The following is a 57,671-nucleotide window of genomic DNA, read 5'->3' as shown; positions in this document are numbered from 1 at the left end:
TTCCACCGAGTCATATGTGGCGGCGCGTCTCGCACGAAGCCATTGATGAAGGGCGTGCCGCATAGCTTCGCAACCGGCGCTGCATAGATGGAACACATCGAGCTCCAAGAGTGGATAATATCTATTTTCGAATTGGACACCAGCTCGTACAAACTCTTGAAAAGGCGAAAATCTATCTTGCCTCTCCGATTGAGCGGAATAACTCGTGCGTGTTCGCGGTCAACATCGTAGCGCTCACCATACGCCTTGACAGATAACTCCTCGTCCGTAACCGCGACGAATGACTCTATGTCAGGGTTAGGGGAAAGTCCCCTCAACAGTTCGACTATTTGTCGTTCTTTCCCTCCCGGGCCTAAGGATTCGGTGAGGTGCAATATTCGCATGTCAGCGCTCTCCCGGTTGGACTGATTCAATACTCGTCGAAACGAGGAATTCAACGCCAACTTCGATGTCTAACCGCGTTCGATGTAAAAGCCTTCCCATTTTATCCCGCACGGCGTCTCAAATCTGGATCTCGCGTCCCTCGATATCACCGGGTTCGACGATTAATCGAAGCGCCCCGGGGTGCAAATGACGTTAGCGAAGCCATTATTTGAATGGCGCCGCGCGACTCGTTCGTCATATGATCGACCCTTTTAGCCCCGTGCCTGCCCAGGAGAGCAAAAACTGACAACTTAAGGCAGACGAGCCGGTTCTTCATTGAATTTCGTTTCGCTTCACTAGCCCTGGCGGTTTGTTTGTAACCCAATGTGGCTTACGTCCTGTACGAAATCACGGTAAGGGCGTCTATACCATTCCCCTACCGGCCGGCCTCGTTTTCCCCTGTGATCGAGAATGGGTAATCCGAAAGGGTCGAGCCGCGGACCGGTTCAAAAGAATATGCTCGGGGTGTGAAGCTTCTCTCGAAAAAATACGAAATCCGCTGCCATGATCCCGTCGTGAAGGATTGGAATCCCGAGGTATTCCCCATCGAACAGGTCGACGGTTGGGCGGACGTATCGGCTATTCCTTCGAATCATACGCATCCAAGAAGTTCGAATCTCCGCTGCTTTCATTTTGAGAAGTTGAGCTACCGCAGACTGATGCGATTTTAAACTGATGGACGTTTGACAGGCCGACGGAGGTTGTTCAGCGACAGATGTTCAATAGACTTCACAGGCAATCTGCGGCGCGGCTCAACGTTGTGGTGGTCACGCCCCTCGGCGAAGATGGGCAAGGTGGAATCGATCGCATGATGGATGCCATTAGACGCGATCTTCGCGAGCATCCGCGTGACGATGTTGATCTACAGTTCGTGATGAGTCGCGGAGCGAACATATATTTGTCGCCGGTCGTGCTGGTTTGGGCTCTTCTTAGAATCATTTGGATGCAAGCGTGGCGGGGGATCGATGTCATTCATATAAACGTCGCCGCAAATGCAAGCGCATACAGGAAGTTTGCCGTAGCTTCCGTCGCGTCCGCGTTGCGCATTCCATACATCATCCATCTACATTCAGGTGAATTCGGCACCTTCTGGGACTCGTGCAATGGACTTACGCGCCGTCGGATAGAAACCCTCTTTGCTAGAGCCAGCTTCGTGGTCGTTCTTGGTCGGGTATGGTCGGAGCTCGTCGTTTCGAAATTGCCTGACTTGGCAGACCGCATCGTCGTTATGCCCAATGCGACCAGAACGCAGCGACAGCATCGTCACGCCGATGGTCCGGTCACGATCTTGTTTCTTGGCCGTCTTAGTCCGGCCAAAGGAATTGGAGATCTCCTCGATTCGTTCGAGATGATTCGGCATCGCAATGACTGGCGCGCGACGCTTGCGGGTGACGGAGCAATAGCGGAGACACATATCTTGGTCGAACGACTTGGGCTCGCCGAACGCGTGAAGGTACCCGGATGGCTCGACGACGACGGTGTAACGGCTGAACTGCAGGCGGCTGATATTCTTGTCTTGCCCTCTTTGGTCGAGAACCTACCGATGTGCGTGGTAGAAGCTTTCGCTCATGGATTGGCGGTCGTTTGCACCCCAGTCGGAGCCGTGCCAGAGATTGTGGAGCACGAAAGGACGGGTCTTTTGGTACCCGTGAAGAATGCTCCGGCTCTGGCCTTGGCGTTGGAGCGGCTTCTAATGGATCCCGCTCTTCGTGCCCGCCTTGGGGAGCAAGCACGGGCCCAGCATGCTGTCCGATTTGAGATCAGTGCTTACGTCGATAAGCTTGTAGACGTGTGGCGCGGAGCGTCGGACAGAACAGCGAATTCTTCCGACCGCACTTCTCTTTCCGAACGGACCAAGACGTTCGCCACGCCTGGCAGGTGACGCCTACCGGATCGGTGGTCTCATAGCATTGATCGGCGGGCCTAGGCGAGCGGGCGTGCCGCGGTCATCTTCCGGAGTACTCACAATGGGCAACCACTCAGCCCTCGATGAACTCGCTCGACGTGTCTTATTCTCAAACTCATAGCCTACACTTGCTTAGGGTGACGGAGCACACTCCATTATGGCTCACTGGCGAACCTCAAGGGAAGTCGCCTTGCGCCCAGAGGATCCGACCGGGCCCGGCACGCGACAGCAGTCCCGCGATAAGGCAGCGCTGCCCCTGCGGATGTGGAGAGCCGACATGAACCACATTCTGAAAAACTGCCTGTACTACGGCGCGAGTCAGGTTGGAGAACTGCCTTTCCTTCGCGCACGCTTCGCTGCTAGAGCGGTCATCATATTGTTTCATGAGATACAGCGGGATTGTCAGTCGGAGTTGATGACCGGAACATCAGTCTCCCTTTTTGAGTATTCGCTCGAATGGCTGCAACGAGAAGGATGGTCAATCGTCAGCCTCGATGAATGTCTCGAGAAACTGGCAACGAATGATCAATCGCGCCGTTATGCGGTTCTGACTTTCGACGACGGCTACCGGGATAATGTCTCGGTAGCGCTTCCAATCCTGGAGCGGCATAATGCGCCATTCACGGTGTACGTGCCCACTGGCGCCCCTACGCGATCCATGCAGACGTGGTGGTTGGGTTTGCGCAAGTTGTTTCTCTCGAGAGACGAGGTGACAATCGACACGTTAGGCCGCCGGTTCCAATGTTTCGACATGCGAAGCAAGCGATCGGCATTGACCGACGTGACTGAGTGGGTTCACCAGGACTACCGGCGTAGTGCAATGCTCGCGCCGACGTTCAAGCAGAATGGGATTTCGCTGGCGGCATTGAATGACGCATATTTCCTGGACGAACGCGAGCTCCGCATTCTTGCGCGTCATCCGCTTGCGTCAATCGGCGGACATACGACATCACACGTCGCGCTTGCGACCCTTGACGAGTCGTCGGCACAATCCGAATTGGCCGATAACCGCGGTTATCTTGAAAATCTACTTCAATTGCCCGTTCGGCACGTTGCATATCCGTATGGCTCGTGCGGCCCCCGTGAAGAGCGCTTGGCGAGCGAAGTGGGTTTTAAGACTGCCGTAACGACACGACAGTGGCGATTGCACGATCACGAGGTAAACCACTTTGCACTCCCCAGGATCGGCGTTTACAGTCCTTCAGGCTTTAGGGCTCGAATGAGCGGCATCATCGAGGCGGTTCAGGCGCGCTACGTGACCGCGGAGCAGCGTGGGGCCGCCCCGACGGAAGCGCCTCGCGAGCGGATTGGTTAGGCCAAGCAGATTTCCGCATCTCAATCGAGGTCCATACGCCCCACGATTTATGACGCAGTCAGATCAGGCCAAGCATAAGAAGTTCCAACCTTAGCGATCGTCGACCACGCCCCCTCCGTCGCCGATAGCCGACAATCCAAATCTTACTGTGGTTCGAAGCTTGCAAGCCTCGCCAACTCTGGCATTCCCGACAAGGGTGATCGCTGGTACCACGACATCGTAGGAAGGGGAGTACCAGCCGAGCAAGGGATCCTTCATCCCGGAAACTGCCTGCCAGTTCATCAGCTCGGGCAAGAGAATCTCGGCCTGTTCTCGTCCATTCTCGCCAGACCAGGAAAGCTGAGCCGTATTGCCGGTGAGAGCGCACCCGATGGCCGGATGCAGGTGAAACATCAGTCGAACCGGCACACCACCAGCACCGGAGATCTGATCATCGATACTCAACTCGCGGCATCCACGGTTGAGCTCAACACGCCGGCTGTGAGTGATTCCGAAACGTCGCTGGTAGCCATCATGTTTTCCTTCAGCAGCAGCGACGGGCAGCATCTCCTCCAGACCACTCGCTTCAAGTAGGAGCGCCTGGGCCGCCTTCGTCCATAGGAACGGTCCACCGCTTTCCGATTGATCGGCGCCGCACACCTCGAGCGTGTTGTGCGCTGCAGTCGACCGGAAATACTTTCTCCAGGCCTTGGAGGCATTGTAACTAAATGTACCAGGATCAACCAAGATAGGCTGGCCACCGCGGCGCAGCTCGATCGCCAGGGCATCTGCGTGACCGTGGGCAGCAATCGAGAGGTAGCCAAGCGGCCCGGTGTCAAAGACACAGTAAATCTCATTCGAAGTGTTGCTCTCAGAGCGCAAGATCACGAGCCCCGCATCGGGGGCGAGCGAATCTCTGCTCTGGTGAAGTTTGCCCGTGAGCCCTCCCGGTGGCTTCACAATGCGATCCCATAACCACGACCGTAGCGGCCGCTCGTTCAGACACGGCCACCAGGCAGCGCGCCCGAACCACGCCGCACCGAGTTGCAGAAGGTCGATCCATTGGCTGAAACCTGGAGCGTCCAACAAAAGACCTTGCGCGTCGTCGCTGTCGCCCTGTCGGGGAGGACGACCTCTATGATCCGTAAAATCGGCCAGTCGAAAAAGGATATCCGCAGCTAAATTCCAGGCGGCAGGCGGCCAAGGATCGTCGCTCAACTGCCCTTCGATCAAGCAAAGCACGAGCGCTTCCAGGACATAAGCGTTGTAGCCGCTGCCCAGTTCACGATTGATGCCGCTCTCGAAGGTCTGACTGCGGAACTCCCTCAGCAGGATAGCCCGGGCCTTCGCGCGCCAAGCCGCGCTTTCCGAAAACCAGGGCATACTGCACGTCGCCAGATAAAGCCCGGTAGCCTCGTAGATCAAATGGTTGTTGGCTGACGACCCCGAGCTCATTCGCCGGACCAGCAACCATTGATGCTGGTAGACGCATTCGACGAAGGCTTTGTCATTCTCGAAATTGGACTTCGCGTATTCCCAATCCGCAAGCAGTCTGCGTGTCCAGACGAATGCGATCAGCCTCATCCCAAGCTCGATCCCGCTGGACCAGTGCACGCCGTTGAGAAACAGGTTGGCCGCCCGCCACGACTCAATCTGACCAGCAGCGGCCTCGGCGTAAGGAACGCTACCCGTCAACCAATAGGCCGTCGCGAGCATGGTCGTGTGGTGATGCCGAGACAGCTCCCACACATACTTCGTTTCGAAGCCAATTCCGTCCCCATGTATCCGAATGTCGAATGCATATGCGTTCCGGGGAGGAGGTGTCACTTGGCTTTTCGGGTCGAGATGCCAATCGACGTTTGGTGTCACGTCCTTCCGCTCGACGGAAAACGTCGGCCAGCGTCCTTCGAGAAGTGCATCTGAGGCCATTATCAAGGCGTCGCGCGGCGCCTCCGGCGCCTCCGCTGCTATCGAGCGATCGAGCCCTCCTCGGAACTGCAGCTCGTCAGCTACTGTGTTTGGCCGCGGCACGGCACCGCGTGCATAGAAACGACGTCGCCAGTACTCCTGCGCGACCCGATCTCTAACCCGGGCGCAAATCTCATTCCGATCCATTGCACGCAGACGTCGAAAGTACCAGGTAGCGTTCATTTGAGCGCGCCAATCAGCCGATGCCTCAAGATTGTCGGAGGCGCCGAGCATATCTGTCAATCAGCAACCATCATGTTCGTTCAATCAGCATGACGACTTACCCGGCATGGCCGGATCAATTCCGATTGCCCCCGCGAGGCCCTCCACGCAAAGGCATTCTGAATTGCGGCGCGAGATCGTGAAATAGCTGCCCCAGATGCCGACTTATCTATAGCAGTTTCTTGCGGTACTTCGGCTTAGATACGAGGTGGTACCTCGCTCTCCCTACGACCGAGTCTTGCCCCTCCCACCCTTGTCACTTAGACTGGTCGAGCCGCGATGCAATTTCAGCCCTGCTTTGGCGTGTCCGAATGGATGCATCTAGAGAGAGAAGCATGAAACAGAGACCGGTTGACGCCCTCGATTTTCACACCAGCATCGCAACCAAGTTCGATCAAAGTTATTCCTATGACTCCAACCGGCTGGAGCGTCTGACGATCTGGAAAGCGCATCTGGCAAAATACGCTTCCGGAGCCGACTTGGCCTACGATCTTGGCTGCGGCAGTGGCGCTATCACTTCCCTGCTCGCCCAATATGCTAAGCGTGTTATTGCGATCGACGGAGCAGAGGGGATGCTCGCTGTTGCGCGCAAGAATGCCGCTGCGTGTGGACTTTCTGACCGGATCGAATTCCGGCAGAGCAGGTTGCCCATACCGGGCCAGGTAACATTGCCCCAAGCCGATATTGTGATTTCATCAAGCGCCATCGAGTATATGGACTCAGTGCCAGATGCGCTGGTGTTTGCGCGCAGTCTGCTCAAGAAACAGGGCACGCTGATTTTTTCCATGTCCAATCGAGCTTCGATTTCACGCAAACTCGTTCGTGCCGTGCATGGCGTTACTGGCCGGCCGGAGTACATCAAGTATCTCCAGCATTTCGTGACCCTCGCTGATTTGGAACAATATCTGGAAGTTGGTGGCTTTACGCCGGTTGAATTTTCTTATTTTGGTGGCGCCGATCGATTCAATCGCTTCTTGGCGCCTCTTCTTTCGCCGAGCCGTGCAAACAACATGATTCTTATCGCGGCACGCCCCCGGGAATAGCGGCAGTTCGCATCATTCGAACCGGTCTCCCCTGGCCTCTCGCCCCCCAATAGAAGCGGATCCTGAAGCTGCTTCTTCCACGCTTTAATCCGGTTCACATGAACCTGTAGCGCCGCAGGCGGCCAGATGAATATCTCATGCTGAAGGCTTTATCATAAGCACCTAGCAGTTTGGCCATCTCGTAGTCCCAAGCGAGCTCGCCGTAGATCCGGTTCCGGCCGAACGCGCCCATACGGTCACGTCGCACCGGATCATCCATGAGCTCCAGTATCTTGTCACCGAACTCCGCAGTGTTCGTATTTTTTGCATACAAGGATGCCTCTCCAGCGGAAACGCGCCCCTCGGTGAGATCGAATTGCACGATTGGCTTCCCCAAGGCCATGTACTCCATGACCTTGTTCATCGTCGATTTGTCGTTCATCGCATTCGGCCGGTCCGGATTGACGCAGACGTCCGCGGTCGAGAGTATTGTGAACAGTGTCGTATCATCAACGCGACCGGCGAACGTCACCAGGTCATCCAGATCAAGGGCAGTTGCAAGTTTCTGGACTGCCTCCAGCTCCGGCCCACTTCCGACAATGACGAACTGGACATCATCGCGGTTTCGCGTCTCGCGGATGTGCTTGATCGATTCCAGCAACAGATCGATCCCTTCCTGCTTTCCAATGACCCCTAGATAAGCGACCAGAAATTCCCGCCCCTTCTTCCAGGACGGGTCCGGTGGAAGCGACCGCACGCGAGAAAGGTTCGGGCCGGAGCGCACAACGAACACACGCTCCGGACTCATTTTCCCTCGTTCAAGAGCAATGGTCCGATATGATTGGTTTGTCGCTATTGATACGTCGGCCAGTGCGAACGTAAGGCGTTCAAACAGAACCATGACGCGCCAGAGAAGACCACGCCGTCCGAATTTTGCCTCGTAAAGTTCCGGATTGATGTCGTGGTGATCGAAAATGAACGACTTCCCAAACAGAAACTTGTGAAATGCACCAATCAAGAAAACGAGGTCCGGCGGATTGCACGCATGGACCACGTCAAAGCCGTGCTTTGCGAGAACTTTCACACTCAGCACGAACTCCCAAAATAGTGCCGCGCTGTACTCGGCCAGGTAGCCTGGCAGCCCCCGTCCTTCTGACGGCAGCCAGTGGCGATAGACGTTGACCCCGTCGATGACCTCGAATGATGCCGTTGCTTGCGGTCCCTTGGGACAAATGACAGTCACTTCATACCCGTACCGCGACAACGTACTCGCTTCCGCCCACACTCGGCGATCGAACGGCACTGGAAGATTTTCGACGATAATGAGCACCCGCCGACGAGCCGAACCGTTGAGCGTCGCTTGTTCAGCCGGTGCGTCGCGGGCCGGGCCCGCAAGATTTGCGTCCAAGCCGACCAATTCGCAAAGCTCGCCGTTACGGGCAACCGACTTGGCTGATTGTGCTGCAGCCGCTTGACCGGAGCGGCCGGCACCATGATCGTCACGAAAGCGTGTTAACATCGATGACCCACTTCGTGCGTAACGCCATGCTCTTGGCCCATCCCCTGGTGTCGATGACAAGGTCGAACAGCTCCGACTCGGCGGTCGATTTTGCGACTAGTAACTTACGGAGCGCGGGCAAGCTCGAGAAAGCATAACCAAGATTCTGGCCCAGCAGCTTGGACGGATCGACGTGAGGATCGTAGATCGACAGGTGAATGTTCGCCTGCAGAAACTTGCGGGCCAGATCGATGTTGGGACTCTCGCGAAGGTCGTCGCTGTTCTCTTTGAAAGCGAGACCGAGCATCAGCGCCCGTCCGCCCGCCGGAACTGCTTTCACGCAATTCTCGAACAGGAAGTTCTTATGCGCGTCATTCGATCGGAGAAGCGAATCTACGAGATGGGTATAGGCCCCGACATCGCTTGCGATATATTGGAGTGCGCGAACGTCTTTCGGCAGGCATGAGCCGCCGAACGCGCCACCCGGCTTCAAATAGCGGGCTGAGATATTGAGCTTCGTGTCAGATGTGAAGATCTTATGGACAGTCGCCGCGCTGATACCGAGCTTATCGCAAACGCGACCGACTTCGTTGGCAAAGGCAACCTTCAACGCGTGGAACGTGTTGTCGACGAACTTCGTCATCTCCGCTGCACGGTAGGTCGTATAGAAGACCGGCGCATCGACCCGCGCGTTCAGCTCGTCAAGAGCCGCGCACCGTTCACCATCCTTCGTCCCGATCACGATCTTCGGCGGATTGAAGAAGTCCTGGATCGCAACGGATTCGCGCAGGAATTCGGGATTGTAGACGAGCTCGACGAGATTGATCCTGTCTCTCAATTCGTTTTCGAAAATCGGAAAGATCAAGTCCTCGATCGTGCCGGGCCGCATCGTGGAGCGAAATATGACGGTCAACGGCTTCGCTCGTCCGCGACCGATCAACTCCGCGATTTGATGGGAGACCTCCACGACGTAGCTCATGTTATGAGATCCGTCGGCCGCGCTGGGCGTTCCCACACAGACGATCGCTATGTCGCAACTGTCGAGATGCTGGCTCGCATCCTTGGTGGCGGTCAGCAACCCCTTCCTGACAGCGCGTGCTACAAACTCATCGAGGCCGGGTTCCGTGATTGGCGACTTGCCGGCATTGACGATCGCGATCTTTTCATCGCTGACGTCGATTCCGACAACCTCGCGACCTTGCTTGGAGAGGCAAGCGGCCTGCGTCATGCCGACGTAACCAAGTCCGAACACTGCAATTTTCATTGTGATTCTTCATCATCGCATTTCCTCCCGCCACCATAGCCTCGAGGCGTTCCGGGCAAGTGCAAGCAAAAGGGTGTCCGCCGGGGCTGAGTGGCTACCTAGTCGGGGGTACTCCGGTGATGAACTTCATCGCCGCCGCCATATAAACGAGGGCCGAAGGCCACTTTAACATGCCGATAATAACTATATGCTGCGGAAGTTGTGCTGTCCGCGTCGCTTATTTGGTCAGGCATGACTGCAGCCCTTGACGATGACTTCACCGCGAACCGAGGCTCATGGGCCGCCGCCACGGCGCTTACGTCGGCACTCAAGTGCTTCGCGACTGTGCCACGAGAGGACGGGATGAAGCGCGACGCGGCGCCCCGACTGGGAATACCAACGACTTTTGCCGACGTCGCGGGGCGCTGCTTGGAGCCAGAACCCAAGATCATGACGGCAAGTACATGTCCCGGCGCTCGCGCGTTTTGTTGCGTAATCGCAGCCCCAATTCGCGATAGACGCGGCGCGTTTTGTTCTGAGGATGGAGGTCGGCAAGACGACCGGCGACCGCGATGGCAGTCAGCTGGGGTTCGGCCGCGAACCAGCCCTCGATCAGCGCCACGTGCGGGTCGAGCTTAGAGCTGGCCCCGCAAATTCGGACAGTAGCTTGAGTGGATTTTCTGCCTGACAGCGGCGAGGATTCTTGCTGCGAATCAGGAGCGAAGATGACGAAGAAGAGCCGCCGGACGCATTCTCCGGCATTCAAGGCGAAGGTTGCTTTGGCTGCGGTCAAAGGCGACAAGACACTGGCGGAGCTGGCGCAGCTGTTTGATGTTCATCCGAACCAGATCACGATCTGGAAAAACCAGCTCCTGGAAGGCGCCGCCGGCGTGTTTGGGCATGACAAGACATCGGCCGAGACGCCGGTCGATTTGAAGGCGTTACATGCCAAGATCGGCGAGCTGGCGTTGGAAAACGATTTTTTGTCCGGCGCGCTCACCAAGGCGGGCCTGCTGAGCGCAAAGCGATGATCGACCGCGATCATGATCTTTCTATCGTGCGCCAGGCGAAGGTCCTGAAGCTGGCTCGCAGCACGGTCTACTATGAACCTCGGCCAGTTTCGGCCGAGGACCTTGCCTTGATGCGTCGGCTCGATGAGCTGCATCTCGATTATCCCTTCGCGGGAGCGCGTATGCTGCGATCGTTGCTGCGGCGGGAGGGCGTATACGCCGGTCGCCGCCACATCGCGACGCTGATGAAGCGCATGCGGATCGAGGCGGTCTATCGTCGCCCGAACACGAGCAAGCCGGCTCCGGGTCACAAGATCTACCCGTACCTGTTGCGCGGATTGAAGATCGAGCGGCCCGACCATGCGTGGGCAATGGACATCACCTACATTCCGATGCGGCGTGGCTTCGTCTATCTCGCGGCGGTCGTCGATGTGTTCAGCCGACGGGTCCTGGCCCATCGCGTCTCGATCACAATGGAGGCGGCCTTCTGCGTCGAAGCGGTCCAGGAGGCGTTGGCGAAGCACGGCAGGCCCGAGATTTTCAACACGGATCAGGGCAGCCAGTTCACCAGCCTCGAGTTCACCGATGTGCTGCTGGACGCGAAGATCGCCATCAGCATGGACGGCAAGGGCGCCTGGCGCGACAACGTGTTTGTCGAGCGGCTCTGGCGCACGGTCAAATACGAAGAAGTTTATCTCCGCGCCTACGACAGCGTGTCCGAGGCGCGAGCGTCAATTGCCAAGTATCTGGCCTTCTACAATCAGGGACGCCCTCACTCGAGCCTTGACGGGCGCACGCCCGACGAGGCTTACTTCGGCACGCAAGCTATGGTGATGGCCGCATGACCGTCGCCGACGGTTTTGTCGTCGCTCTGGTCGGGCTACGCCCTCCCGACGCAACGACAAAACCGTAAAGCCCCGCGTTCAGCATAACCCGGCAGGAATCCACTTAAATCCAGCGGGGCGCTGTCCAAACAACCGGGGCCAGCTCTCTTTGAGGGCATCCGGATCCGCTTCTTATAGCGTCGCCTGCGCCGCCGGTGCGTCGCACGCGGCTCCGCCTACGCTCGAATAAGCGCACCGTCTTTTCCGTGCGAACCTATTCACGTCGCGCATAACCCTACCGCAGTGATGGGCGCAAAAACGCGCGCCGCCCGTAAAAAAGATCTCATTCAAATCGCGACGCCGCATTCCCGATTCTTGCCGTTCGCTGCGATTGGTTCGATTGTTCTCTTTTTGACTACCTCAAGTAAGGGATCGACAAACGACCGGCGGCGGTTATGCCATCGTACCTTTAGAATCCTTACCCAAATTGGTGTGATAAAATGTGTGTTTCAAGCTCGGTCACGGCAGGAACACTCGCCGTCAGCATATCAGTTTGCGCCACACTTGTCGGCTGTAACGATTCCTTCGCTTTAGACAGTTCCGTTGACGCTACATTGGCCAGTAATTTTGCCTGGAGAGCCGTGACATCATCAACATCGGGTAGCTCTTGCACGCCGGGAGCAAGTTGCAAAATGGCAGTTTCATCTGCTCCCGCTCCGCAAGCTGCATCGGAAACACTGACCATGACAGACCATGCGCCCCATTCACCGCATGTCACTTCACCGTCGGGAATTGGCGTGGCCCCCGCCCCAGCTCCCGCACCGACTCCGTCACCAACAGGCGCCAAACTTCTGTTTAAGTCTGGCTTCGAGGGCAATGTGTCGCTCGGTTCTCCCTACAACATCGGCTCTTGGGGAGGGTGGCAAGACGTCGTCGGTGATGACACATCGACAGGCTTTTCTTTTGCAACACCGGTCTTCGGCAATAAGTTCACCATTCAATTGCTCAGTGGTGGCGGAATTCTCTCAGGTGTCATTCAAAACTCAATCGTTTCCATTACCGGGCACACTGGTGCTACAACGCGCGCGCTCCAACTGGACCTCAAGCAAAAGGTCAATTCCGATTCGCAAGATCAATTCATGATCAACGTCACGCAGTCGCCGAAAGAATTCTATATCAGCGAGTGGATCATGTACCCCGCCGACCTCACGCAGCGCTTAGGGCCTAACCAATGGGTCCTCGGCCCCCCGGAGTGGAAGTCAGAAGGTGATTTCCGAATCGTTTATGGGGCTTATCCGAATTCGCACGGTAAGCAATGCTGGGAGGTCACGTGGGATACGAACGCTAACGGGACTGTTCCACGGCGAAAGTTCTACACCGAAGTGAACTGCAACATTCCAGTCCCGCAAGGTCAATGGTTTCGGGTCGAAACCTACACGCGGCGGGGATACGGCAGCGATGGACGTTCATGGTTGAAGATCAATGGCCAGCTGGCCTTCGATCATACGGGGACTACGATTGGGGAAAATGCGGCACCTATCAATCGCTTGTTCATCTCAGGCGCCTATGCGAACTATCCGGTGCAAATGCATATCGATGACTTCGAAATTTGGGATAAGGTTCCGTACTAAGGGGAAAATGCCAATTAGGCGAGCCCACGCTAGGATCTGCCCACAATTCGTCATTTCTCTTTGCAGGTTAAGCAAGTATCAATTCAGCCGGTCGTTTGGGAAGGTTTGTCCGGCTGATGATCATCAATGCATTAAGCCACTGTCGGCCAATGTCCCCATGCCGATCGCCCCGATATTCCCGGTCTCGATGTAGTTGCTCCCAGCGTTGACGGTGGGCAGGGGGCTACATCTTGATCGGCGCCTTGAGCATCTCGATGAGTTCGAGAATATCCTAGTCGGCGCGGTTGGGCTGCCCGAGTAGCTGTAGGCGTCCGGGTCTTTCTGCGCGATTACTTACGGATGTCGACCTTGGCGGCCAGCGGCAAGATGCCTGGTGTTCTCGTCGTGCTCGTACCTTGCGAGCGGAGAAGAGCAGATAGCCGATGATGGTCGCACTGCCGCTGTTTCGCGGCTTTTGAAAAGAGCTCGTTTCAAATCACGGTGCCGTCTTCCGTCACCAAGTTTCAGCGATAGCTCCCCACGCGCTCTGAGAGCTGCGATTGGTTCGGTTGCTTCCTTTTTGACTACCTCAAGTGAGGGATCGACAAATGACCGGTGGAGGTTATGTCGCTTTATGCATTAAGAATTTGCGGTGACATGAATGGTATCGAAGCTGGAGCACTCCGCCAAAAAAGATATATTGGTGGCTGTCGCCTGCATAATCGTGTTCGCCGTCACCGATTTTTACTGTCAATATCACGGCGTTCTTGGCGAGTCAGACTTATACCGAGTGCTCGTTGGAATGCTCGACGGCGCTGTCAGCCAGTCGGGAATCAATTCCGACTTCCACTATGGTCGAGACTTTAGCTTCGGGTACATTTTAGCCCTCTACGCCTTAGCACCTCCAGATGTGCTGCGGGACCCGGATCGCCTGATCCAACTTATCAACGGTCTCGGTTTTTGTTTCAGTATAATTGGGCTTTTCTTTCTTTGGCTATCAACCTACATCGTTCACGGGTCTCGCGCTGCGGTGGTCGCGGTTCTCTTGTTCGCTTTCAGTCCAGTGATGCTCGAACTTGGCACTTCGGGACACCAGGTTATACTAGCCTTCGCATTTCTGTTCGCCGGAGCAACTTGCCTATTCTCACCTCTCGCCGGGTGGAAGCTTATTGTGGCGCGGATTGCCGGTTCCGGCCTCCTCATCGTTGGCCTTTGTATTCGGGCAGAGATATTTATAGCATTACCCTTTATTGTGTTGACAGGCCTCAAGGTAGACACTTTGTCTACCTTCGTTAGATCCACGCTGGTCAATGCTCTTTCGCCGACCGCCGCCCTTGCCACGTTTCTTATTCTCAACCGCCGGATTGTTCCCCATACAGCGCATGGCGCACTGAACTTCTTCGAGCACTTCTGGCACTGGTCTAATATTCCACCTGGAACGATTTATCTGTCCCTAGGAGCAGGGATTGCGACCGTCATTGCTGCAATAGCGATAATGCTTGTCGTCACGTTCAACATTTTTTTGAACGATCTAAAAACAGCAAAACGAACTATTGAGCAATTGATCGGCCCCATTGCCCTCATTCTGTTCCCCGTGGCGTTCTGGATTGCGAACCCAACACCCTCAAGGCACTTTCTGCTGGCTATAGCCGGAATCTCGATCGTGATCGGGTGGGCGGTTAGTACTTTGACAAGTTTTGGAATCATCGCGACCGTGCTCGGGGCACTTGGCCTGATCGCGGCAAACCAGGCCTTGTCAGAAGTGGTTCGGCGTCCGATTCTCAGTATGAACGCTGCGCGATCGCCCTACATCCGCTCTCCTGAGGAATACCAAACATCCACTCATGCGCCCGTGGGATTTTTTTGGCAGCGTCACTCGGCCCTGGACCTAAGATTCCACAGGTTCAAAGATATTGGCGAAATGGTCAGGACAAGTTGTGATCGAGACACTCTGATCTTAAGCGACGAATCCGAGCAGATTTTTTCGCGCCTTTATAAGGGCGGCACTCCGCTTGAAGCCGTCAACACTCGCGTTGGCGAATTTTCTGTCATAAGGGTCACGGTCAAGGATCGACATTTCGCTTTCGCCGTTAAGATGACCGGCTGGCCAAAAGACGCCGTTGCGCTGATGTTGAATCAGCCTTCTTTCGATAATTATCAACTGTACGCCGATCCTTACTTTCCATCTATCTACGATAAGGTTGCGATTCCACCTAACCGCCTCGCCAAGTTTGGCTGTAAGGAATTGTGAAGATTCAAGCACTGAGCGCGGGTGCTTTCAGACAGCAAGGGAGCGTTCTCGGCATTTCAGTATCCACAGCTCGGTGTCTACCGCGAGATCGACGAACAGGCGGGACACGCTTGTAGAGGACGGAGAAGCCGTCGGGGTGCTGGCGGTCTGCAGCAGAATCCAGATGCGTGATGATATTGCCCGCTCGGTCTGGGGCATCCTGTTGTTGGATCCCGCCGAACCGGGCTCAATAACCACAATTGGGTAGCCACTATGCCCCTGGCTGAGCTCGCTCGAATTCCTTTTACTCTGAATCCTCTCGCTTACACTTGCGATGAAGTGACACCTAAACAAGCGGATAATGGATGGGAGTCGATTCCCGAGTAGCTGTCGTCGGCGCGGAGGCATCCGGCGTCTCGACTGTGGCTTACGTACGACCGCAGCAAGAAGCTGCGATCGACGTTCCTCTGGTTATCGATCTCGATGGAACGTTGATTCGCACTGATCTCCTTGTCGAGTCGGCGTTCGCCCATCTCGGGGACAATCCGTTAAGGATCCTCCGCCTCTTCGCAATGCTAATGAGCGGAAAGGCGGCTGTTAAGGCCGGAATCGCTGCCGAGACGCCGATCGACCCCGTTCATCTGCCGTACGACGAACGCGTGCTGGCCCTCATCGAAAAAGCGCGCCTGGAGGGCAGGAAGATTTACATCGCTTCGGCTAGTAACGAACGGTACGTCTCCGCGATCGCCGATTACGTCGGGGCCGATGGCTTTTTCGCGTCAACCGCATCAGAGAACCTTTCCTCTCACACCAAGGCAAGTCGGCTGGTCGAAGCATTCGGCCAAATGGGCTTTGACTACGCCGGCAACTCTCACGCCGATCTTCCTGTGTGGGCGATCTGCCGCAAGGGCTGGGCTGTCCACCCTGCCGCCTCAGTCCGCCGGGCTCTCGCCGCTAGCGGCGCAGACGTAGCGATCGTCGAGCCGTCCGGCGGCGCCGCCAAGGCCTGGATCAGGCTTATGCGCGTTCATCAGTGGATCAAGAACGCGTTGGTCTTTGTTCCCTTGCTCACCGCCCACAAGTTGGAGATTGCTACCCTCGTCCAAGCGATGGGCGCCTTCTTTGCTTTCTCTTTCGCCGCGTCGGCGGTCTACCTCCTCAACGATCTTGTCGATCTAGAGGCTGACCGCAAGCATCCCTCCAAGAAGCGTCGCCCGCTCGCCGCCGGCACCTTGCCCATTCAGGCCGCTCTTCCCGTCGTCGTCCTCCTGCTGTTCATCGCCTTCACTACGGCGCTCATGGTCGAGCCACTCTTCGCCGGCGTGCTCCTCGGATATCTGGCGCTTACGACCGCCTACACTTTCTTCCTCAAGCGCAGGATGCTCGTCGACATCGTTGCGCTTGCATTGCTCTATACCATCCGCGTTGTCGGCGGCGCGGTCGCGATCTCAGTGCCTGTATCCGAATGGCTGCTTGCGTTCTCGATGTTCATCTTCACCTCTCTGGCGCTCATGAAGCGGTATGTCGAACTGGCTGCGCGGGTCGACGCTGACCTGCCCGACCCTTCGAACCGCAACTACCGCAAGTCGGACGTCGACATCGTGGCCACCCTTGCGGCGGCGGCGGGCTTCAATGCGGTGACCGTCTTCGCACTGTACATCTCCTCCGACGCGGTTCGACGGCTTTACCGCCATCCCGACGCCTTGTGGCTCGTCTGTCCCATCTTGATGTATTGGCTCGCACGCGCCCTGTTTATGGCCAATCGCCGACTGATGAACGACGATCCCATCGTTTTCGCCCTCAAGGATAGGAACAGCCTATTGGCGTTCGCTCTGGTGACCGCCATCATGGTCGTCGCCGCATGATATCGACGCCCCCTGATGATCGCGGTCGCAGAAGAATCGAGACCGCTTCTGGTGGCTTCAGCCCTGCGAGCTGAATAACTGCGGTGAATTCCCGAAATGTCGGGGATGGAACAGACCGTCGGCAACCTTTCCGACATGGCAAAAAACGCTGGGCGTAGATGGTCTCCCGATTGACTCAGTGACCAAGCGTCACATCTCGACTAATAGTTGCCAGTCTCGCCTCTAGTACCCTCGTCGACACAGAGGTTTTGACTGATTGATTTAGGATTTCCAAGACGGGTAGCTGCTCAGGAGGAACCAGCACTTCGATGCTGCGGGGCGAGCGGGGTCGAGGGGTCAACACCATCTGGTGGACGGAAGGCGGGACACCCCGACGTGCCGTTGCATCTCCCAGGTGGCCGGCGATGCACGCGCGTGTAGGCGTCGATGAAGGCCAGATACTGGCCCTGCTTGGGCGTGAAGGTTTTTGCAGAATGACTCACCTTGGCCATCCGATTCAGCTGTTCGTCCGTGCCTCGACACGAGGAGGCACGGATGAATGTATGCTATCGGGCCGAACTCAGGCAAATCGAGCGCGCCGAACTCACAGCACTTTTGAGCGGGGGGAAGCACGCGGCACGCAAGCTCAAGCGGGCGCAGATCTTGCTGACCGCTGATGCGGGGAGATCGCCCGGAGCCTGGGCGTCGGCGGGTCCACCGTCTATCACACCAAACGACGTTTTGTCCTTGGCAACATGGAGGCGGCTCTCAGGGAGGAGCCGCCGCCTGGGCAAAGCGCAAGCTCACCGGCAAGGAAGAAACCCAAGGTGGCAACCGCCCGCTCAAACCCTCCGGCAGGCCGCGCCCGTTGGACCTTGGAGCTGTTGGCCGATGCGATCGTCAAGTTGATGCTCCACGAGAGCCTGTCGCGCGAGACAGTGCGCCGACGCTTGGCCGAGAACGATCTCAAGCCGTGGCGCAAGGACATGTGGTGCATCCCCCAGATCGACGCGGACTACGTCGCCCGCATGGAGGACGTGCTCGATCTCTATGCCGAGGCGCCTGATCTGATCCGAAGCGGCCGGTGGTCCGCTTCGACGAGAGCCCGACCCAGCTCATCGGCGAAGCGCCAGCCGATCCCGGCCACGCCGGGACAGATCGAGCGCTACGATTGCGAGTATCGGCGCAATGGCACCGCAAACCTGTTCGTCTTCCTCGACGCGCATCGCTCCTGGCGCAAGGTGAAGGTGACCGAGCGACGGACCGCGGAAGACATTGCGGCCTGCATGCGCGACCTCGTCGACATCCATTATCCCCGAGCCGAGCGCATCCGCCTGGTGCTCGACAATCTCTCAACCCATTCGGCCGGGGCGCTCTACTAGGCCTTTCCGGCCGACGAAGCACGGCGGGTACTGCGCCGATTGGAGTTCCATTACGTCCCATAGCACGCCAGCTGGCTGAACATGGTCGAGATCGAGATCGGCGTTCTCGCCCGCCAATGCCTCGATCGGCGCATCGACAGTTTCGCCCGCCTCGCCACCGAGACCACCGCCTGGGAGAAACGGCGCAATGCCGAACGCACCCGCGTCAAATGGATGTTCACAACCGAAAAGGCGCGCGCCAAAATGGCGCGCGCCTATCCAAAGCCCTCAGCCAAATCAGGCCAGGTTCAACGAGTCAAAACCTCTGTGTCGAGTTACTATTGTACTCACTGCTCGCGATTCGTGCGATGCATTCTGACGCTCCGCAAGATTTCGGAACATCGATGGGTACGCCGAGAATGCCTTGCATGTTTCAACGGCCAACTGCAAACGGTTGCGCGCAGTGTGTTCTGGATCCAGCGGTAGCGTAGTTCCTCGAGCGCTAATCCCGTTGAGGATCTGGCGCTGCTCGAGGCCGCTTCGGGCGCCCCCTCGCGCGCCCCGCCCGAGGCCGCGTAAGTGTTCCGCTACGGGACCAACCTCGCCCGCGAGTTCGTTTCACCTCCTTCGCACGGTTTGCTCGGCAGCTTCGCGAGCCACCACCGTCTGGCTTCGGCTTCCTCCGGTCATCAGGTTGCGATGTCGGCCATCAAACGAACCTATATCGGCTTGAGCACGCAGTAGACGTTGTGGGCGATGAAATCCTGCAGCACCGGAACGCGGGCGAGCGCGTTGGAGAGCGGCTGGATGAGCGGCAGCTCGATCGCGTTCACATCGAGATAGTCGAGCTGCCAGCCCGTGGTGCGGAGGTGCCCCAGGAACTCGGAATAGCGCATCTGGTTCAGGCCCCCGGCGATCTCGCGCAGGCGCCGCGCCGGGTCGGTCGGCCGGAAGCACTCGCGCCGCACCCTGAGTATGGCCCGCTCCGAGAAGAGGACGCCGCGCCACGGAATCTGCAGGCGGAAAAAATCCCACATGTGATCGCCGAAGGGTGAATGGAACAACGGCCCGAAGCTCACGAAAGCGACGCCACTCGGCGCGATGAGCTCCTTCATGCGTGCGAGGAACTGGCGCGGCGCTTCGATGTGCTCGAAAGCGTCAAATGAAAGCAGCACGTCGTACTTGTACGGCGGGTTCCAGGTATGCAGATCGCAGCATTCGAAGTGCACGTTGGTGAGCCCCAGGCGTGCCGCGTGCGTGCGCGCGGTCTCGATCGAGCGGGGCATAAAATCGACGCCGGTGATCTGGCCCGCGCCCATGCCCGCGAGTGCGAGCGTCAGCGCGCCGGTGCCGCATCCCATGTCGAGGTAGCGCTTCGCTGGATCGGCACTGAGCCGGCCGCCGAAGCGCCGCATCAGCTTGTGCAACTTCGGCATCTCCGCTTCGAAGGTTTGTGCGCTGGCCCCGCTGGCGCGCGAGTTGAGCGCTTCCTCGGTGGCGAGGTTGCGGCGGTGCGCGAGGCCTTTAAGCACCCAATAGTCGAGGGTCTCACCCAACATGAGAGGGTCCTTCCGGGCAAATAATGATTTCGGTACGAAGTTGCGTGCGGCTGGCGAGCCGTGGCAGGCATGCGAGCGGCTTCAAGAGCAGCAGGCGGAGCCGGTTCCTCGCGCCGCTGCGGGTCGCCGGCTGCATCAATGTCACAGTCTCGGCCCGGTCGTGATATGCAAGTTACCGTAATCCGCCGTTGATCTCTCAGGGGACGGCGCGCGGTAGATGCCCTCCTTCAAATAGTAGATTGCTCCAGCGAATCGTCTCGCCCCCTGATACTTCACGATCCGGACGACATCTCTCCGAACTTTGAGATAGCCCTTTCCGCTCGGGTCGAAATTGACTTGAACGTTCATGTCGTACAAGTGACCCCGTACAACGGGATTCGGATCTCGATTTCCACCTCGTGCGCGAACTTCGGATCCATCAAGAGTTGGGAGGCTATCCAGTAGGATACCACCCAGCCCCGACACCGTCAAATTCGACCGCTTAGATCGTGAAACCCGACATGTACCGGAAGCAGCGCTCGCTTTAGCAACCTCTCGGCCATGAGCGATGCGCTCGGCGCCGCTCCTTTCGATGGCCTTCGAAAACATTTACGAGGCGGCGTGCGCAGAGGTAAGCCAATCTAAAAACGTCAAGGCGCGTACGCCTTCAGCTTCTTGGCGTACGGTGCCGCCGAAGCCTTCCTTGAAGCGGTTGACGCGCAGGAAATCTTCGTGGTCTTTGTCCTGCGCACCAGCCACCGAAGTCATACAGCGTGGCGCCCGCGTCTCGGAAATGCTGCATTTCGAGCCAGTGCAGCAGCCGATTCGCTCGGCCGATCAGGTTGCGGCGCGCCGGCGCCTGGCCTCGGAACAGCGACGCGGAATGCATCGGGCGGACACGGCTTCCGATTAGCAGATAGGAATGCCAGACGAGGACCTCGCCCTCGTGCACCATGCCGCCCAGGCGCAGCACGCCGGCTTTCGCGGCGGCCTGGAGGCATTTCATGCGCGCCGGCGACACTCCCTTTTCGGCCGCGAACTGCGCGAGGATGTCGTGGAAGGCCGCCAGCGAGGATGGATCGGGAGCAGTGGGCGCACGGAATTCCAGGGCGTCCTTATTCTGGGCGCGGCGGATCTTGTACTGGGTTTCGGACTGCATGTTGGCGAGCAATTGCTCGTCGGACAGCATGAGATCCACAACGATCGTGTAATTGGCCGACGGCTGAGCGATTCTCCGAAATGGCGGGCCGCTGATACAACCAGGCCACCTCCACGCCGCGCGGAGGAATCGCTTCGTCGAACCAGAATTCCTCGACCTTCGGCCAAGCCCGCAGGACGATGCTCATCGGTGCGCTCTCTTCATGATCCAGAGAAATCGGGACAGCCGCTGGCACTGAACAGCATGGCGCAGCCTGGCCGGATACTTTGCGCGGACATGTCAGGCCAAGACCGCCTGCGCCGCCGATCGACCAGCACGCGTTGTTGCTCAGGCTGAGTGGCAGCTATCGTCATGACTACGTCGAGATTGCCGGCGCGGCGGCTCCTGGCTCAAACCGCACATCGCAATGCAAATGGCATCGCTTTCGGGGTCATCGGCCAATCTCCAAGTCAGCGACATAGCGTGGAGGGACTCTTGTACTGCGCAGTTGGCTCCGCAAAGTAAATCCGGCCTTGGCAGTCGCATCTCGTTAGGCGATATGCGGACCACGCATTGCGATGGCCTCCTTTTCGCTTCCGTCAGTTGCCAATCATCAGTCATGTACTGATTATTGGACATGGAATCGAACGAGCGATCAACCATGTCGAAGATAACGTAGCCACCAGGTACAAGCTTATCGCGGCACGCTTTGAGATATTCAGTCATGTCGATGGGCGCGGAGTAGGTTCAGCTGATCGCCAATAGTGCGTCGATCTTCTTGTTTCCAAGCAAATTCTCGGCACGCGAAGCCAACAAGCGCTTCGTACCGTTCGCGCAGGACGTGGAAGTGGAATGGTGGTCGCGAATAGGGATCGAGCCACTGTAGGCGCACGCACGTTGTGGCTATTTTTGACTACCTCAAGTGAGGGATCGACAAACGACCGGGAGGTTATGTCATATCTTGCCTCACGGAATCTTACCCAAATTTGGCAGTTAGGAAACCATCGGCATCCTCTATTAAAAACCTAACGGGGGATAAATGGTTGTTTCAAAATCAGGAAAATTCGCGATCAGCAGATCAGTTTGTGCCACACTTGTCGGTTGTGACAATTCCTTTCGGCGCGGCATCTTGATCGGCGCCTTGAACATTTGGACGAATTCGAGAATGTCCTGGTCGTCGGCGCGGTTGAGCGCGCCCAAATAGCTAGGTTTCTGTGCGAAGTAAATGCAGTTGATCACCAGCAGGACAGCGATTCTCACGTTTCCGATCAAACTGCCGGATGGAACAGAGCCGTCAGCGACGTTTCCGAACGGGGACGGCTCGGAAAATTATCGAAATCGGTGAAAAACGCTGGTCCTTGGTGCGCTTCGGGAACCCCAGAGGTACCACTAATGATTTCGCTAGCCGAACAGCTGGGTCGCTCACTGTATCTTTCAAGTGGTAGAGTGGACGACGTCCCACTTTGGCTGCCAATTCTGAAAATATATACAGGCGGGGAACGATGTCACGACTCGATCCGAAATCATTCGATCTTTACTTCGATATCGCAGAGCGGGGAACGGCTCGCGGCAATCATCGCTTCTATGTGAACTACCTTTTTGAAGGCATCGATTTCAGAGGCAAGACGATGCTCGATATAGGCGGCGGCAACGGGACTTTCTCGTTCTACGCTGCATGTGCGGGAGCAGAGAAAGTCATCTGCCTCGAGCCGGAGGTCGCCGGTTCGTCCACTGGGATGAACGCTGCTTTCGAGCGAACGGCTTCCTTCCTTGATCAAAGAAACGTGCAACTGCTTCCTCACTGCTTGCAGGACTATGAATCTAGCGATGGCGGCTTCGACATCTTACTTCTCCACGCGTCGATCAATCACTTGAACGAGAGCGCGTGCATCCGTCTGCCTCGCGATAGCGAAGCGCAGGGCTCGTACAAGCAGTTGTTTGGCAAGCTTGCCTCTTTGGCTCGTCCGGGCGCCACGCTTCTCGTCGTTGACTGTGCTCAACGGAACCTATTTGCCGACTTGCACATCAAAAATCCGTTCTTGCCCATGATAGAGTGGCACAAACATCAATCGCCAACGTTGTGGGCCCGCCTTCTTGGTCAAGCCGGCTTCACCAATCCGACAATCCGATGGAATTCATTCAACACGTTGAGAACCCCTGGACGGCTGCTTCTAGGCAACCGCGTTGCCGCCTACTGCCTCACGAGCGTGTTCTGCCTCACAATGGAGCGACAGCGCCATGCCTCGGCGCCTTCGAGCATGATGTAGGGATTACTCACCCTGTCGTTCGGCCGGAATCTTGACCTCCATACCCGGCGTCCGGCAAATCCAAACTCGCCGGGCGATCCGCTATGTGTCCGATCTCGAGGCCGATGCTGTGGCCACCGAGATCTCCTGCCGTTCGGCAATCAGCTCGCAGAGGCAAACAAAGCGCCTCTATCGCTCTCGCAGGACGTGATGCTCATACCGGGCCAGCGGCGAGAGCAGAAGAGCAGATAGCCGATGATGCGGCGGGATCCGGTCTTCACCTCCGCCGTGACCACCATGCCCGGGCCGAGATCGACGACGCGATCCCCCCGCCGTCAGCTGCCGCTGGTCGAGCGATATCCCGGCGGCATAGACGAGATCGTCCGGCCCCTGCTGCTGCCCGCTCTCCGACGGGTTCTGGGCGCGAGGCCTGGCCTCGGCGACGTCGCGGCCGTCGCGGGCGATGGTGTCGGGCGAGACGCTCAGCACCTTGCCATAGAGCACTCCATAACGCGTGAAGTTGAAGGTATGGACCTTGATCTCGGCCTCCTGTCCAGCTTGGATGAAACCGACGTCGTCGTTCGACAGCATGGCTTCGATCTCGAGGTGGCTATCCTGTGAGACGACCACGGCGAGCACCTGGGCCGGCGTGACGACGCCTCCCACTGTATGCACGGCAAGCTGCTGGACGACGCCGTCGACGGGAGCGACGAGATCCTGGAGCTTCGTCCGCAGATCGGCCTTGATCACGTCCTGGGCGATGCCGGCGGCCTCCTGCTCGGCTTTCGCCAGTTCGTCGTACAGCGTGCGCTTGAACTCCGCCGCAGTCCTGTCGCGGGTCTCCTTGATGGCCGCGAACGCCGCCTCGGCCTCCTTCAGCTTGCTTCGCTCGCTCCTCGCCAGCGAGCTGGCAAACGTTGCGGGTACTGCGGGGACCCGCGCCCCGATCGTAGTCAAGGCGAGGCCCAACGCGCGCTGGTCGCTGGACTTCGTCCACGACCAGTTCGCGAACGGCCGGCGCTTCCGCATCCTCGACATCGTCGACGAGGTCACCAAGGAATGCCTGGGAGCCATTCCGGAGACGTCGATCTCGGAGCGGCGCGTGGCCCGCGAACTGACGGCAATCGTCGAGCGACGCAGCAAGCCAGGAATGATCGTGTCCGACCATGGCACCGAATTCACCTGCATGCCATGCTTGCCTGGAGCAAGGATACCGTCTTCGACTGGCACTTCATTGCGCCGGGAAAGCCGATGCAGAACGGATTCATCGAGAGCTTTATGGCCGGATGCGCGACGAACTGCTCAACGAGACCTGTTCTTCGATCTCGACGACGCCCGCGCCAAAATCCGTGACTGGCTCGCCGTATCCGGCGTCCTCACTCGTCGCTGAAATATCTCACCCCCGCGGCCTTTGCCGCCCACCCGGACGATCGGCTGCGCAACCCAGACCAGCTCCGCCGATCGTCCGTTGCTCCACCTGCGCCACTTGACGTACAAAACCCCGAGACTCTAACCGCCGCTGGATGAAGGTTTGGCGGCAGGTCAGGAAGAACAAGATCGTCATCGCGAGCTGCGTGAGCTGCAAGCTGCATTTCTTCAAGCTGGTCGTGCAGTCGCCGGATGGCAAGATGAGGGAGTACCGCCAGACGCCGAAGGAATACCTGAGATCGTGGCGGCAACCGATTACAAGCAGCGCATCCGCATGACGCTGGAATATTTTCCATGCCGAGCGGCCTCAACTGTGCCGTCGTCGGTAAGCTGTACCGGCTACGACCAGGGCTTGTTCGTGAAGAACGGCGCCGGCTCCGCGGATGTCAAGCCGATCGCGCACCTGTACAAGGCGCAGGTGCACGCGATGGCGCGCTAACTCAATTACCCGACGATGTATGCAATGCGCGCCCGACCATCGACTCGTATAGCGTGGCACAGGTGCAGGATGATTTTCACTTTTCGCTGCAAAATCGATCTCGCGTTGTGGGCGCACAATAACGGCATCGCTCACGCTGAGTTCGGGCCGCATGTCAGTCTGACCGAGGAGCAGGCGCAGGCGGTCTATGCTGATATCGAAGCCAGGCGGGGCACTACCGCGTGTCTGCACGCGCGGCCGATGTTAATTCAGGAAGCCTATTCAAAGTAGCGCCGTAAATAAGGCATGCGCCTTTGTCGATCCGCCCGTCGATATCGGCCTTCACATAGAACAGCGTTGCACCATAGCCGGAGAGCATGTCTTGCATCGTGATGCCAGGCACCGTGATCGAACCGACCGGGCGCCTGTGCACCACGCGGTCGCCGAAAACGGAGCTCGAGTCCGGGTCGGCGCCGCTCAGCACCAGCTCGAAGGGTCACGACTCGTCGATCGCCGCGTTGACGCATATCAGTTGTCCCGACGCCATCTCAGTGGCGAACTTCTGGGTGGCGTGTTGCACCAGTTCCGGAGTTGGCCTCCACCGCGACTATCCGACATCCGGACTGCAAGAGGTACGCCGTATCCGCGCCGTCGTACGTGCCGATATCGAAAACAATTTGCATTCGGTGTTTCTCCCTCGCAGTGGTTCCAGAACCAGCATATGTCGGCAATCATCTGATTGTCGCCCCGGATAAGCCTGACGGGTCTGCAGGGACCTCGAGCTTGTTGTCCGCGATAAACTCGACTCGCTTATCTGCCGTTCGCCCGGTCCCGTGTTCTCATCAGTCTGCTCCACCAGTGCAACTCGGTTCGCGTCAGCCGGCAGGCTGGCCATCGCGGAATGGGCAAGTGTCTTCACAGGCGCCAAGATGACGATCGCGCTACTGAACCGCCTGTCCCATCACTCGGATACGAACAAGAACGACAGCTGGCGCTGAAAATCCAGTGAAGCCGATCAAGCACCCGTCGCGCTCGCGACTTCTCCACAGACGATCACTCAATTTTGTCCGATTGGCCGGCGAACAGTGCGTGTTTTCAACGCCATACCGGTGCACGTGTTGCCGCCCTATACGTTTGTATAAAATCACATTCTGAAATTTTTTTCGCCACACTTCCTAATTAACCCACCGGCTGAGCAGTTGGGGGGGCAAAATCCCACTGCCATTGGAATCTGTTCGCGGCGCCAAGCGCGTTGCGGCCATGCGCTGTGTCATTCGCCATTGCGATGTGCGGCACATGAACTCTGTTCGCAGTGCTGCGCGCTGCGAACATGCAGTATGTTGCGCGTCATCGTATGCGCGGCAGTGGAATTCCCTTGTCAAGAGAAACATCTCACTCTGTAACTCGATGGAGGCCTGAAAGTGAATACTACTGGCACGATCACGTCATTTACGTCTACGCCGAACAGGCAACTGTATATCGGTGGCGATGCGTACACAGTTCAGGATGCGGGCCAGAGCTATAGCCTGACCAATCCCGATCCCCAAACTCTGCAACTCGAAATTCGACCTGGCGATCACGCCTACTTCGATGGATCAAATGTTGATCGCGCCCAACTATCACAAGTCAACTCCATTCCCTTCGGGACTCCCATCGGCATCGATTTTCAGTTCATGATGCAGCCCAATGGGCCAAACAACACATTCGTCAACACGGCATCGTGGGCTGACATTGGAGTAATACATGATAACGGCCCTTCGACTAACACCGGATCGGCTCCAGTTTGGATCGGACTTGATGGCGACCATCTGAATGTTGGCATTAACTACAGGAGCGCGACCGGAAACTCCGTTCCAGGAGGTCAAACGCTCTGGACCGACCCTAATCCAATTGTTCCCGGCCAGTATAGCGATATCAGAATCGAGGCCAACGTCACCAACAACTCAAGCGGTTATGTAAAGGTCTGGGTAAATGGCACTCAGGCTGTGAACTATCAAGGCCCCCTAGGCTATGGGAACTCAACCTATTGGATACCAGGAATCTATCGGTCGGCGGATGCGCCCCAGACTCTCACCGTTGACTTCCACAACATGACGCTGGTCACCGGATCGCAGGCGATCGGCTGGACGGGTGTGGGCGGCACAACGCCCACGACCCCAACCGCCCCCGTCAACGTCGCGCCGACAGTGACGCAGGCCTCCGCTTCACCAGGGACGGGAGTCGAGCATGCCGGCGATACCATCACCATGACACTCGGCTTCAGCGAGGCCGTGACCGTCACCGGTACGCCTACGCTGTCGCTCAATGACGGCGGAACGGCCACCTATGTCGGTGGCTCGGGCACCAGCTCGCTCACCTTCAAAACCACCGTCGCGTCGACTGACAAGGACACCTCGGCGCTCGCGATCACCGGTGTCAACCTTCCGACCGGCGCGAGCATCAAGGATGGATCCGGTCTTGCGGCGAACCTCTCAGGCGCCGTGAAGACGTTCTCCGGTCTCCAGATCAACCCGGTCCAGCCGGCGGTGACGCAGGCCGCGGCCACTCCGGGAACGGGTACCGAGCACGTCGGGGACACGATCACGCTGTCGCTCGCCTTCAACGAGGCCGTGACGGTAACAGGTACGCCCACGCTGTCGCTCAATGACGGCAGCAAGGCCACCTACTTTGGCGGCTCGGGCACGGGTACGCTCACCTTCAAAACGACTGTCGCGTCGACCGACACCAGCACCTCGGCGCTCGCCATCACCGGCGTGAACCTGCCGAGCGGTACGGCCATCAAGGACGCGAGCGGTATTGCGGCGAACCTGTCGGCTGCGGTGAAGACTTTCTCCGGCCTGGCGGTTTCGACGGCACCGGTGACGCCGACCGCCCCGACGACGCCGACCACGCCGACGGCACCAACGACGCCGTCAGCCACCACGCCCGTCCTCACGATCGCGGATCACTCGCTCTGGGTGGCCGGAAGAGGCGGCAAGGTCGATCTCGGGACCCAGGTGACCACGACCGACTCCAACGACGTCGTGACCGTGAACATCACTGGGTTGCCCAAGTACGAGACGATTACCGACAAGCTCGATGGTCAGACGTTCCGGGGGAATAACATCACGTTGACGGCCGCGCAGGTCGACAGCGGATTGACGCTGACCTCGACCTACAGGGGCGGGGGTCATCCGACCGCAACGCTCACGCTGACCGCAAGCGCAAAGGATCCAACCACCGGTGCGGTTGCGACGGCCTCGCCGCAGACCATCACCGTGGTGGATCCACGGCCTGCGACGACCACGACCACGACGACGTCGTCGCACCACCACCACCACACCGCGACCAATCAGCAGCCTGTTGCCACCACGACGGCCGTGGCCCCGACGACCTCGCACACGACCGAGTCCACGGATCATCAGCACACGACCGCTGCAAACACGGGGTCCTTGGCAAGCCAGGGCTTTGCGCTGCTCCAGCAGCACTTTGACCCGGCCGCCAGCACCCTGGCAACGACCGCTGCCCATCCGATCATGGCGGCGGATCATCCGGCTGCGACCGGCACCACGATGGCGTCGTTCGCGAGCCAGAGCTTTGCGCTGCTGAACCAGTACCTGGCCGCTCACACCGGCCACGTGGATCCCGGTCAGTTCGTGGCGGCTCTGTCGCGGGCGACCGGTTGGGGGGGGCACGACTCGTTGCTGGCCCGACCGCAACACTAAGGCCGAGCCGCACCCAGGCTCAGCGCCTGGGTGCGGCCCCGTCAATGTTTGGGAATGCATGAGAAGGAACATCATACGCGGCCGGTAGCCGCGAAGGGTTGAGTATTTTAAATGGCGATCCAGAATGGAAATGCCCATGCCGCAGATCTCGGGCTTCGGTCCCTTGCTCTGTTCCTGCGCCTTCATGGCGTGAACGCCGAGCCCGACCAGCTCCGCGACCGTTGCGGAGAGAGCGCAATCGGCATCCGTGCGATGCTTCGCTGCGCCCGCGATTTCGGACTGAAGGTCGGTTCGCGCACGACACATTGGAAACAGCTTGCAGGCATCAGCCTGCCCGGAATCGCCGCGCTGCGTGATGGCGGCTTCCTGCTGCTCGGGAAGGTCGAGGACGACGCCGCGCTTGTGCTGCATCCGACCTCGGCACATCCGAAGCTGATGCCGCGTGCGGAATTTGAAGAAATCTGGGACGGCCGCTTGCTCCTGGCCGGATCCCATGGCCTCGCCGGTCGCGCGCAGCATGCCTTTGCCGGTCTGATTGCGCGCGGGCGTGATCTGGTTGCGCTCGCCGGCGATGCTCTGGCGTCTGCACGGTCCGCCGAACGTCGCGATATGCCCGTCCAGGGGCCGGCTCCTCAGCCTGCGGATGGCGATGAGTCGGGACTCATTGCGATGGCGATATTGCTGCGCTGCCATGGCATTGCGGCCGACCCGGAGCAAATTCGCCATCGCATGGGCACCTCGCGGATCGGTGTGACCGAAATCCTGCGCTGTACCAAGGAGTTCGGCGTCAAGGCGCGGGCACAGCGGTCAAGCTGGAACAGGCTTTCCGTCACGCCGTTGCCGGCGATCGCCGCACTGCGCGACGGCGGCTTCCTGGTCCTGGGCAAGGTCATCGACGACAAGATTCTCGTTCAGCGCCCATTGTCTTCCCGACCCGAATCCATGACGCAGGCCGAACTCGAGGCCGTCTGGGATGGCGACATCATCCTGATGACCCGGCGTGCGGCTCTGACGGATCTGTCCAGGCGATTCGATATCGGCTGGTTTCTCGGTGCGGTCCACAAGTATCGCCGTCTTCTCGGCGAAGTGCTGATCGCGTCGTTCTTCCTTCAGGTCTTTGCCCTCGTCGCCCCGCTGTTCTTCCAGGTCGTCATCGACAAGGTACTCGTGCATCGGAGCATCAGCACGCTCGACGTCCTGGTCGCGGGTCTCGTCGCGTTGACCTTGTTCGAGACCGTTCTCGGCACGTTGCGCGTCCATCTGTTCGCGCACACGACGAACCGCATCGACGTCGAGCTCGGCGCCCGGCTGTTTCGTCACCTGATGGCGTTGCCGATCGCATATTTCCAGACACGCCGCGTTGGCGATTCGGTCGCACGCGTTCGCGAGCTTGAGAACATCCGCCAGTTCCTGACGAGCTCGGCGCTCACCCTGGTCGTCGATCTTCTATTCACTGTCGTCTTCCTTGCGGTCATGTTCTACTATTCGGCCGCGTTGACGTGGATCGTTCTGGCGTCGTTCCCGTTCTACATCGGAATTTCCGCCGGCGCCGCGCCGCTGTTTCGCCGGCGGCTCGATGAGAAGTTCAATCGCGGCTCGGAGAACCAGGCCTTCCTGGTCGAAAGCGTCACGGGCGTCGAGACGCTGAAGGCGATGGCAGTTGAGCCCCAGATGCAACGCCGCTGGGAGGAGCAACTCGCCGGCTATGTGGGGGCGAGTTTCCGCGTCCTCAGCCTGAACAACACGGCGAGCCAAGCGGTCCAGATGATCAACAAGCTGGTCACGGCCGCAACGCTCTACTTCGGCGCCAAGTTCGTGATCGGCGGCGACCTGACCGTCGGAGAGCTGGTCGCGTTCAACATGCTGGCGGGGCGGGTAAGCATGCCGGTGCTTCGGCTCGCGCAGATGTGGCAGGATTTCCATCAGGCCCGGCTGTCAGTCGATCGTCTCGGCGACATTCTCAACACCATCCCGGAGCCAAGCTTCAGTTCGGCCCGCGCCGCGCTGCCGGCGATCCGCGGCAAGGTCGTATTCGATCACGCGACCTTCCGCTACCGGGTCGACGGCCCCGAGGTGCTGCACGATGTGTCCTTCGGCATCGAGCCCGGCCAGGTCATCGGTATCGTTGGCTCTTCGGGCTCGGGCAAGAGCACCATCGGCAAGCTGATCCAGCGTCTCTACGTGCCGGAGAGCGGACGCGTGCTGGTCGACGGCGTTGACCTCGCGACGGTCGACCTGACCTGGCTTCGGCGCCAAATCGGCGTGGTCTTGCAGGAGAACGTGCTCTTCAATCGCTCGATCCGCGAGAACATTGCACTCGCCGACCCGGCCATGCCCATGGAGCGCGTCATCGAGGCGGCATCACTCGCCGGCGCTCACGACTTCATCCTGGAGCTGCCCGAGGGCTACGACACCATCGTGGGCGAGCGCGGCAGCAGTCTATCCGGCGGGCAGCGCCAGCGTGTCGCGATCGCTCGCGCACTCATTACCAACCCCCGCATCCTTATCCTCGACGAGGCGACCAGTGCGCTCGACTACGAAAGCGAGCGCGCCATCCAGCAGAACATGAAAAGGATTTCCGCCGGCCGGACCGTCATCGTCATCGCTCATAGGCTCTCTACCGTGCGCAATGCGAACCGGATCATCACTCTCGAGCATGGCCGTATCGTCGAGGACGGCAGCCATGATGAACTCATCCGCTCGAACGGGCGCTACGCAAATCTCCACTATCTGCAGGCCGGTATCCATGACGTCCGCTAATCGGAATATCGTTCCGTTTCCGAGAGCCGAGGTCCGACGGCGCGAGCACGAGATCGCGTTTCTGCCGGCGGCACTCGAGATCACCGAATCGCCGCCGTCGCCGATCGGTCGCGCGATCGGGGCGAGCATCATCGCGGTCTTTTGCGTCGCGCTGTTGTGGGCATCACTGGGCAGCGTCGACATCGTCGCGACCGCAACGGGCAAGATCGTGCCCGGCGGACGCACCAAGCTGATCCAGCCGTTCGAGACTGGCGTTGTTCGCGCCATTCACGTACGGGACGGACAGAGCGTCAAGGCCGGCGACGTTCTGATCGAACTCGACCCGACGATGACGGATGCCGATCAGGAGCGCCAGAGAAGCGATCTCGTTGCGGCCGAACTCGACGTCGCGCGGCTGCGAGCAGCGCTCACCAGCGATCCGCTTGCCGCCTTCCGATCACCGCAGGGCGCAAGCGCCGCGGAGATCGAGATGCATCGCCAGTTTCTGATCAGCCAGCGCGCCGAGCAGAGCGCCAAGCTCGCCGAGATCGAGCGCCAGCAAGCTCAGAAGGAAGCGGAGCGAGCGACCACATCGGCGAGCGTGGCGAAGCTCCAGGCGACGATACCGGTGCTCCAGGAGCGGGTCGACATCCGCAAGGGTCTCGTCGACAAGGCCTTGGCCTCGAAGGTTGTCTATCTCTCCGAGTATCAGGAGCTGGTCGGCCTTCAGCAGGATCTGGTCCTCCAGCAGAGCCGGCTCGGCGAAGCCGACGCCGCCATCGCCCTGCTGAAAGAAACGAAGGAAAGGACTGCGGCGGAGTATCGGCGAGCCACCTATGACGCACTCGCGAAAGCCGAGCAGAAGGCAGCGAGCGCTGCGCAGGAAGTAGTCAAGGCGGATCGGCGCACGAAGCTTCAGCAGTTGACCGCGCCGGTCGACGGCGTCGTTCAGCAGCTTGCCGTTCACACGGTGGGAGGCGTGGTGACGCCGGCGCAGTCGCTCGCCATCGTGGTTCCAAGCGAGAGTCAGCTCGAGATCGAGGCCATGCTCTCCAACCGCGACATCGGCTTCGTCCATCCCGGACAGAAGGCGGAGATCAAGATCGATACGTTCAACTTCACGCGCTATGGGCTCTTGCATGGGAACGTGCTCAGCGTGTCGACCGACGCCATCACGCGGGACAGGCAGGGCGGACCGAACGACCGCGCTTCGGGCACGGCGCAAGGCAGCAGCGAGCCGAAAGGCCAGGAGCTGGAATATGCGACGCGGATTTCACTCGACCGTACACACATGCAGGTGGAGGACAAGCTCGTCAAGCTCGGTCCCGGCATGGCGGTGACGGTCGAGGTCAAGACCGGCGCGCGCACGATCATCAGCTATCTTCTCTCGCCGCTGGCGAGGTACAAGCAGGAATCGCTGCGAGAGCGGTAGACACGGGTCGACCGAGCTTGCGGCCTTTCCCGGTAGACCTGCTGGTCATCCGCCGCCCGTGCGCGGCATCAGGGGATCACGAGATACGGAGGGGCCACGCGCCCCTCCTCCAACGTGTCGTCCCCGGGTTGCACTTCTACGCCTCCCTGATGATGAGAAGCGGGCTGCGGGCAGCGGGTGCCAAGGTTCAACATCACCAAGTGAAGGGCCGGCACCGACTAATCAATAGGCATTCCAATATGCCTTCTTCGAAAAGAAGGTCATGACCATGATCTTGAAGTCGAGAAGGACTGACCAGTTGTCGATGTAATACAGATCGTGCTCCACCCGACGCTGCATCTTCTCGAGCGTATCGACGTTACCACGATACCCGTTGACCTGAGCCCAACCCGTTATACCAGGCTTGACGTTGTGGCGGCGGGAAAACGACGAAATCAGCGCGTTGAACGACTCGTTTTGCGAGGTTGCGTGCGGACGGGGCCCGACGATCGACATGTTGCCGAGCAGGACATTGAACAATTGCGGAAGCTCGTCGACATTGGTCCGGCGCAGAAGGCGTCCAACACGGGTCACGCGTGGATCGTGCCTGGTGGCCGGCCTGAAGTTGTCGCCCTCCTCCATGACGGTCATCGATCGGAACTTCAACACGCGAATGGGCTCGTTGTTGTAGCCGTGGCGTGTCTGTCGAAAGAACACCGGCCCACGAGACTCGAGCTTGATTGCGATCGGAACGATCACGAAAAGGATGCTGGTCAGAACAAGGCCCACGCTTGCAACGGCGATGTCGACTCCCCTCTTGATTGCTCGGCTGAAAGGAGTGAGCGGAGACTGGAATATCCGCATCGTCACCATGTTGCCGAACTGGGTGCTCCGCGACACGGCCATCAGATCGATGGACCCAACAAGCACGACGTGAACGTCTACCGGCAGGTCTGACAGGGCGGCGGCAAGCGCGAGAGCAGAGCCACAATCTGATTCTGAAATCAAAATGACAACGTCATCCACCCGGAAGGGTCGGCAGTTCGCCACCAATTGGCGGACATCAGGTGGCGCCTGGCCGGCGTCGGGGTGCGCAGGAACTAAGGAAGCGGCGCGGGCCCGCGGAAAGTCGAACGAGCGAATGGTCCGAATTCCGGTGGCGTTAGCTCGCGCAGAAAACTGCAAGCAGTGACCCGGGTCTCCTATGAGGATGACGCGCCTGGCATCGATCAGGCCAGACGCGATAGCAGGCTGCAGCACTGAAAACCATATTGCCCGCGTGCACAGCACGGTGACCAGGACACTCCCGGCCTGAACGATGACAGTTGCTCGCGAGTAATCCCCCGAGGCTTTCAGAACGAATATTGCCGAGACGAAGAATGAGAATACGAGGAGGACGGCGCTGGCACCGCTCCATAGGAAGACGTGGCGGGGCTGCGTCAGGATCCGGGAATATTGCCGCAGTCCTGTGGAGACCAGCAATTCCAATGTGGAAATCAGCAGGGATTCCAGAATGTACCTGGCGGAATCCGGCGACTCCAGCAAGACCACGCGATGATAAAGGACAGCCGCGAAATAGGCCGCACCGGCTACGAGCAGGAACTCTGTGCCTGCTGCCACGACCAACAGAGCAGTCAATCTGCTCCATCCAACGCCTCCTGCAATCGCCCTGCCGTCATCGAACGAATGTGCCTGAAGCTTGGTAGAGGCCGGCAAATTGGTGAAGGACGCATAAGTCATCGCAGTCAGCCACCCGATCACTCGCCACTTGGGCTGATTCAGTACAGTCCGGGTCACTGCATGAAAATTGGCAATGCGGATGGGTCGGGAAAAAAGTGGGTAACTACGATGGTCGATTGAGCCGCGACCGCGCGGGATCAGATTCGGGCAGCAATGGAAGCGCCCGTCCCAGTGGGTTCGATGGGCATGATGGAGAACCGATCGGTCGAACAGAGGGGAGGAAGGCACCAGCGGTTCGGCGTCGATGAGAGAACAGAACGTCGTTTGGCGGATCGCCCGTCTGGACGGCTAGTCGGACGGTTGTTGGCGTGCTGCCTTCCATGGACAACTTTGAAAGACTTCACCTCGGACCACGTTCGTACAGGGAATGTCGCAATGCCGAACTCCAGACTGCGCAATAGCTTCCATGTTGGCGTCTCTGGCAGCGACCTGGGTCGTTGCATCAAATGGACCTTGGTGGCTGTTGGCCTGGCAATCTCCGTCACTCAAGCAGGGCGGAATATCTGGTAAACATCGGAGATGTACTGGAGGTTGCGGTGGCGGGCGTGCCGGAGCTACGGCATCGTGCTCCCGTTCAAATGGACGGGAATGTTTCGTTGCCACTGATTGGAACGCTTCCAGTGGCCGGCCTGCCCTTACCACAGATCCGCGCCAAAATCGGGGCTGCACTGGCGAGGAAGGTATTTCGACAGAGGACGGCCGATGGCCGGGAGACGGCCGTCGTGATCGACGCAGACGAGGTCACGACGGTCATCGCGGAATACAAGCCCATATACGTAAACGGGGATGTATCGAAGCCGGGTGAGTACCCCTATCGTCCGTCCATCACCGCACGCCAGCTCGTCGCCGCGGCCGGCGGCTACGACATCATGCGCGTCAGAATGAACAACCCGTATCTCGAGTCAGCGGATCTGAGAAGCGAGTTTGGTTCGCTTTGGACGGAGCTGGCCAAAGAACAAGCGCGCATGTGGCGCATCAAGTCCGAACTTGGAGAGGGAACCCAGATCAGTCCGGCCGCTCTGATGGACGCGCCCTTAGCTCGATCGGCGATTTCGGAAATCGTCAACGCAGAAACGGAATATCTGAAGACCAAGCAGAGTGATTATCAGCAGGAAAAGACGCAACTTCAGCGCGGCATTCGACAGGGAGACGACGAGGTCCGCGTGCTGTCGGAACAGCAAAAGAAGGATGAAGAAGGACTTCTGTCAGATCTTGACGACCTGCAGAAAGCGACCGAGCTCTTCGGCAAAGGTTCCTTGATCAGCCCTCGCGTTACGGATGCTCGGCGCGCCGTGTTGCTGTCATCAACGCGGAAGCTACAGACCTCCGCGCAGCTGATGCAGGTCAAGAAGCAGCAGGACGAGTTCGTCAGGAAGCTGGCAAAGCTGGATGACCCCAGCGGAGGCTCGACCTGCTCTGTGAGATGCAAGATGCCAGCGTAACGCTCAATCAAATCCGCGAAAAGCTGCAGAGCGTCGGCGAGAAACTTCAGTACACCGGGATGGTTCGGTTACAGCTCGTGCGAGGAACCGGCAACCACGCGGAGATTGCCATCATCAGGAAGGGCGATAAGGGACAGGAACGGATCATCGCAAGCAAAGACACCGAGTTGCAGCCGGGTGACGCCGTCGACGTCGCCCTCCGATACCAGGATGGTCCTGCCGTGCCTCCTCGAAGAACAGGCAGTTCAGACATTCCATCAGGGACAAGCCGGACCGATGCGACCGCAGGCGATTCGGTGCGCATCGGGCAAAGGTGACAAGCGCCGTCGCAATTCCGCAGCGGGAGATGGCATTTTGCCAGCTGTGCCTACGTTGGCGTATCCGCCCCCCTGCTCTGCCATCGCAACAACATCGGCGAAACCGCCTCACGGCGGCACCACCCGCGATGCAATCCACCGGAGGTAGCTCATAAGGCCCAAAATCTCCACGCCCCGCGGGCGCGACTTGCAAGTAATGTGGTGCTGCATTGCACGGAGGCCAGTTGAGCGAATGCGGAAGCTGTCCGAAATGATCTTGGTGACCGGGGGTGCCGGCTACATCGGGTCCCACGTCTGTATCGCATTGCTGGACGCCGGGTTCGGCGTCGTCGCCGTCGACAATCTTTCCAACAGCAACAAGGCCTCGCTTGAGCGGGTCCAGTCCATCTGCGGGCGATCGCTCATCTTTCGGCATGCCGATATCCGGAATGAAGAGCTGATCTACGACATGCTTCGTACCTGCGGAGTGACTGCGGTCATTCACCTTGCAGGACTGAAGGCGGTGGGCGATTCCAACGTACGGCCCATGATGTATTACGAGAACAACGTCCTGGGAACGATGCGGCTGGTGTCGGCCATGAAGCGGGCGAATGTAAAGACGCTCGTGTTCAGCTCGTCGGCGACCGTCTACGGGATGCCCAGATACCTGCCGCTCGACGAGAAGCATCCCCTCGGTCCGACCAATCCGTACGGCCGCACAAAGCTCGTCATCGAGGAGATGCTGAAGGATCTCTGCAGGTCCGACGACGGTTGGCGGATCGGCAATCTGCGCTACTTCAACCCGGTTGGCGCGCACGAGAGCGGGCTCGTCGGGGAAGACCCGCTGGGCGTTCCCAGCAACCTGCTGCCGTTTGTGGCACAGGTGGCGATTGGACGGCGGGAGAAGCTGCAGATCTGGGGAAACGACTATGACACGCCTGATGGCACCGGAATCCGCGACTTCATTCATGTGGTCGATCTCGCATCCGGGCATTTGAGTGCCCTGCGCCAACTCGGACAGCCCGGTCTGATCACGGTCAATCTTGGAACGGGCAACGGCAGCAGCGTTCTGGACATCGTCCGTACGTTTGAATCGGTGAGCGGGCGATCAATCCCCTATGAAATCAGGGAGCGCCGGGCCGGTGATGTCGCCGCCTGCTATGCCGACCCGACGTTTGCGAAGAACGCGTTGGGCTGGACATCGACGCGGTCGTTGGAGCAAATGTGTGCGGACCATTGGCGTTGGCAATTGCAGAACCCCAACGGTTATCAGGGCAGCGAGCTTCCGAAGGTTCGGGAGCGGTCCAGGCATCTTCGTCGTCATGCCTGAGCGTACGCGTCCGAGGTGTTGAAACGTGCACCGGCGGGTCTGATCGCATGAGTGGAGTTCGAGACGAGCTGCAGCAGCGTGCATGTCGCCCATCAGAGGTAGCTCGTAATGACCCAAAATCTTTTCACCGCGGAACAAGCCTGCAGGTAAGATGCAGTCGCGCCTGGGGATTTGCGATGCCACACTATCGTGCGTACGTTCTGGATGAACATGGCCAATTGGGAAGCGTCGTCAACCTTCACTGCCCTGACGACGCGTCCGCAACCAAGCGGGCCGGACGGTTGGCCGATGGTCACGAGGTTCAGGTTTGGCGACTTGTTGCCGAGCTCAAATTCGACGATCCGCAGCACCGATCCAGGCGGCGACGGAGTGTCCGTGCACCAATGCACTGAGCTCTATTGATGGTGCGCTTCGTCTCGCGGTCAACTCGCGCACCCCCGGTGCAAGTCATATCAGCGTGCTCACTAAGGGCGTTGGCGCGTCACCGCGTCGGGATCTTGGCCTAATTGCGCCATCATCCAGCCGGCCGCCGCGGAAAGCGCGAAGCCGACGCAGGCCGAGAGCGCATCGACCATAAAATCCTCAAATCTCGCGTGCCGTCCCGGCACCCATAGTTGCATGATCTCAAGCAGGCCGATCAGGGCAACGGCGAGCGCTGAAGCAGTCAAGCGCCGCTGCGGATAAGCAAAGCCGAAGACAATCCCGATCAGAAGGAAGGCGAGCGCGTGATCGCCCTGCTGTCCGAGAAAGGGGTGAGGCCGAACGTCCTGAGGTCCAAGCGTTACGACAGTGACGGCGGCTGCGAGCAGCCACGCGATCAGCCGAAGAAGAGCGGTAACCACTAAAGGGCCTCAATTGGCAGCCCCACCCGGGGTTCTTCATTTCCGAGACTCGATTTCCAGAACATGCTCCCTCCACTCAGCGCAAACGGCAACCTCAATAATCGCACCCTTCGGCAAACATTTCTCGCACGCTGCGCCGAGGCCGCGAACCTTGAACGATCCATTCGGCGCAGCGCTCCCAGTTCGAGTCAGATCGACCTGCCAGTTTCCACGCCGAGCTGACGGGCCTGCAGCAGGGTGTGTTCGCCTGCAGTGGCACTAGGTGGTGGCGCTGCCTGCTCCGGAGCAATCCCGTCGCCCTGCCGTGGAATTCCCTTCGACCAAGTTCATGCCCTACCTGAGCGGTACCAGATCAATGGTTACCACCTGCTCCTGACATATGAGTGCAGGATTCCTGATGTGCGTGGACGAAAGGAGAGTACTCCAAAAGGATTGGACACTGAACCAAATCCGGAAGGCTCCAGCCCGCTGAGGCCATCTCATTGTTCATGGCTTGGATGATCGGGCACAGTCCGAAGCCTAACCCAAAAGTGGTGGGGAGGGTCCTCCATTCGAGCTATATGATTCGCGTAAAGATGGAGCGCATAATGAGGCATCTGGGGGCATCTGAAGGATATCGTATCGCCACGCGACAGGTGATTGCCGATGGCTCGCACGGTCATGCTCAACGGGGACGTGAAGATCTCCCTCACGCGCGGAAGATGCGCCCCCCTGTGGATGGCAGCGGTCATGCTCGCCATGACATGGCCGTTGGAAACGAAGGCTTCCCAGGATCAGGCGCGGCACCTCGCAGACGCGCAACAGGCGACAACTGCCCGCGATCGCGGTTCTGACGAGTTCGAGAAGTTGTTGCCGCGCCCGGGCGGCAGCGACAAGTCGATACAGGTTGCGCAGGCGGCGACTGGCGACGCAGGGGCCCTGCAGCAGCCTCCGAAACAGCAACGCGACTGGGCAGAGTCGCTGTCGTGCGAACTTGGCTTCGCAAGGCGCGACATAGAGTTGCTGCAACATCTCGAGCGGGAGCATGATCGGGTCGAGTGGCTGGTGCAGGCACTCGACGATGCGCGGCGCGAGGTCGAAACGCAAAAGGCGTTGACAGCAAAGGCCGTCGAGGAAGGTTCCCGACTGAAGGAAGCTTCCCGGCCGAACCAAGCGGGCGAGAGTGGCGCGGCCGAGCTGCAGGCATTCCTGCAAGAGGAGCGCGAGCGGTCGGCGCGGCTGGAGCAGGATCTCGCAGCCGCCCGGCGCGATGTCGAAACCCAAACCGCGCTGGCGACGAATTCAGGTGAGGAAGTATCCTCGCTGAAACAGGCGCGAGAGAGCGTCGCCGCGGAGCTGCAGAAGACGCTGCAGCAGGAGCGTGAGCGGTCGGCGCGGCTGGAGCGGGATCTCGCAGCCGCCCGGCGCGATGTCGAAACCCAAACTGCGCTAGCGACGAAATCGGGTGAGGAAGTGGCCGCGCTGAAACAAGCGGGGAATGGCGTCGCTACGGAACTAGAGAAGACACTGCAGCAGGAGCGTGAACGGTCGGCGCGGCTGGAGCAGGATCTGGCGGCCACGCGGCGCGATGCCGAAACCCAGGCTGCGCTGGCGGCAAACGTGAACGAGGACCTTTCGCGGCGAAGTCGGGCGGCGGAGGCCAGCGCCGAGGACTTGAGGCAATCGATGCAGAAGGAGCGCGAAAGGGCCGACACGCTTGCGCAGGATCTCTCCCTGACGCGAAGCGCTATTTATGCATACCAGGCACAAACGGCACCGGTGGCGAAAGCCAGCGAAGACGCCTTCCTACCGAAAGTGGCAGGAGAAAGCGGCGCGGCAGAGTTGCAAAACTCCCTGCAGCATGAGCGGGATCGGATCGGCGAGTTGGAGAAGACGCTTGCGGCTGCGCGACGAGATATCGATGCGCAGACGGCGCTGGCTGCAAATGCCAGCGACGAAGTCGCCAGGCTGACGCAAGTAGCAAAAGCCGGCGCCGTGGAGCAGAGACGGTCGATGCAGAAGGAGCACGAGAGAGCCGAGGCGCTGGCGCAGGATCTCTCGATGGCACGCAGCACGATCTACGCATACGAGGCTCAAGCGGCCAAAGCCAGCGCGGAAGCAGCACAGCTCAAGCAGGCTGAGGCGAACAATACCGCTTCCTTGGCGCAATCGCAACGCGAGCGCCAGCGGGCTGACCAACTGGCCCGGGATCTCGCGAAAGCAAGCCGCGATCTCGACGCGCAGACCGAGCGCGCGTCCAAGGCAACCGAGGAAACCGCTAGGATCAAGCAAGCCGGAGAGCGCGACTCGGCCGAGCTGCGCAACTTGTTGCTGCGTGAACGCGAGCGGGCCGAGGGACTGGAAAGGGACCTCGCATCGGCGCATCGAGACAACGGCGCGCTTGCGGCGAAGATTCCCTCCGTTGCGTCTCCGCCGGCTACCACCGGCAAGGCCGTGCGCGAGGAGCTGTCAGCGCCCGCACGGCCAATCCAGAACCGGCCGGTCCAGGACAAACCAGTCCAAGACAAACCGGTCAGAGACAAGCCAGTCCAAGACCAGGACATAGCGGCGCGCAGCCAGGCCGGCGCCCAGGTCATTCCTAAAGAAGTCAATCCTAACGAAGGGGTGCAAGCGGCGAAATTGGTTGCGCGCGCGAGCGTACTGCTTGAACAGGGAAACATCGGCGCGGCGCGGATCGTGCTGGAACGTGCCGCCGAGATGGGCAGCGCTCGAGCAAGCTTCGTGCTCGCAGAAACCTACGATCCGCTGATCCTTCCGAATTTCGGAACCTATGGAACGCAAGGCGATCCCACGAGGGCGCAAAATCTTTATGCGCGGGCCGAAGCTGGAGGAATCAAGGAAGCGAAGGCGCGATTCGAAGCGTTGCGCCGATAGCGCGGTCTTATAAGGCGATTTTCCCAGCCGACATGCGCCATCAAGGATCGAAAGCGCAGACACGGATGCAGCGTGCGTAAAGGAGTTCGTTGATGAAAAGATTCATGGAATTGCAACGGCTGCTGTTGCTCGTGGCGCTCGCATCATTGCTCCTGGCCATTCAACCCTGGGCGGATGCGCGGCCGCAGGACATTCGGCCTCACAAGGTCCGTCTGGCGCGGCCCGAGCCGCCGCAGCCAAGGCCTGAGGTGACCGCCATGAACGCCTGGACGATCGGCCTGGCCGGAGGTCTTCTCGAGGGCGCGCCGATCCGCCTGGCGGCGGAGATCGCGCGTGTGGTCGACGATGGGGATAACCTCCATGTCCTGCCGGTGGTCACCCGCGGGGCAACTGAAAACGTGAATTCGCTGCTCTATTTGCGGGGCATCGACGCGGCAATCATCAACTCCGACGCGCTCGAGGAGTACAAGAGCCAGGTGCCGGACATCCAGCGACGAATTGCGTATGTCCTGAATCTGTTCCCGTCCGAGCTGCATATCTTCGTTCGGCCGGAGATTCAGAGCTTGAGCGATCTCGCCGGCAAGAAGGTCAATTTCAATACGCAGGGCACCGCTGCGGCCTATTCGGGGCCGCTGATCTTCAGCCGCCTCAACCTCGAGGTGGAAAAGACGTTCATTCCGCACCAGGTCGCGCTCGAGCAGATGCGCAAGGGCGAGATGGCCGCCGTCGTCTTCATTACTTCGAAGCCGGTGGATGCTTTCGTGCGGGGCCGCTGGGAGCCGGGATTCAAGTTCCTGCCTCTCCCCTACGACGGCAGGTTCGAGGACTACTATCTTCCCGCTGCCCTCGGTGAAGCCGACTATCCCGCTCTGATCAAACCGGGCGAACGGGTTTCAACGATCGCGGTGCCGACCGCTCTGGTCGCATTCAACTGGCCGGCCAACTCGAACCGCTCCGAGCGCGTCGCGCGCTTCATCGATCACCTGTTCTCCCGGATCGACAGATTGCAGGGGCCAGGCTTCGATCCGAAGTGGAAATCCATCAACCTTGCTGCGACGGTTCCGGGTCTCACGCGCGTCCCTGCGGCGCAGCTGTGGCTGGATCGCCAGCCCCGCGCAACACAAGCATCGCAATGAAACGCGCCGCGGTCCTTCTTCTTATTGTGCTCGGGGCTACAGGCGGCATTGCGTTGGCCCAGGATCCCATGACGCAGCTCCGTTCCTGCCTTCAGAAGGACCACGCGGAGCGCCTGGCGTGTCTGAATAAAATGACGCGTACCATCGCGCCTCAGAATCGCCCGACGCCCGAAGACGACTGGATCGTCAGCCAGACGACCTCCCCCATCGACTACTCACCGATCGCGACCGCTACGACATCGTCGCGCAGCGGGACCGGCGAGTCCGCGATGCAATTATCGATTCGCTGCCGCGGTGGCCGGACGGAGCTGGCACTCGCGGGACCCGGCATCTCCCGCGGAGGCGGTGACGATGCGATTTCCTATCGCGTCAATGACAATCCGGCGGTGCAGGTTTCGGCAGCCGCCCCGGCATTCGGTCCCGGCGTCGCGTTCACCGGGGACGTCCTTCGCTTACTGCAGTCGCTTCCAGGCAGCGGGGACCTTATTGTCCTGCTCTCACCACGGGGCGGCGCTGCCCGTGACGGGACGTTCTCCCTCGCCGGGCTGGATGCGGCGCGTGCGAAGATCGCCGCGGCGTGCAAATGGCCGCGCGCGATCGCGACACCAAATCGTTGATGGTGTGCATATGATTTTCTTCGATGGAGGCGGATAATGATCAGATTTCAACATATCGCCAAATCGGTCGTGATGGCAGCGATCGCCGTTCTGGTTTCCGCATCGTTTTCGGCCGCGGAGCAGGGCGGAAAGTACTGGACGCCGGCGGACGGGCAACCCGTCCCGCACAAGGCGGGCCATGCGAGGCAACACGTGGCGAAGCCGACGACGGCGACGGCGACGCGGAAGCAATCCGCGTTTGCCCGCATGGAGGATTCGGCCGCAGCAAAGAAAAGAGAACATCATTTGATCCTGCAGGTGAATACCAACGACCCCGCAGCGATGAATCTCGCGCTCAACAACGCGACCAATGTGGCGCAATACTACAAGGACGCTGGCGAGAAGGTGAAGATCGAGGTCGTCACGTTCGGACCCGGCCTGCACATGCTGCGTGAAGACACCTCGCCGGTAAAGACGCGCATCGAGGAGATGGCCCTGAGCACGCCCGAGGTTTCGTTCAAGGCCTGCGGCAACACCCAGGAGAAAATGCAGAAGGCCGAGAGCAAGGACATACCGATTGTTCGGCAGGCGGAGGTCGTGAAGTCGGGCGTCGTGCGCGTGATGGAATTGCAGGAGATGGGCTGGACCTACGTCAAACCGTAGGCCAACCATGTCAGGATCGGCCCAAACCAACCCCAAATTTCCATCGGGGTCGCGTATTCAGGTAAAGCCCACAGCTGGCCCTCGCTTGGCTGGAAAAACCGGGAGAGTGATTGGCGTTGGATACTATCCGAAGAGTCTCCGTGTGGTTCTCGACGGATCGAAGGCTCCGCTTACTCTTCACGCAGACTATGTGGTCGCGATTGATGCGCGAACCGACCATCCACGGTCGGATTGATAGATGGCGTCTCCGGTATGGACTTGAAGATCACCTGCCTTCTTACCGATTGAAAAACGGGGACTCTCGCTCCAGTCCGTCAAGGTCCGGATCGCCCTCTCCGGCGGGTGAAATCGTCCGCGCGGTAAGATCACGTCACCGCCAGCGCAGTCACTTTGATGCAGGACCTCAAGCTATAGCGCGGGGTAGCCCTACACATCGTCAGGGCCCGATATCGGAAAAGACCGTCCGAGAAATCAGCTGCTCAAACGGTTCCCCCCGTTAAGCCGCCGATTTGGTGGGCGCACCAGGGCTCTAACCTCGGACCCGCTGATCAAGAGATTGCGACGGGTTGAGAGCAATCAATGGCTCGCCGGTCTCAGACTGGAGCTTATCCGGCCGAAAATGGGCGTCTGTCGCACGATCACAACGCTGCTTTTGCCCGGCCGACCGGGACTTGCTGCACCGCAACCTGGCTGCAGATTTCTTCGTGCGCGTGCCTGCCAATCAGCACTGGATATTGCGGGTGGCCCCATTCCGGGCAAAGAGAGGAACCCTCGTCCCCCTGCGATAAGCCGCATAGACGCCGAACAAGGTAGCAGCCGTTGTCGAACATCAATCTCAAGCTTCTCCATACCTTCCTGCTCGCGGCGGAGCACGAAAGCTTCAGGAAAGCCGCACAGGAATCGAACCGGTCTCCGTCCGCGGTGAGCATGCAGGTCCGCGGGCTGGAGGAGCAGATCGGCGTCCAGCTCTTTCGCAGAACGCCGCAGAAGGTCCTGCTGACGCCTGAAGGCCGGATCCTGTTCGAACAGGCCAAGCGTGCGCTGCAGGAGGTCCAGTCAGGGCTCGATTTGCTGACGGAAGCAGCTCAGTCGCGCAGCCGCCACATTCAGATGGCCTGCGTCCCGACGCTTGCGACTGGCTGGCTTCCGAACATCCTGGCGACTTTCAAGATCCGTCATCCGAACACCCAGGTGCAACTCATGGAGTTGCCGACCGGGCCCATGCTTGAACTGCTGCGACGGCGGGATGTCGAATTCGGAGTTGGTCCGCAGATTCCTGGCATGGAGGATTTCGAGTTCGAGCCGATCCTCGAGGATCCGCTCTATGCTTGCGTGCCGCCCGTCTTCGACGAGGGACAGTCGAGCGTCTGCTTTGCCGACCTCGTCGACAAGCCCACGATCATGCTGTCGAAATCGACTGCTGTCCGGGGATTGATCGATGACACGCTGGAGACACTCGGAATCCATCTCGATGTCCCGTTCGAGGTCCAGCAGGCCACGACGGCAATGGCCCTTGCGGCGTCCGGGCTCGGCATTGCAATCGTGCCCCGGGTCGCGCTGGTGCAGGCCGGAGTGCAGCAATTTCGCATGGTGCCGATCTCCAACCATGTCGGGCTCCGTCAGGTCGGCCTGATCACCGCGCGCGGGCCGATCCTCCGCCCCAACACCGAACGGCTGATTACCTTGATACGAACCAGCCTTGCCCAGCTCCGCTGAGCCCGGCGCATCAAAGCCGTTTCAGCAGAGCATCCACGACCTGATTGGTCGGCGCGACGCCGCCGATGTCGCGGGTCCTCAATGCGGGGTCCTCCAGCCCGGCGCACACCGCAGCTTCGATCCTGTCGGCCCTAAGCTTCAGCCGGCTATCGCGATGGCGCTGATCCAGACGCCTCAGCATCAGGATCGATGCCAGGATGGTTCCATAGGGATTGGCGAGCCCCTTTCCCGCGATGTCGGGCGCCGAGCCGTGCGAGGCCTGGAAGAAACCGATCCCGTCACCGACCTCTTCCGATGGAGCCATGCCCATGCCGCCGACCGTCGCCGCACCGAGATCGGAAATGATGTCGCCGAACATGTTCTCGGTAACGATGACGTCGAAATGAGAGGGCTTGTTGACGAGATGAACCGTCATCGCGTCAACTAGGACGTGCTCGGCCTCGATGTCGGGATAATCCTTCGCCACCTCGTCGAACACGGCACGGAAGAACGCGTAGGTCCGCAGCACATTGGCCTTGTCGCAGCAGGTCACGCGGCGCCGTCCGTCCTTCGGCGAGCCGTTGCGCGTTCTGGCCAGTTCGAACGCGAACCGTACGATGCGCTCGACGCCCTTCCGGGTCTGGACGAGGGTATCGACAGCCACTTCTTCCCTCAGTAGCGCACCCGCGCCGCGCGCGGCATAGAGCCCTTCGCTGTTCTCCCTGACGATGACGTAATCGATCGGACCCGGCCGCCCCAGGGGCGACGGAACGCCCTTGTAGAGTTTGATCGGCCGCACATTGGCAAAAAGGTCGAGCTTGAAGCGGAGCGTCAACGTGAAGTCGAGCCCGGCCTCGGTCCCGTCGGGATGGACCACGCCGGGAATGCCGGCCGCACCGTGCAGAATGGCGTCGGCTGTCCTGCAGCCCTCGAACGAGGCTGCCGGGAACGAGTCCCCCGTCTTCAGGAAATGATCGGCGCCCGCGGGATAGTCCACGAACCGCAGCGTGCCGGCCTGGACGCCGGCCTGCAGCACCGCGACCGCCGCACGCGCCACTTCAGGGCCGATGCCGTCGCCATGCACGACAGCAATTGTGTAAGTGTCTTTCATGATACTCGCTCGGTGAATTGCATCTGTGGTTGCCTCAGATTGCGCACGGCAGGCACGCATGCGATCGCATGCGTCTCAAGGTCAGTCCAGCTTGATCCAGACACCCTTCGTGTGCAGATATTCGTCGAGATGCTCGGTGCCGCCCTCGCGGCCATATCCGCTCATCTTGTAGCCGCCGAATGGCATTGCGGGATCCAGCGCGTGGTAGGTGTTCACCCACACCGACCCTGCGCGGAGGCTGCGAGAGATGACGTGGGCCTTGCTCACGTCGCGCGTGAAGACACCTGCCGCGAGCCCGTACGGCGTCGCATTGGCTCTTTCCACTGCCTCGTCGAGGGTGTCGAACGGCAGTGCGGAAATAACCGGCCCGAAGATTTCGTCACGGGCGATCTGCATATCATCGGAGACGCCGGCGAACACGGTCGGCTCGACGAAGTTACCCTTCGCAAGATTCCCCTCCCTCACGCGCCGGCCGCCGGCCACCACCTTCGCGCCCTCCTCGCGCCCGCTTTGCAGGAAGCCCTCGACCTTGTCGAGCTGTCGCTGGGAAACGAGAGGTCCGATCTCCGTCGTCGGATCCGCGCCATCGCCGATCTTCAGGGCCGAGGCGAACTTCCCGAGCCGCTCGACCAATTCATCATGGATTTTACGCTCCACGAACAGGCGCGAGCCGGCGATGCAGATCTGGCCCGAATTGGCGAATGCGGCCATCGCGGCGATCGGCACGGCCTTGTCGAGATCAGCGTCGGCGCAGACGATGACCGGTGACTTTCCGCCAAGCTCGAGAGACACCCGCTTGAGGTTGCCGGCCGAAGCCCGGATGATCGCCTGGCCGGTCGCGGTGGAGCCGGTGAAGACGATCTTCTCGACATCGGGATGCTCGGCCAGAGGCGCGCCGGCCTCCACCCCGGTTCCGGTCACCACGTTGACGACGCCGGGCGGCACGCCGGCCTCGTTCATCAGGTCCGCGATCAGCAGCGGCGTCAGCGGCGCCTCTTCCGACGGCTTGAGCACGATCGTGCAGCCGGTTGCGAGCGCGGGCCCGATCTTCCAGACCGATGCGGCCGTCGGCGCATTCCAGGGGATGATGGCGCCAACCACGCCGACGGGCTCCTTCCGCGTGAACGAGACGATGTCCCCCGGAAGCGAATTATCTACCGTCTGCCCATGGAGCGCGGTCGCCATGCCGGCGTAGTATCGCAGCATGCCGATCACGCGAAGCTTGTTTGCGCGCGTCCGGGCGATCGGCATTCCCATATCGGCCGTATCGGATTGGCTGATCTCCTCCCAGTGCTTCTCGAACAGGTCGGCGATACGCAGGAGCAGCGCCTGCCGCTCGAACGGCTTGAAACGGCTCCACGGTCCTACGAAAGCGCGTCGGGCCGCAGCGACCGCCACGCTGATGTCGGCCGCCTCGCCGCGCGGTACACGACCGATCACTTCGCCGGTCGCAGGATTGCGCGTCTCGAAGACCTTGCCCGAGCGGGCTTCCACCCACGCGCCATCGACGAACATCTTTCGGGCTCGGCCGTCGAGCGGAAATCGGATCTCAGCTTTCGTCATCGTAGTACTCCTGTCTCAATAGAGGCGATGGACGGATGCCTCGCCGTTGTCTGATTTCGCGCTTTCATAGCGGTGATTCTTCAACTCGGGCAGGGCCTCTAGGCGGCCGGATGCGGCTTCCGCAGGAAGCGCGCCAATTCCGGTATGTACGCCCCGCCGTGACCGCTCTCGACCACTGCCGCGATCGCGCCGGCAACGCCGTCCGCGATCGTCCTGGATGCGCCGGATGCGCTTGCCATGGTCCGGTAGTAATCGATGTCCTTCAACGCATTGCCGATGAAGAACGGGACCGTGCCGACGTCGTCCGTCACGATGGCTGGCGTCATACGCTGTAGCGCAGCGCCGGCCCCGCCTCCTTTGGCGAGGACATCGACGAAAACCGCGGGATCGACGCCCGCATCGGCTGCCTGTGCGGCGGCCTCGCTGAGCAGCGCCATGAACCCGATCGAGACATAGTTGTGGAGCAGCTTGAGCCGATGACCAAAGCTCACCGGCCCAACTCTTTCGACCCGCTCGGTGAAGGATGCGAGGACCGCGCAGGCATTCTGAAAATCTGTTTCGTCGCCTCCAACCAGAAGGTTCAGCGCCCCATCTTCCGCATGCTTTGCCGTGCGGGTCATGGGCGCATCGAGGAAGGCCCCGCCGGCGGTGCGGACGGCCGCGGCCATCCGCAATGTCGATTCCGGCAATGCGGTCGAACAATCGACGATGATGGTTCCCTTGCGCAGCCGGGACAAGACGCCCGCGTCACCCGTGAGAACCGCTTCGACCTGGGGCGAACCGGTGACGCAGAGGAGGATGATGTCTGATACATCTGCTACGTCAGCAGGAGTCTTGCAGGCTGTGGCACCGAGTCCGACGAGATCGTCGACGGGCTGGTTGCCCGGGTGATCGAGAAACGCCAGGGGGAAGCGGCCCCGCGCCAGGACGTTCTTCGCGATGCCGTGGCCCATCAGGCCTACGCCGATAATTCCGACCCTCGTCACGGTGACCTCGTTCATCTCTTGCATGTCCGGTCGCCGGTGTCGTGCCCCACATGATCGTGTTGGGACAGCCGGCATATGCTGTGGCAGGCCGTCTAGTACCCGGAATCAGAGCTGAGTGATACGGCGGCCTTTGAAACGGCGTTGACGGACCTTTTTCTTGGTCCAGACGAAGGGCTCGGCTCTGTCGTTGTATGCGTTGACGTAGGCATCGATGTGTTCCTGAAGCTGCTTGAGGCTCGTGAAGGAGGTGCCGCTGAGCGACTGCCCCTGCAAGATGGAAAACCATACTTCGACCTGATTGAGCCATGACGCACTTGTCGGCGTGAAATGAAATTGCACGTTGGGGTGGGCCTTGAGCCAGTCCTCGTTCTTTTTATGGGTGTTGAGGTTGTCGAGGATGACGTGAAGCTTGCGGTTCGGAAAAGCCGCGGTGACGCTGTTCATGAAATCGAGAAACTCGACGCGGCGCCGGCGTTTTGAATGGGTCGCGATGATCTTTCCGGTGGCGACTTCGAGCGCCGCAAACAATGTTGTGGTGCCATGCCGCTTGTAATCGTGGCTTTGGCCGGTCAAGGCGCGGCCATTGGGCAACTTCAGATAACCCTGCGCTCGCTCCAAAGCCTGGATCGAGGGCTTCTCGTCCACGCACAGCACAATGGCCTTCGCCGGCGGCGCGACATAGAGGCCGACAACATCGGCGGCTTTGGCCGTAAAGTTCGGGTCGTTGCTCTCGCACCAGGACTTGCGAGCCACCAGGTCAATCTTGTGGCTGCGCAGGAACCGCCAGACATATTGGACATCGACATCGCCCAGCGCCTCGGCCAGCAGGGGGCCGGTCCAGCGCGCAAACCCTTGCGGTGGCGGCTTATCCAGCAGCTTCAGAATCCGCTTGTCGGTCGTCTTCGTATAGATCGGCTGCTTGCCAGGCCGCGGCTTGTCTTGCAGCCCTTCAAGGCCATGGTCGGCATAGCGATGCCGCCAAAGGCTGACAATCCGCGGCTGGACCCCAACTTCCTTGGCGATCGACCGGGTGCTGCGCCCATCCGCCGCCAACAGAACTATCCGCGCCCGCTTCAAATCGCGCTGCAACGTCACCGGTGAGCGACAGCACGCCTCAAGCACCTTGCGATCTTTCCTCGAAAGGTGGACTTCTCTTGCTTCGGGTATCATCCCGACCTTGAATCACGACTCACGTTCCAAGAAAAGTGGGTACTAGTACCCGGAATCAGAGCTGAGTGATACGGCGGCCTTTGAAACGGCGTTGACGGACCTTTTTCTTGGTCCAGACGAAGGGCTCGGCTCTGTCGTTGTATGCGTTGACGTAGGCATCGATGTGTTCCTGAAGCTGCTTGAGGCTCGTGAAGGAGGTGCCGCTGAGCGACTGCCCCTGCAAGATGGAAAACCATACTTCGACCTAATTGAGCCATGACGCACTTGTCGGCGTGAAATGAAATTGCACGTTGGGGTGGGCCTTGAGCCAGTCCTCGTTCTTTTTATGGGTGTTGAGGTTGTCGAGGATGACGTGAAGCTTGCGGTTCGGAAAAGCCGCGGTGACGCTGTTCATGAAATCGAGAAACTCGACGCGGCGCCGGCGTTTTGAATGGGTCGCGATGATCTTTCCGGTGGCGACTTCGAGCGCCGCAAACAATGTTGTGGTGCCATGCCGCTTGTAATCGTGGCTTTGGCCGGTCAAGGCGCGGCCATTGGGCAACTTCAGATAACCCTGCGCTCGCTCCAAAGCCTGGATCGAGGGCTTCTCGTCCACGCACAGCACAATGGCCTTCGCCGGCGGCGCGACATAGAGGCCGACAACATCGGCGGCTTTGGCCGTAAAGTTCGGGTCGTTGCTCTCGCACCAGGACTTGCGAGCCACCAGGTCAATCTTGTGGCTGCGCAGGAACCGCCAGACATATTGGACATCGACATCGCCCAGCGCCTCGGCCAGCAGGGGGCCGGTCCAGCGCGCAAACCCTTGCGGTGGCGGCTTATCCAGCAGCTTCAGAATCCGCTTGTCGGTCGTCTTCGTATAGATCGGCTGCTTGCCAGGCCGCGGCTTGTCTTGCAGCCCTTCAAGGCCATGGTCGGCATAGCGATGCCGCCAAAGGCTGACAATCCGCGGCTGGACCCCAACTTCCTTGGCGATCGACCGGGTGCTGCGCCCATCCGCCGCCAACAGAACTATCCGCGCCCGCTTCAAATCGCGCTGCAACGTCACCGGTGAGCGACAGCACGCCTCAAGCACCTTGCGATCTTTCCTCGAAAGGTGGACTTCTCTTGCTTCGGGTATCATCCCGACCTTGAATCACGACTCACGTTCCAAGAAAAGTGGGTACTAGGTAGATGTTCTGTGCCACCGTCATCGACGGCACGAGATTGGTCCCCTGGTAGACCATGACAACGCCCTGCTTCAGGCCTTCGGCAGGCGTCGACAACTGCACCGGCGTCCCGTTCAGGAGCATCTCTCCGGAAGTGAGCTTGTAGACGCCGGCAAGAACCTTCGTCAGCGTCGACTTGCCGGCACCGTTCTCGCCGAGAATGGCGTGAACCTCTCCCGGCGAAACGGCGAAATCGACTTCCTGGAAGGCGGGGATCCTTCCAAACAGCTTCGTTCCGTTGCGGATTTCCAGAATTGGCTGCATGCGATTACTCCGAGAGGGCCGTCGCCGGATCGCGGATTTCCAGGACCGCGTTCGAACCGCGGCTGGCGAGGTAGAGCGCGCCTGCGCATTCGGCGGCCGCCACGACACCATGCCGCGTGCCGTCCGCGCGGGAGTGGAAGGATCCGATGGGCGTCATGCTCGCGTCGCAATACGCTATCAGCCCATAAGACCGCGTGACCGAATAGGGCTTCAGGATGCCCATCTGCTTCAGCTGGCTTCCGTGCATCGGCTCCTTGAAGCTGCGTCCTGAACAGAGTGACGGGGCCACCCAGTGCTCTTCCGGCAGCTCGTTGACCATACGGGTCCTGTATTCATCCTCGCGCAGGATGAACTCCACGAGCTGGTTGCGCACGGAATAGAAGGAAAGCCAAATGCCACCGGCAGCCGCGCGCGTCAGGCGTGCGGGATAGCCAGGCAGGCTGGTGACAAGCTCAACGGGCTTTCCAGCCGGAAGCGCCAGCGCAAGGACGCGGTGACGCAGACACTCGGAGACGAACACCTGTCCGTCTGATGCCGCCAATCCGGATGGCCACCCCAATCCGGTCGCTGCGATCGTAACCCGGTCCTTGACGAGATCGACGACGACGACTGAGCCGGAAAGATCCTTCGTCATCAGCGCACGCCGCCAGTCGAGTGCACCGACATGTTTCGACCCGTTGCACACGGCGAGCGTCGACTCGTCCAGCCACGCGATCGCGGTCGGGCAATGCAGGACATCACCTGAATGCTGCACCACCTTGCCGTCGAAGCGACCGCCCCGCACGACGAGGCCCTTGCGGTCCAGCCCGATCGCCAGCGCGTCACCCAGTCCAGCCATCGCCGAGATGGGGGCATCGAACCTTGCCACCGTCTCCGGACCTGAGGAGGAGGTCGGCCGCAGACGGAGCAGCCCGGAGCCGCTCGAGGCAAAGAGGTTGGCACCGAGAGCCACGAGGTTGTCGACCTGATCGACCAGGCAGAGGACCGGTGCGGCCTCGAGCTTCTGGTTCGACAGGAACGGGCCGTCGAGCACTGGCACCGTGACCGCGCCTTCGCGGCGCCCCAGCACATTGTCGATCCATTTCACGAGCGGCGGCCCCAATAGCTGTCCACACCGCAGAACGCGGGGTCGGCTCCCTCCAGCCGGTATGTCCCCATCCTGTTGTTGAAGATTCCGCAGAGATAAAGCACGCCCTTGTGCTCGCGCATCGAGGTGATCATGGGATGCTTCTGACCGCCCTGATCCCAATAGCTTTCGAGGATCTCGCCGCGCTCGTTGAACTTGAGAACACAACCGGTGTTCAAATTCGGCATCAGCCAGGCATCTTCGGAGCACCGCCGCGACATCCTCTTGCGGAAGCCCGGCATCTCGAGCGACAGGTCGAGCGCCGGTGTACGCATCCCCATCAAGGCCAGCCAGTAGCACCCGTCGGACGCGCGATTGATGTTGTCGGGGTAACCGGGAAGGTTCGGAATGACGACCTCCACCTCGCCCTTCTTCGGTCCATCGAAATAGTACCGACTGATCCGGCAAGCCCAGCTTTCCGCGAAGAGCAGGGATTCGTTGTCGTAGGACATGCAGATGCCGTTCGGAAACACGAGGTTCTTCAGAACGGTCCGGGTCCTTCTGGTCTTCGGGTCGTAGCGGATGATACGGCCGTTGCCGCGACTCTCGAGCGCGTCCGAATACCAGTCGTGCATCTCGAATCGCGTCGTCGCCTCGCTGAAATAGATCGTGCCATCGGGCGCGATGTCGAGATCGTCCGCGAGCTTCATGTTGGAATCGTCGATGATCGACAGCAGGCTCCGGTTCGTCTCCGCGGTCAGGCGGCGCACCGTGCCGTTCATCTCGACCTGATAGAGGCCCATTCCCGCGACGCAGATGTTGAGATGTCCCTGGCGATCGAACGCCATCCCCAGCGGCGAGCCGCCGATATGCGCCAGCACCTCCCAGCGCTGATAATCGGGCGGAAGCCAGCGCACGATGTCGCCGTGACGGTTGCCTGTGTAGAGGTTGTCGTGGCGATCGAAGATGACGTCCTCGGCGCCCTCCAGAATGCCAAGGCCGATGACGCCGACGTCGCGCAGCGTGTCGTTCGGTGCCATGGCGCCGGCGCCCAGGTCCGTCGGGATGGGGTCGGGCATGCGGGCATAGGCCGGGGAAATGTAGACGCTCCGCAGCAGCTTGTGGCGGTTCTTGACCCAGCGCACGTCAAGGAAGACGGCGGCGACAAGGATCAGACCCAGCACGAGGTCGGCCCCGGGGCCGGAGATCGCGAGCGCGAGGAAGCTGTTCGACAGGAGCAGCACGAAAACGGCCCCCATGATCGCCTTGGAGACCGTGCCCCGCCCACCACCCAGCGAGATGCCGCCCAGCACAGTGGCCGTGAGCGCCTGCAGCTCGAGTCCCGCCCCGACGTCCGACGCCGCGCTCCCGATTCGGCTCGCGAACAGGAATCCGGACAGGGCAACGAGGGTGCTGCAACAAACATAGGCGCTGAAAATCGTCCAGCGTACATTGATGCCGGCATTGTACGCCGAACGGCGCGCCCCACCGACGGCGAGTAGATGCCAGCCATACCGTGTGCGCGAGAGTACCACGTGAACGCCGATTGCGATGGCGGCCGTGATCAGGAAGGAGACCGGCGCCAACCCGATATTCGCGGTGCCGAGATATTCAAACGCAGCGGAGTCGGACATGTTGGTCACAATCGCCGTCGAGAACTCGGGAAAGACGATCTCGAACAACGATCGGAAGATGATGAGGGTGACCAGTGTCGTGAGGAACGCACGCATCCGGACATAGCCGACAAGCAGCCCGTTCAAAGCACCGCATGAGGCTCCGACAGCCAGTGTGGCAACGAGACCAGTACCAGCGCTCCATCCCTCGACATTCATGCCGATCAGGGACATCAGCACGGACAGTGCGAAAACCGAGCCGACGGACAGATCGATTCCGCCCGACATCATCACGATCGTGAGGCCGAGAACGATCAGCCCAAACTCCGCAAACTGGCGCGCGAGGTTTCCGAGCGTGGTCCATTCGAAGAAGTGCGGAACGAACGGTCCCAGGCCGAACACGAGCAGCGCCAGCGCCAGGAACGGGATGGCGCTATCGACCCACTTCTTGGTGAGGACCTCCCCGATCACGTGATCGGGGAGAAGCTTGTACCGCCAGCGAACGATATCGGTCGAAAAACTCATCTCGCTCATTCCCTGCGCTCGCCGGCCCTGGGGCCGTAGCGCGACATGCCTCTTACTTGAGCTCGTCGAGCGTCCAGCAGTTGCGGCCGGTCGCATTATTCTTGTCGACCCGCGTCACCGGCCCGAAGAACACGTCCTTGACGGCAGCCGCCTTGCGGTTGCCTTGCAGCAGCTCGGATATCTGGCCTGCCGCGATCTCGCCCTGGATGTCGGCATGGAAGTTATAGACGACGGTCAGGAGCCCTTTCTTGATGCTGTCGCAACCGGTCTGGCTTCCTGCGCCATTCGTGACGATCGTGACCTGCCCGGTCTTGCCCGCGGCTGCCACGGCAGCTCCGGCGCCGACCTCGGCGTTGTCCCAGATGCCCATCACGCCGCAGAGATCGGGATGCTGCTGGAGAACCGTCGCAGTGATCTGGCGCGCCTTGTCGGAGTCGTAATTGGCGGCCTGATCGGAGACGAGCTGAAGGTCGGGATTGGCGGCCAGCACCTCGTTGATGCCCTGGCGCATGTAGATGTTGGCCGCACCGGTCTCCACCCCGGCGAGCCAGACGACCTTGGTGGACGGGCCCTTGCCCTTGGCGCACGCCTTGGCGAGTTCGCCCATCTCGATCCGGCCCATCTCGATCCAATCGTTTCCCACATACGAATCCGTCTGGGTCGCCGACTGCATGTTGACCTGAAGCACCGGAATTCCGGCCTCCTGAGCCTGCTTCAATTGGCGCGCATAGGTCTGCACGTCCGGATTCTGCACGATCAGCAGATCGGGCTTCTCGGCGATAGCGCCGGTCAGCGCGCGAATGCCCGCCTCTGTATTCATGTTGGGATCGCGCACTTCGAGCGTGAAACCATAGCGTTGAGCATGCCGCTGCCATACCGTCACCCAGGCCTGGTTGAGGTCGAAGCCCTGGGAGATCGGAACGAAGATCACCTTCTTGCCCTTGAGGGCCTTCAGATATGCCTCTCTGCCGACCTGCTGCACCTCGGCGGCGATGCTCGGCGTCGCGGACGCAAGGCCCCCGAGCACGAGGCCCGTCAACAACAATTTTCGCAGAACTGAAACCATGATGTCCTCCCGGTTTGTAATCGCTTGAGGCGTTCGTCCTAGATATCGCCACTCTGCGAGGTCTGTTCGTCGCGCGGATTGAGCAGCGCATCGATCGCCAGAGCGCCAAGCAGGATCACGCCCTTGATGAGGTTCTGGGCCGTGAAGCTGATGTTGAGGATCGTCATGCCGTTAGTGAGAACGCCGACAAGGATCGTGCCCACGATCACATTGCGGACACCGCCCTGCCCACCGCTAAGGCCAATGCCACCAAGCACAACGACGAGAAGCACATCGTAGATCAGCGTCGAGTTGTACAGGCGCGTGTTGATGCCGGAGACCACCGCGCACATCAGGATGCCGGACAGAAATGCCATCAGGGCGCTGGCGGCATATTGCGAGATGATGACCGGCCGGGCCGGCAATCCCATGGTGCGCGCGGCGAAAGGATTGTCGCCGGTCGCGTAGATGAACCGCCCGAAGCGGGTCTTCCGCAGGAACAGGGCCACGAGTCCAGCCAGCACCGCCGCCACGCAGACCGAGACGGGAACGCCGGCGATTGTCCCTGTTCCGAGGAATGTGAACCAGCCGTGCCCCGTCGGAGCATAGACCACGTCCGACTTGAAGACGATTCGCCCCGCGCCGTAGACCACCGATGCGAGGCCGAGGGTCGCGAAGATCGGCGGCACGTCCGCCACCGCGACGAGCGTTCCGGTGCCGACGCCGACGAGGATGACGAGCAGCCCGCCAACCACCAGTGCCCAGCCAAACGGCAGGCCGGTGGTCGACAGCCAGATGCTGAACGCAACGCCGATCACCATCACCGCTTTCATGGTCAGGTCGATGCCGCGCCCGACGACGACCAGCGCCATGCCGACCGCAAGGATGCCGAGCGTCGCGACGTTGTTCAGCAGCGTGAGGATGTTCCCGGCGGTGAGAAACCTGGGCAGGAAGATCGAGAAAGCCGCGATCAGGACGAGCGTGATGCAGAAGATGACCTCCTCCTGCGTCAGCCTGAACGATGGAATTCCACGCACCAGATGCTCCGAGCGGCTCATGTTCCGGTCAACCGTTTCCGGCTTCGGAGGCGCGACCGGGCCGAGCCCTCGCGCAGGATTGACTGCTCGCGATCATCGTTGTTTCCCCGCCTGCAATAGGCTCTTCTTGGTGGGCAAGATGAGCGAGGTCTCCCCGCCTCATGCAAGGCGCTTTTTCTGACCCCCTGTTTCGTTTTTCTGATCCTCCGGCATTTTGACGCTCACACCGGCAGTGTCGTCGAGATCTCGGCCGTTGAGAAAAACTGACACCCCCGTCAGAAATACTGCGCTTCGCCGGCATTGCCTCGGCGCTTCGCCTACTTGAATATCGAAACGCGATCGGCGCCTCGACCAATCACAACGAAACAGAGCCGATTTCACCTGACAGGGAGGTA

At 60.0% G+C, this 57,671-nt stretch carries 44 protein-coding genes and 2 pseudogenes (1 of these 46 only partly in view); 24 read left to right on the top strand and 22 right to left on the bottom strand.

The window, feature by feature from the left end; all coding sequences use genetic code 11:
* On the bottom strand, positions 1-383 hold the start of the coding sequence (locus ACFLEY_RS12095; RefSeq protein ID WP_396604649.1) for a glycosyltransferase. The gene continues 772 nt to the left of window position 1, outside the view; 383 of the gene's 1,155 nt are visible here — the first part of the coding sequence; the start codon lies at positions 381-383; its stop codon lies off the left edge, out of view.
* 755 nt (positions 384-1,138) lie between these two features.
* On the opposite strand from ACFLEY_RS12095, the gene ACFLEY_RS12090 reads away from it, so the two are divergent.
* Both ACFLEY_RS12090 and ACFLEY_RS12085 read left to right on the top strand, forming a co-directional pair.
* Positions 1,139-2,305, top strand: coding sequence for a glycosyltransferase family 4 protein (locus ACFLEY_RS12090; RefSeq protein ID WP_211433915.1), 1,167 nt, complete (start codon positions 1,139-1,141; stop codon positions 2,303-2,305).
* Between the two features lie 301 nt (positions 2,306-2,606).
* Positions 2,607-3,644, top strand: coding sequence for a polysaccharide deacetylase family protein (locus ACFLEY_RS12085; RefSeq protein WP_249163121.1), 1,038 nt, complete (start codon positions 2,607-2,609; stop codon positions 3,642-3,644).
* A 90-nt stretch (positions 3,645-3,734) separates the two neighbouring features.
* On the opposite strand, the gene ACFLEY_RS12080 is transcribed toward ACFLEY_RS12085, so the two are convergent.
* Positions 3,735-5,825 carry an alginate lyase family protein gene (locus ACFLEY_RS12080; protein WP_249163125.1) on the bottom strand — a complete coding sequence of 697 codons (2,091 nt, stop codon included), beginning with the start codon at positions 5,823-5,825 and terminating at the stop codon, positions 3,735-3,737.
* Positions 5,826-6,148: 323 nt separating this feature from the next.
* On the opposite strand from ACFLEY_RS12080, the gene ACFLEY_RS12075 reads away from it, so the two are divergent.
* Positions 6,149-6,856 (top strand): bifunctional 2-polyprenyl-6-hydroxyphenol methylase/3-demethylubiquinol 3-O-methyltransferase UbiG, encoded by a 708-nt coding sequence (locus ACFLEY_RS12075; RefSeq protein ID WP_211433913.1) that lies wholly within the window; start codon positions 6,149-6,151, stop codon positions 6,854-6,856.
* 94 nt (positions 6,857-6,950) lie between these two features.
* Here the strand turns inward: ACFLEY_RS12075 and ACFLEY_RS12070 are convergent, their stop codons facing one another.
* The 3 genes from ACFLEY_RS12070 to ACFLEY_RS12060 all read right to left on the bottom strand — a co-directional run bounded on the left by ACFLEY_RS12070 (position 6,951) and on the right by ACFLEY_RS12060 (position 10,198).
* Positions 6,951-8,354 carry a glycosyltransferase family 4 protein gene (locus tag ACFLEY_RS12070; RefSeq protein WP_211433912.1) on the bottom strand — a complete coding sequence of 468 codons (1,404 nt, stop codon included), beginning with the start codon at positions 8,352-8,354 and terminating at the stop codon, positions 6,951-6,953.
* Positions 8,335-9,597, bottom strand: coding sequence for a nucleotide sugar dehydrogenase (locus tag ACFLEY_RS12065; protein ID WP_211433911.1), 1,263 nt, complete (start codon positions 9,595-9,597; stop codon positions 8,335-8,337). The genes ACFLEY_RS12070 and ACFLEY_RS12065 overlap by 20 nt, the downstream gene beginning before the upstream one ends.
* Before the next feature lie 427 nt (positions 9,598-10,024).
* On the bottom strand, positions 10,025-10,198 hold the full coding sequence (locus tag ACFLEY_RS12060) for a hypothetical protein (protein WP_396604648.1): 174 nt from the start codon (positions 10,196-10,198) through the stop codon (positions 10,025-10,027).
* A gap of 103 nt (positions 10,199-10,301) precedes the next feature.
* On the opposite strand from ACFLEY_RS12060, the gene ACFLEY_RS12055 reads away from it, so the two are divergent.
* A protein-coding gene (locus ACFLEY_RS12055; protein WP_085967151.1) for an IS3-like element ISRj2 family transposase occupies positions 10,302-11,431 on the top strand; the annotation gives its coding sequence in 2 pieces (ribosomal slippage) (positions 10,302-10,554 and positions 10,554-11,431; 1,131 coding nt in all).
* 457 nt (positions 11,432-11,888) lie between these two features.
* Here ACFLEY_RS12055 and ACFLEY_RS12050 read toward each other — a convergent pair.
* Positions 11,889-12,155, bottom strand: a complete 267-nt coding sequence (locus ACFLEY_RS12050; protein WP_211433909.1) for a hypothetical protein — start codon at positions 12,153-12,155, stop codon at positions 11,889-11,891.
* Here ACFLEY_RS12050 and ACFLEY_RS12045 point away from each other — a divergent pair.
* The 5 genes from ACFLEY_RS12045 (at position 12,154) to ACFLEY_RS12025 (ending at position 18,941) form a co-directional block, all read left to right on the top strand.
* Entirely contained in the window at positions 12,154-13,041 is an 888-nt protein-coding gene (locus ACFLEY_RS12045) for a hypothetical protein (RefSeq protein WP_211433908.1), read from the top strand. The two genes, ACFLEY_RS12050 and ACFLEY_RS12045, sit on opposite strands and share 2 nt — an antisense overlap.
* Positions 13,042-13,681: 640 nt before the next feature.
* On the top strand, positions 13,682-15,271 hold the full coding sequence (locus ACFLEY_RS12040) for a hypothetical protein (protein ID WP_396604647.1): 1,590 nt from the start codon (positions 13,682-13,684) through the stop codon (positions 15,269-15,271).
* Between the two features lie 344 nt (positions 15,272-15,615).
* Positions 15,616-17,115: a UbiA family prenyltransferase gene (locus ACFLEY_RS12035; protein WP_211433906.1), complete on the top strand. Its 1,500-nt coding sequence runs from the start codon at positions 15,616-15,618 to the stop codon at positions 17,113-17,115.
* 665 nt (positions 17,116-17,780) lie between these two features.
* A complete protein-coding gene (locus tag ACFLEY_RS12030) occupies positions 17,781-18,476 on the top strand; it encodes an IS630 family transposase (protein WP_309142099.1) in 696 nt (231 codons plus the stop codon).
* Between the two features lie 81 nt (positions 18,477-18,557).
* Positions 18,558-18,941 (top strand): hypothetical protein, encoded by a 384-nt coding sequence (locus ACFLEY_RS12025; RefSeq protein WP_249163120.1) that lies wholly within the window; start codon positions 18,558-18,560, stop codon positions 18,939-18,941.
* 233 nt (positions 18,942-19,174) lie between these two features.
* Here the strand turns inward: ACFLEY_RS12025 and ACFLEY_RS12020 are convergent, their stop codons facing one another.
* The 3 genes from ACFLEY_RS12020 to ACFLEY_RS12010 all read right to left on the bottom strand — a co-directional run bounded on the left by ACFLEY_RS12020 (position 19,175) and on the right by ACFLEY_RS12010 (position 22,391).
* A complete protein-coding gene (locus ACFLEY_RS12020) occupies positions 19,175-20,014 on the bottom strand; it encodes a bifunctional 2-polyprenyl-6-hydroxyphenol methylase/3-demethylubiquinol 3-O-methyltransferase UbiG (protein WP_211433905.1) in 840 nt (279 codons plus the stop codon).
* A 646-nt stretch (positions 20,015-20,660) separates the two neighbouring features.
* Positions 20,661-21,182 carry a GNAT family N-acetyltransferase gene (locus ACFLEY_RS12015; protein ID WP_211434670.1) on the bottom strand — a complete coding sequence of 174 codons (522 nt, stop codon included), beginning with the start codon at positions 21,180-21,182 and terminating at the stop codon, positions 20,661-20,663.
* A 966-nt stretch (positions 21,183-22,148) separates the two neighbouring features.
* Positions 22,149-22,391: a hypothetical protein gene (locus ACFLEY_RS12010; protein WP_211433903.1), complete on the bottom strand. Its 243-nt coding sequence runs from the start codon at positions 22,389-22,391 to the stop codon at positions 22,149-22,151.
* Between the two features lie 242 nt (positions 22,392-22,633).
* Between ACFLEY_RS12010 and ACFLEY_RS12005 the strand changes: the two genes are divergently transcribed.
* The gene (locus ACFLEY_RS12005) at positions 22,634-23,398 is read left to right on the top strand and encodes a bifunctional 2-polyprenyl-6-hydroxyphenol methylase/3-demethylubiquinol 3-O-methyltransferase UbiG (RefSeq protein ID WP_211433902.1); all 765 of its coding nucleotides are present in this window, start codon (positions 22,634-22,636) and stop codon (positions 23,396-23,398) included.
* A gap of 168 nt (positions 23,399-23,566) precedes the next feature.
* Here the strand turns inward: ACFLEY_RS12005 and ACFLEY_RS12000 are convergent, their stop codons facing one another.
* Positions 23,567-24,406, bottom strand: a complete 840-nt coding sequence (locus tag ACFLEY_RS12000) for an HlyD family efflux transporter periplasmic adaptor subunit (protein WP_249163119.1) — start codon at positions 24,404-24,406, stop codon at positions 23,567-23,569.
* Here ACFLEY_RS12000 and ACFLEY_RS11995 point away from each other — a divergent pair.
* From ACFLEY_RS11995 to ACFLEY_RS11970, 6 genes and pseudogenes are all read left to right on the top strand, one after another.
* Positions 24,309-24,904 (top strand): annotated as a pseudogene (locus ACFLEY_RS11995) (integrase core domain-containing protein); the annotation flags it as partial. The gene ACFLEY_RS12000 and the pseudogene ACFLEY_RS11995 overlap by 98 nt on opposite strands.
* A gap of 4 nt (positions 24,905-24,908) precedes the next feature.
* The gene (locus ACFLEY_RS11990; protein ID WP_211433901.1) at positions 24,909-25,244 is read left to right on the top strand and encodes a hypothetical protein; all 336 of its coding nucleotides are present in this window, start codon (positions 24,909-24,911) and stop codon (positions 25,242-25,244) included.
* Between the two features lie 69 nt (positions 25,245-25,313).
* Positions 25,314-25,514 carry a hypothetical protein gene (locus tag ACFLEY_RS11985; protein WP_396604646.1) on the top strand — a complete coding sequence of 67 codons (201 nt, stop codon included), beginning with the start codon at positions 25,314-25,316 and terminating at the stop codon, positions 25,512-25,514.
* A 1,130-nt stretch (positions 25,515-26,644) separates the two neighbouring features.
* Positions 26,645-28,927: a heparin lyase I family protein gene (locus tag ACFLEY_RS11980; RefSeq protein WP_211433899.1), complete on the top strand. Its 2,283-nt coding sequence runs from the start codon at positions 26,645-26,647 to the stop codon at positions 28,925-28,927.
* 111 nt (positions 28,928-29,038) lie between these two features.
* Complete coding sequence (locus ACFLEY_RS11975) at positions 29,039-31,687, top strand: type I secretion system permease/ATPase (protein WP_211433898.1); 2,649 nt, start codon at positions 29,039-29,041, stop codon at positions 31,685-31,687.
* Entirely contained in the window at positions 31,674-33,098 is a 1,425-nt protein-coding gene (locus ACFLEY_RS11970; protein WP_211433897.1) for an HlyD family type I secretion periplasmic adaptor subunit, read from the top strand. The genes ACFLEY_RS11975 and ACFLEY_RS11970 overlap by 14 nt, the downstream gene beginning before the upstream one ends.
* 222 nt (positions 33,099-33,320) lie before the next feature.
* Here the strand turns inward: ACFLEY_RS11970 and ACFLEY_RS11965 are convergent, their stop codons facing one another.
* Positions 33,321-34,838, bottom strand: a complete 1,518-nt coding sequence (locus ACFLEY_RS11965; RefSeq protein ID WP_396604645.1) for an undecaprenyl-phosphate glucose phosphotransferase — start codon at positions 34,836-34,838, stop codon at positions 33,321-33,323.
* 515 nt (positions 34,839-35,353) lie between these two features.
* Here ACFLEY_RS11965 and ACFLEY_RS11960 point away from each other — a divergent pair.
* The 3 genes from ACFLEY_RS11960 to galE all read left to right on the top strand — a co-directional run bounded on the left by ACFLEY_RS11960 (position 35,354) and on the right by galE (position 37,885).
* The gene (locus ACFLEY_RS11960) at positions 35,354-36,259 is read left to right on the top strand and encodes a polysaccharide biosynthesis/export family protein (protein ID WP_396604644.1); all 906 of its coding nucleotides are present in this window, start codon (positions 35,354-35,356) and stop codon (positions 36,257-36,259) included.
* Positions 36,241-36,576, top strand: coding sequence for a hypothetical protein (locus ACFLEY_RS11955; protein WP_249163117.1), 336 nt, complete (start codon positions 36,241-36,243; stop codon positions 36,574-36,576). The genes ACFLEY_RS11960 and ACFLEY_RS11955 overlap by 19 nt, the downstream gene beginning before the upstream one ends.
* Positions 36,577-36,826: 250 nt before the next feature.
* Positions 36,827-37,885, top strand: a complete 1,059-nt coding sequence (galE, locus tag ACFLEY_RS11950) for a UDP-glucose 4-epimerase GalE (protein ID WP_211433918.1) — start codon at positions 36,827-36,829, stop codon at positions 37,883-37,885.
* Positions 37,886-38,349: 464 nt separating this feature from the next.
* Here the strand turns inward: galE and ACFLEY_RS11945 are convergent, their stop codons facing one another.
* On the bottom strand, positions 38,350-38,727 hold the full coding sequence (locus tag ACFLEY_RS11945) for a VanZ family protein (protein ID WP_060908500.1): 378 nt from the start codon (positions 38,725-38,727) through the stop codon (positions 38,350-38,352).
* A gap of 645 nt (positions 38,728-39,372) precedes the next feature.
* Between ACFLEY_RS11945 and ACFLEY_RS11940 the strand changes: the two genes are divergently transcribed.
* The 5 genes from ACFLEY_RS11940 to ACFLEY_RS11920 all read left to right on the top strand — a co-directional run bounded on the left by ACFLEY_RS11940 (position 39,373) and on the right by ACFLEY_RS11920 (position 45,712).
* The gene (locus ACFLEY_RS11940) at positions 39,373-41,601 is read left to right on the top strand and encodes a hypothetical protein (RefSeq protein ID WP_060908501.1); all 2,229 of its coding nucleotides are present in this window, start codon (positions 39,373-39,375) and stop codon (positions 41,599-41,601) included.
* 104 nt (positions 41,602-41,705) lie between these two features.
* The gene (locus ACFLEY_RS11935) at positions 41,706-42,737 is read left to right on the top strand and encodes a TAXI family TRAP transporter solute-binding subunit (RefSeq protein ID WP_396604643.1); all 1,032 of its coding nucleotides are present in this window, start codon (positions 41,706-41,708) and stop codon (positions 42,735-42,737) included.
* A complete protein-coding gene (locus tag ACFLEY_RS11930) occupies positions 42,734-43,354 on the top strand; it encodes a hypothetical protein (RefSeq protein ID WP_060908503.1) in 621 nt (206 codons plus the stop codon). Before ACFLEY_RS11935 ends, ACFLEY_RS11930 begins: the two co-directional genes overlap by 4 nt.
* A 36-nt stretch (positions 43,355-43,390) precedes the next feature.
* Positions 43,391-43,996 carry a DsrE family protein gene (locus ACFLEY_RS11925; RefSeq protein WP_011089058.1) on the top strand — a complete coding sequence of 202 codons (606 nt, stop codon included), beginning with the start codon at positions 43,391-43,393 and terminating at the stop codon, positions 43,994-43,996.
* An 819-nt stretch (positions 43,997-44,815) separates the two neighbouring features.
* The gene (locus ACFLEY_RS11920) at positions 44,816-45,712 is read left to right on the top strand and encodes a LysR family transcriptional regulator (RefSeq protein ID WP_038967682.1); all 897 of its coding nucleotides are present in this window, start codon (positions 44,816-44,818) and stop codon (positions 45,710-45,712) included.
* Between the two features lie 10 nt (positions 45,713-45,722).
* Here the strand turns inward: ACFLEY_RS11920 and ACFLEY_RS11915 are convergent, their stop codons facing one another.
* The 10 genes and pseudogenes from ACFLEY_RS11915 to ACFLEY_RS11870 all read right to left on the bottom strand — a co-directional run bounded on the left by ACFLEY_RS11915 (position 45,723) and on the right by ACFLEY_RS11870 (position 57,297).
* The gene (locus ACFLEY_RS11915) at positions 45,723-46,802 is read right to left on the bottom strand and encodes an isocitrate/isopropylmalate dehydrogenase family protein (protein ID WP_060908504.1); all 1,080 of its coding nucleotides are present in this window, start codon (positions 46,800-46,802) and stop codon (positions 45,723-45,725) included.
* 81 nt (positions 46,803-46,883) lie between these two features.
* Positions 46,884-48,365 (bottom strand): aldehyde dehydrogenase, encoded by a 1,482-nt coding sequence (locus ACFLEY_RS11910; protein ID WP_211433894.1) that lies wholly within the window; start codon positions 48,363-48,365, stop codon positions 46,884-46,886.
* 98 nt (positions 48,366-48,463) lie between these two features.
* Complete coding sequence (locus ACFLEY_RS11905; RefSeq protein ID WP_396604642.1) at positions 48,464-49,366, bottom strand: NAD(P)-dependent oxidoreductase; 903 nt, start codon at positions 49,364-49,366, stop codon at positions 48,464-48,466.
* Positions 49,367-49,456: 90 nt separating this feature from the next.
* Positions 49,457-50,521 (bottom strand): IS630-like element ISRj1 family transposase, encoded by a 1,065-nt coding sequence (locus ACFLEY_RS11900; RefSeq protein WP_026192128.1) that lies wholly within the window; start codon positions 50,519-50,521, stop codon positions 49,457-49,459.
* Between the two features lie 55 nt (positions 50,522-50,576).
* Positions 50,577-51,641: pseudogene (locus tag ACFLEY_RS11895) on the bottom strand (IS630-like element ISRj1 family transposase).
* Positions 51,642-51,660: 19 nt separating this feature from the next.
* On the bottom strand, positions 51,661-51,990 hold the full coding sequence (locus tag ACFLEY_RS11890) for an ATP-binding cassette domain-containing protein (RefSeq protein WP_060908505.1): 330 nt from the start codon (positions 51,988-51,990) through the stop codon (positions 51,661-51,663).
* 4 nt (positions 51,991-51,994) lie between these two features.
* A complete protein-coding gene (locus ACFLEY_RS11885; protein ID WP_129557362.1) occupies positions 51,995-53,077 on the bottom strand; it encodes a strictosidine synthase in 1,083 nt (360 codons plus the stop codon).
* Complete coding sequence (locus tag ACFLEY_RS11880) at positions 53,074-55,194, bottom strand: SMP-30/gluconolactonase/LRE family protein (RefSeq protein ID WP_249162895.1); 2,121 nt, start codon at positions 55,192-55,194, stop codon at positions 53,074-53,076. The genes ACFLEY_RS11885 and ACFLEY_RS11880 overlap by 4 nt, the downstream gene beginning before the upstream one ends.
* A gap of 52 nt (positions 55,195-55,246) precedes the next feature.
* Entirely contained in the window at positions 55,247-56,260 is a 1,014-nt protein-coding gene (locus ACFLEY_RS11875) for a sugar ABC transporter substrate-binding protein (RefSeq protein ID WP_060908507.1), read from the bottom strand.
* A 38-nt stretch (positions 56,261-56,298) separates the two neighbouring features.
* Positions 56,299-57,297 carry an ABC transporter permease gene (locus ACFLEY_RS11870; protein WP_060908508.1) on the bottom strand — a complete coding sequence of 333 codons (999 nt, stop codon included), beginning with the start codon at positions 57,295-57,297 and terminating at the stop codon, positions 56,299-56,301.
* Positions 57,298-57,671 lie beyond the last annotated feature (374 nt).

Source organism: Bradyrhizobium sp. YCK136 (assembly GCF_044570075.1).
In the GTDB taxonomy this organism is placed as follows: domain Bacteria; phylum Pseudomonadota; class Alphaproteobacteria; order Rhizobiales; family Xanthobacteraceae; genus Bradyrhizobium; species Bradyrhizobium diazoefficiens.
The sequence above is the reverse complement of the archived record's forward strand: the minus strand, read 5'-3'. Positions and strand labels throughout refer to the sequence as shown.

Bases quoted from the DNA above. Each gene is read 5' to 3' on its own strand.
- ACFLEY_RS12090 (WP_211433915.1), top strand. From the start codon at position 1,139: ATGTTCAATAGACTTCACAGGCAATCTGCGGCGCGGCTCAACGTTGTG.
- ACFLEY_RS12085 (WP_249163121.1), top strand. From the start codon at position 2,607: ATGAACCACATTCTGAAAAACTGCCTGTACTACGGCGCGAGTCAGGTT.
- ACFLEY_RS12080 (WP_249163125.1), bottom strand. From the start codon at position 5,825: ATGCTCGGCGCCTCCGACAATCTTGAGGCATCGGCTGATTGGCGCGCT.
- ACFLEY_RS12075 (WP_211433913.1), top strand. From the start codon at position 6,149: ATGAAACAGAGACCGGTTGACGCCCTCGATTTTCACACCAGCATCGCA.
- ACFLEY_RS12070 (WP_211433912.1), bottom strand. From the start codon at position 8,354: ATGTTAACACGCTTTCGTGACGATCATGGTGCCGGCCGCTCCGGTCAA.
- ACFLEY_RS12065 (WP_211433911.1), bottom strand. From the start codon at position 9,597: ATGAAAATTGCAGTGTTCGGACTTGGTTACGTCGGCATGACGCAGGCC.
- ACFLEY_RS12045 (WP_211433908.1), top strand. From the start codon at position 12,154: ATGACAGACCATGCGCCCCATTCACCGCATGTCACTTCACCGTCGGGA.
- ACFLEY_RS12050 (WP_211433909.1), bottom strand. From the start codon at position 12,155: ATGGTCAGTGTTTCCGATGCAGCTTGCGGAGCGGGAGCAGATGAAACT.
- ACFLEY_RS12040 (WP_396604647.1), top strand. From the start codon at position 13,682: ATGGTATCGAAGCTGGAGCACTCCGCCAAAAAAGATATATTGGTGGCT.
- ACFLEY_RS12035 (WP_211433906.1), top strand. From the start codon at position 15,616: ATGGGAGTCGATTCCCGAGTAGCTGTCGTCGGCGCGGAGGCATCCGGC.
- ACFLEY_RS12025 (WP_249163120.1), top strand. From the start codon at position 18,558: ATGGTCGAGATCGAGATCGGCGTTCTCGCCCGCCAATGCCTCGATCGG.
- ACFLEY_RS12020 (WP_211433905.1), bottom strand. From the start codon at position 20,014: ATGTTGGGTGAGACCCTCGACTATTGGGTGCTTAAAGGCCTCGCGCAC.
- ACFLEY_RS12015 (WP_211434670.1), bottom strand. From the start codon at position 21,182: ATGCTGTCCGACGAGCAATTGCTCGCCAACATGCAGTCCGAAACCCAG.
- ACFLEY_RS12005 (WP_211433902.1), top strand. From the start codon at position 22,634: ATGTCACGACTCGATCCGAAATCATTCGATCTTTACTTCGATATCGCA.
- ACFLEY_RS12000 (WP_249163119.1), bottom strand. From the start codon at position 24,406: ATGCGGAAGCGCCGGCCGTTCGCGAACTGGTCGTGGACGAAGTCCAGC.
- ACFLEY_RS11985 (WP_396604646.1), top strand. From the start codon at position 25,314: ATGATTTTCACTTTTCGCTGCAAAATCGATCTCGCGTTGTGGGCGCAC.
- ACFLEY_RS11975 (WP_211433898.1), top strand. From the start codon at position 29,039: ATGGCGATCCAGAATGGAAATGCCCATGCCGCAGATCTCGGGCTTCGG.
- ACFLEY_RS11970 (WP_211433897.1), top strand. From the start codon at position 31,674: ATGACGTCCGCTAATCGGAATATCGTTCCGTTTCCGAGAGCCGAGGTC.
- ACFLEY_RS11955 (WP_249163117.1), top strand. From the start codon at position 36,241: ATGCAAGATGCCAGCGTAACGCTCAATCAAATCCGCGAAAAGCTGCAG.
- galE (WP_211433918.1), top strand. From the start codon at position 36,827: ATGATCTTGGTGACCGGGGGTGCCGGCTACATCGGGTCCCACGTCTGT.
- ACFLEY_RS11940 (WP_060908501.1), top strand. From the start codon at position 39,373: ATGGCTCGCACGGTCATGCTCAACGGGGACGTGAAGATCTCCCTCACG.
- ACFLEY_RS11935 (WP_396604643.1), top strand. From the start codon at position 41,706: ATGGAATTGCAACGGCTGCTGTTGCTCGTGGCGCTCGCATCATTGCTC.
- ACFLEY_RS11930 (WP_060908503.1), top strand. From the start codon at position 42,734: ATGAAACGCGCCGCGGTCCTTCTTCTTATTGTGCTCGGGGCTACAGGC.
- ACFLEY_RS11925 (WP_011089058.1), top strand. From the start codon at position 43,391: ATGATCAGATTTCAACATATCGCCAAATCGGTCGTGATGGCAGCGATC.
- ACFLEY_RS11915 (WP_060908504.1), bottom strand. From the start codon at position 46,802: ATGAAAGACACTTACACAATTGCTGTCGTGCATGGCGACGGCATCGGC.
- ACFLEY_RS11910 (WP_211433894.1), bottom strand. From the start codon at position 48,365: ATGACGAAAGCTGAGATCCGATTTCCGCTCGACGGCCGAGCCCGAAAG.
- ACFLEY_RS11905 (WP_396604642.1), bottom strand. From the start codon at position 49,366: ATGAACGAGGTCACCGTGACGAGGGTCGGAATTATCGGCGTAGGCCTG.
- ACFLEY_RS11900 (WP_026192128.1), bottom strand. From the start codon at position 50,521: ATGATACCCGAAGCAAGAGAAGTCCACCTTTCGAGGAAAGATCGCAAG.
- ACFLEY_RS11890 (WP_060908505.1), bottom strand. From the start codon at position 51,990: ATGCAGCCAATTCTGGAAATCCGCAACGGAACGAAGCTGTTTGGAAGG.
- ACFLEY_RS11880 (WP_249162895.1), bottom strand. From the start codon at position 55,194: ATGAGTTTTTCGACCGATATCGTTCGCTGGCGGTACAAGCTTCTCCCC.
- ACFLEY_RS11875 (WP_060908507.1), bottom strand. From the start codon at position 56,260: ATGGTTTCAGTTCTGCGAAAATTGTTGTTGACGGGCCTCGTGCTCGGG.
- ACFLEY_RS11870 (WP_060908508.1), bottom strand. From the start codon at position 57,297: ATGAGCCGCTCGGAGCATCTGGTGCGTGGAATTCCATCGTTCAGGCTG.